Annotated in this window: 51 protein-coding genes; 41 read left to right on the top strand and 10 right to left on the bottom strand. The window is 44.0% G+C overall.

The window, feature by feature from the left end; all coding sequences use genetic code 11:
* Positions 1 to 35: 35 nt before the first annotated feature.
* Positions 36 to 392, top strand: coding sequence for a transposase (locus ACK5MF_RS13315; RefSeq protein ID WP_416922979.1), 357 nt, complete (start codon positions 36 to 38; stop codon positions 390 to 392).
* 134 nt (positions 393 to 526) lie between these two features.
* Here ACK5MF_RS13315 and bcp read toward each other — a convergent pair whose 3' ends face one another.
* Both bcp and ACK5MF_RS13305 read right to left on the bottom strand, forming a co-directional pair.
* Positions 527 to 1,000, bottom strand: coding sequence for a thioredoxin-dependent thiol peroxidase (bcp, locus tag ACK5MF_RS13310; protein WP_416922977.1), 474 nt, complete (start codon positions 998 to 1,000; stop codon positions 527 to 529).
* Positions 1,001 to 1,009: 9 nt separating this feature from the next.
* Positions 1,010 to 1,552 (bottom strand): glycine cleavage system protein R, encoded by a 543-nt coding sequence (locus ACK5MF_RS13305; RefSeq protein WP_416922975.1) that lies wholly within the window; start codon positions 1,550 to 1,552, stop codon positions 1,010 to 1,012.
* 315 nt (positions 1,553 to 1,867) lie between these two features.
* Here ACK5MF_RS13305 and dapA point away from each other — a divergent pair, with 315 nt between their 5' ends.
* Both dapA and bamC read left to right on the top strand, forming a co-directional pair.
* Positions 1,868 to 2,746, top strand: a complete 879-nt coding sequence (gene dapA / locus ACK5MF_RS13300; RefSeq protein WP_416922973.1) for a 4-hydroxy-tetrahydrodipicolinate synthase — start codon at positions 1,868 to 1,870, stop codon at positions 2,744 to 2,746.
* Positions 2,747 to 2,804: 58 nt separating this feature from the next.
* Complete coding sequence (bamC, locus tag ACK5MF_RS13295; protein WP_416922971.1) at positions 2,805 to 3,821, top strand: outer membrane protein assembly factor BamC; 1,017 nt, start codon at positions 2,805 to 2,807, stop codon at positions 3,819 to 3,821.
* A gap of 37 nt (positions 3,822 to 3,858) precedes the next feature.
* On the opposite strand, the gene ACK5MF_RS13290 is transcribed toward bamC, so the two are convergent.
* The 4 genes from ACK5MF_RS13290 to ACK5MF_RS13275 all read right to left on the bottom strand — a co-directional run bounded on the left by ACK5MF_RS13290 (position 3,859) and on the right by ACK5MF_RS13275 (position 6,356).
* Positions 3,859 to 4,044 carry a DUF2897 family protein gene (locus ACK5MF_RS13290; RefSeq protein ID WP_416922969.1) on the bottom strand — a complete coding sequence of 62 codons (186 nt, stop codon included), beginning with the start codon at positions 4,042 to 4,044 and terminating at the stop codon, positions 3,859 to 3,861.
* Positions 4,045 to 4,055: 11 nt separating this feature from the next.
* Positions 4,056 to 4,733, bottom strand: coding sequence for a M15 family metallopeptidase (locus ACK5MF_RS13285; RefSeq protein ID WP_416922989.1), 678 nt, complete (start codon positions 4,731 to 4,733; stop codon positions 4,056 to 4,058).
* 102 nt (positions 4,734 to 4,835) lie between these two features.
* Entirely contained in the window at positions 4,836 to 5,969 is a 1,134-nt protein-coding gene (dapE, locus tag ACK5MF_RS13280; protein WP_416922967.1) for a succinyl-diaminopimelate desuccinylase, read from the bottom strand.
* 36 nt (positions 5,970 to 6,005) lie between these two features.
* Positions 6,006 to 6,356: an ArsC family reductase gene (locus ACK5MF_RS13275; protein ID WP_416922987.1), complete on the bottom strand. Its 351-nt coding sequence runs from the start codon at positions 6,354 to 6,356 to the stop codon at positions 6,006 to 6,008.
* 279 nt (positions 6,357 to 6,635) lie between these two features.
* Here ACK5MF_RS13275 and ACK5MF_RS13270 point away from each other — a divergent pair, with 279 nt between their 5' ends.
* Positions 6,636 to 6,917: a winged helix-turn-helix domain-containing protein gene (locus tag ACK5MF_RS13270; protein WP_416922965.1), complete on the top strand. Its 282-nt coding sequence runs from the start codon at positions 6,636 to 6,638 to the stop codon at positions 6,915 to 6,917.
* A 49-nt stretch (positions 6,918 to 6,966) separates the two neighbouring features.
* Here ACK5MF_RS13270 and ACK5MF_RS13265 read toward each other — a convergent pair whose 3' ends face one another.
* Entirely contained in the window at positions 6,967 to 7,305 is a 339-nt protein-coding gene (locus ACK5MF_RS13265; RefSeq protein WP_416922985.1) for a DUF2956 domain-containing protein, read from the bottom strand.
* A 90-nt stretch (positions 7,306 to 7,395) separates the two neighbouring features.
* Here ACK5MF_RS13265 and ACK5MF_RS13260 point away from each other — a divergent pair, with 90 nt between their 5' ends.
* Positions 7,396 to 7,944: a nitrite reductase gene (locus ACK5MF_RS13260; protein ID WP_416922963.1), complete on the top strand. Its 549-nt coding sequence runs from the start codon at positions 7,396 to 7,398 to the stop codon at positions 7,942 to 7,944.
* A 93-nt stretch (positions 7,945 to 8,037) separates the two neighbouring features.
* Here the strand turns inward: ACK5MF_RS13260 and nrfA are convergent, their stop codons facing one another.
* Positions 8,038 to 9,456, bottom strand: coding sequence for an ammonia-forming nitrite reductase cytochrome c552 subunit (gene nrfA / locus ACK5MF_RS13255; protein ID WP_416922983.1), 1,419 nt, complete (start codon positions 9,454 to 9,456; stop codon positions 8,038 to 8,040).
* A gap of 464 nt (positions 9,457 to 9,920) precedes the next feature.
* On the opposite strand from nrfA, the gene nrfB reads away from it, so the two are divergent.
* The 32 genes from nrfB (at position 9,921) to flhB (ending at position 41,113) form a co-directional block, all read left to right on the top strand.
* A complete protein-coding gene (nrfB, locus tag ACK5MF_RS13250; RefSeq protein ID WP_416922961.1) occupies positions 9,921 to 10,502 on the top strand; it encodes a cytochrome c nitrite reductase pentaheme subunit in 582 nt (193 codons plus the stop codon).
* A 1-nt stretch (position 10,503) separates the two neighbouring features.
* On the top strand, positions 10,504 to 11,190 hold the full coding sequence (gene nrfC / locus ACK5MF_RS13245; protein ID WP_416922959.1) for a cytochrome c nitrite reductase Fe-S protein: 687 nt from the start codon (positions 10,504 to 10,506) through the stop codon (positions 11,188 to 11,190).
* Between the two features lie 2 nt (positions 11,191 to 11,192).
* Positions 11,193 to 12,170, top strand: a complete 978-nt coding sequence (nrfD, locus tag ACK5MF_RS13240; RefSeq protein ID WP_416922957.1) for a cytochrome c nitrite reductase subunit NrfD — start codon at positions 11,193 to 11,195, stop codon at positions 12,168 to 12,170.
* Positions 12,171 to 14,066, top strand: a complete 1,896-nt coding sequence (locus ACK5MF_RS13235; protein WP_416922955.1) for a heme lyase CcmF/NrfE family subunit — start codon at positions 12,171 to 12,173, stop codon at positions 14,064 to 14,066. It abuts the gene before it with no gap.
* Positions 14,059 to 14,613, top strand: coding sequence for a DsbE family thiol:disulfide interchange protein (locus ACK5MF_RS13230; RefSeq protein ID WP_416922953.1), 555 nt, complete (start codon positions 14,059 to 14,061; stop codon positions 14,611 to 14,613). Before ACK5MF_RS13235 ends, ACK5MF_RS13230 begins: the two co-directional genes overlap by 8 nt.
* 1 nt (position 14,614) lies before the next feature.
* Entirely contained in the window at positions 14,615 to 15,073 is a 459-nt protein-coding gene (locus ACK5MF_RS13225) for a cytochrome c-type biogenesis protein (RefSeq protein ID WP_416922951.1), read from the top strand.
* Positions 15,074 to 15,206: 133 nt separating this feature from the next.
* Positions 15,207 to 16,112, top strand: a complete 906-nt coding sequence (locus ACK5MF_RS13220) for a Dyp-type peroxidase (protein WP_416922949.1) — start codon at positions 15,207 to 15,209, stop codon at positions 16,110 to 16,112.
* A gap of 160 nt (positions 16,113 to 16,272) precedes the next feature.
* Positions 16,273 to 17,406 carry a flagellin gene (locus ACK5MF_RS13215; RefSeq protein WP_416922947.1) on the top strand — a complete coding sequence of 378 codons (1,134 nt, stop codon included), beginning with the start codon at positions 16,273 to 16,275 and terminating at the stop codon, positions 17,404 to 17,406.
* 272 nt (positions 17,407 to 17,678) lie between these two features.
* Positions 17,679 to 18,818 (top strand): flagellin, encoded by a 1,140-nt coding sequence (locus tag ACK5MF_RS13210; RefSeq protein WP_416922945.1) that lies wholly within the window; start codon positions 17,679 to 17,681, stop codon positions 18,816 to 18,818.
* Positions 18,819 to 19,042: 224 nt separating this feature from the next.
* Positions 19,043 to 20,173, top strand: coding sequence for a flagellin (locus ACK5MF_RS13205; RefSeq protein ID WP_416922943.1), 1,131 nt, complete (start codon positions 19,043 to 19,045; stop codon positions 20,171 to 20,173).
* A gap of 67 nt (positions 20,174 to 20,240) precedes the next feature.
* Complete coding sequence (gene flaG, locus ACK5MF_RS13200; protein ID WP_416922941.1) at positions 20,241 to 20,702, top strand: flagellar protein FlaG; 462 nt, start codon at positions 20,241 to 20,243, stop codon at positions 20,700 to 20,702.
* Positions 20,703 to 20,723: 21 nt separating this feature from the next.
* The gene (gene fliD / locus ACK5MF_RS13195) at positions 20,724 to 22,712 is read left to right on the top strand and encodes a flagellar filament capping protein FliD (protein ID WP_416922939.1); all 1,989 of its coding nucleotides are present in this window, start codon (positions 20,724 to 20,726) and stop codon (positions 22,710 to 22,712) included.
* Positions 22,713 to 22,716: 4 nt separating this feature from the next.
* Entirely contained in the window at positions 22,717 to 23,022 is a 306-nt protein-coding gene (locus ACK5MF_RS13190) for a flagellar protein FliT (protein WP_416922937.1), read from the top strand.
* Between the two features lie 11 nt (positions 23,023 to 23,033).
* Entirely contained in the window at positions 23,034 to 23,444 is a 411-nt protein-coding gene (gene fliS / locus ACK5MF_RS13185; protein ID WP_416922935.1) for a flagellar export chaperone FliS, read from the top strand.
* A 231-nt stretch (positions 23,445 to 23,675) separates the two neighbouring features.
* Positions 23,676 to 25,139 carry a sigma-54 dependent transcriptional regulator gene (locus ACK5MF_RS13180; RefSeq protein ID WP_416922933.1) on the top strand — a complete coding sequence of 488 codons (1,464 nt, stop codon included), beginning with the start codon at positions 23,676 to 23,678 and terminating at the stop codon, positions 25,137 to 25,139.
* Positions 25,140 to 25,450: 311 nt separating this feature from the next.
* Positions 25,451 to 26,503 carry a sensor histidine kinase gene (locus ACK5MF_RS13175; protein ID WP_416922931.1) on the top strand — a complete coding sequence of 351 codons (1,053 nt, stop codon included), beginning with the start codon at positions 25,451 to 25,453 and terminating at the stop codon, positions 26,501 to 26,503.
* A gap of 2 nt (positions 26,504 to 26,505) precedes the next feature.
* Complete coding sequence (locus ACK5MF_RS13170; protein WP_416922981.1) at positions 26,506 to 27,915, top strand: sigma-54-dependent transcriptional regulator; 1,410 nt, start codon at positions 26,506 to 26,508, stop codon at positions 27,913 to 27,915.
* Between the two features lie 87 nt (positions 27,916 to 28,002).
* Positions 28,003 to 28,314, top strand: a complete 312-nt coding sequence (gene fliE, locus ACK5MF_RS13165; protein WP_165311993.1) for a flagellar hook-basal body complex protein FliE — start codon at positions 28,003 to 28,005, stop codon at positions 28,312 to 28,314.
* 14 nt (positions 28,315 to 28,328) lie between these two features.
* Positions 28,329 to 30,077, top strand: coding sequence for a flagellar basal-body MS-ring/collar protein FliF (gene fliF / locus ACK5MF_RS13160; protein WP_416922929.1), 1,749 nt, complete (start codon positions 28,329 to 28,331; stop codon positions 30,075 to 30,077).
* Positions 30,070 to 31,122, top strand: a complete 1,053-nt coding sequence (fliG, locus tag ACK5MF_RS13155; protein WP_416922927.1) for a flagellar motor switch protein FliG — start codon at positions 30,070 to 30,072, stop codon at positions 31,120 to 31,122. Before fliF ends, fliG begins: the two co-directional genes overlap by 8 nt.
* Before the next feature lie 147 nt (positions 31,123 to 31,269).
* Entirely contained in the window at positions 31,270 to 32,073 is an 804-nt protein-coding gene (gene fliH / locus ACK5MF_RS13150) for a flagellar assembly protein FliH (protein WP_416922925.1), read from the top strand.
* Positions 32,073 to 33,395 (top strand): flagellar protein export ATPase FliI, encoded by a 1,323-nt coding sequence (fliI, locus tag ACK5MF_RS13145; RefSeq protein WP_416922923.1) that lies wholly within the window; start codon positions 32,073 to 32,075, stop codon positions 33,393 to 33,395. The genes fliH and fliI overlap by 1 nt, the downstream gene beginning before the upstream one ends.
* Before the next feature lie 7 nt (positions 33,396 to 33,402).
* A complete protein-coding gene (gene fliJ, locus ACK5MF_RS13140) occupies positions 33,403 to 33,849 on the top strand; it encodes a flagellar export protein FliJ (protein WP_416922921.1) in 447 nt (148 codons plus the stop codon).
* A 192-nt stretch (positions 33,850 to 34,041) separates the two neighbouring features.
* The gene (locus tag ACK5MF_RS13135) at positions 34,042 to 35,580 is read left to right on the top strand and encodes a flagellar hook-length control protein FliK (protein ID WP_416922919.1); all 1,539 of its coding nucleotides are present in this window, start codon (positions 34,042 to 34,044) and stop codon (positions 35,578 to 35,580) included.
* Between the two features lie 43 nt (positions 35,581 to 35,623).
* The gene (gene fliL / locus ACK5MF_RS13130) at positions 35,624 to 36,118 is read left to right on the top strand and encodes a flagellar basal body-associated protein FliL (protein ID WP_416922917.1); all 495 of its coding nucleotides are present in this window, start codon (positions 35,624 to 35,626) and stop codon (positions 36,116 to 36,118) included.
* Between the two features lie 7 nt (positions 36,119 to 36,125).
* Entirely contained in the window at positions 36,126 to 37,187 is a 1,062-nt protein-coding gene (gene fliM, locus ACK5MF_RS13125; protein WP_416922916.1) for a flagellar motor switch protein FliM, read from the top strand.
* A 17-nt stretch (positions 37,188 to 37,204) separates the two neighbouring features.
* Positions 37,205 to 37,615 carry a flagellar motor switch protein FliN gene (gene fliN, locus ACK5MF_RS13120; RefSeq protein WP_416922914.1) on the top strand — a complete coding sequence of 137 codons (411 nt, stop codon included), beginning with the start codon at positions 37,205 to 37,207 and terminating at the stop codon, positions 37,613 to 37,615.
* Between the two features lie 4 nt (positions 37,616 to 37,619).
* On the top strand, positions 37,620 to 38,009 hold the full coding sequence (fliO, locus tag ACK5MF_RS13115; protein WP_416922912.1) for a flagellar biosynthetic protein FliO: 390 nt from the start codon (positions 37,620 to 37,622) through the stop codon (positions 38,007 to 38,009).
* The gene (fliP, locus tag ACK5MF_RS13110; RefSeq protein WP_416922910.1) at positions 37,987 to 38,886 is read left to right on the top strand and encodes a flagellar type III secretion system pore protein FliP; all 900 of its coding nucleotides are present in this window, start codon (positions 37,987 to 37,989) and stop codon (positions 38,884 to 38,886) included. The genes fliO and fliP overlap by 23 nt, the downstream gene beginning before the upstream one ends.
* Positions 38,887 to 38,898: 12 nt before the next feature.
* On the top strand, positions 38,899 to 39,168 hold the full coding sequence (gene fliQ / locus ACK5MF_RS13105) for a flagellar biosynthesis protein FliQ (RefSeq protein WP_416922908.1): 270 nt from the start codon (positions 38,899 to 38,901) through the stop codon (positions 39,166 to 39,168).
* Positions 39,169 to 39,176: 8 nt separating this feature from the next.
* A complete protein-coding gene (gene fliR, locus ACK5MF_RS13100; protein ID WP_416922906.1) occupies positions 39,177 to 39,959 on the top strand; it encodes a flagellar biosynthetic protein FliR in 783 nt (260 codons plus the stop codon).
* 23 nt (positions 39,960 to 39,982) lie between these two features.
* Positions 39,983 to 41,113: a flagellar biosynthesis protein FlhB gene (flhB, locus tag ACK5MF_RS13095; protein WP_416922904.1), complete on the top strand. Its 1,131-nt coding sequence runs from the start codon at positions 39,983 to 39,985 to the stop codon at positions 41,111 to 41,113.
* A 22-nt stretch (positions 41,114 to 41,135) separates the two neighbouring features.
* Here the strand turns inward: flhB and smrB are convergent, their stop codons facing one another.
* A complete protein-coding gene (gene smrB / locus ACK5MF_RS13090; RefSeq protein WP_416922902.1) occupies positions 41,136 to 41,690 on the bottom strand; it encodes an endonuclease SmrB in 555 nt (184 codons plus the stop codon).
* Positions 41,691 to 41,753: 63 nt separating this feature from the next.
* Between smrB and prmB the strand changes: the two genes are divergently transcribed.
* Positions 41,754 to 42,686 carry a 50S ribosomal protein L3 N(5)-glutamine methyltransferase gene (gene prmB, locus ACK5MF_RS13085; RefSeq protein ID WP_416922900.1) on the top strand — a complete coding sequence of 311 codons (933 nt, stop codon included), beginning with the start codon at positions 41,754 to 41,756 and terminating at the stop codon, positions 42,684 to 42,686.
* Between the two features lie 191 nt (positions 42,687 to 42,877).
* Entirely contained in the window at positions 42,878 to 43,963 is a 1,086-nt protein-coding gene (aroC, locus tag ACK5MF_RS13080) for a chorismate synthase (RefSeq protein WP_416922898.1), read from the top strand.
* An 87-nt stretch (positions 43,964 to 44,050) separates the two neighbouring features.
* Here aroC and ACK5MF_RS13075 read toward each other — a convergent pair whose 3' ends face one another.
* Complete coding sequence (locus ACK5MF_RS13075; protein ID WP_416922896.1) at positions 44,051 to 44,674, bottom strand: trimeric intracellular cation channel family protein; 624 nt, start codon at positions 44,672 to 44,674, stop codon at positions 44,051 to 44,053.
* A 282-nt stretch (positions 44,675 to 44,956) separates the two neighbouring features.
* On the opposite strand from ACK5MF_RS13075, the gene ACK5MF_RS13070 reads away from it, so the two are divergent.
* Positions 44,957 to 45,487 (top strand): elongation factor P hydroxylase, encoded by a 531-nt coding sequence (locus tag ACK5MF_RS13070; protein ID WP_416922894.1) that lies wholly within the window; start codon positions 44,957 to 44,959, stop codon positions 45,485 to 45,487.
* A gap of 53 nt (positions 45,488 to 45,540) precedes the next feature.
* Entirely contained in the window at positions 45,541 to 45,804 is a 264-nt protein-coding gene (locus tag ACK5MF_RS13065; RefSeq protein WP_416922892.1) for a YfcL family protein, read from the top strand.
* The last annotated feature ends 439 nt before the right edge of the window (positions 45,805 to 46,243 follow it).

The following is a 46,243-nucleotide window of genomic DNA, read 5'->3' as shown; positions in this document are numbered from 1 at the left end:
TGTCTTACCGAGAAGCGAAGAACATCCGCTAGCCTTTGGTTACAGACAAGCTGAAAGAGGCAATAGACAAGCTTGATAAGGGAACCTCTCATATTGTCCATAGCGACCAGGGTTGGCAATACCAGCACAAGACTTACCAAAAGCTCCTTGTAGATAATGGGCTTCAACAAAGTATGTCGAGAAAAGGAAACTGTTTAGATAATTCAGTGGCTGAAAACTTCTTCGCTTTACTCAAAACAGAGATGTATCACGGTCAAAGCTTCACTGATGCTGATGAACTGATTGCAAATATCGAAGAATATATAGAGTATTACAATACAAAACGGATTAAGGTGAAATTTAAAGGCCTGACTCCGATAGAATATCGAAATCAGGCCTTGCAAGCCGCTTAACAGAAATGTCCAACTTTATGGGGTCACTTCAGACCGTGGGAACGAGAACTCTGTCTTTTTGAGCTTAACTGACAGACATTACAGCATCCGCTGACCCTTTACTTTTAAATTCAATTTGTTTTAAACAGGAGCAATTAAGCTTTGTTTTGTTGCAAATAGTTTAAAACTACTTGGTGATGATCTTTGGTTTTGAATTTATCAAACACGTGTTCAATCATGCCGTTTTCATCAATCAGAAAGCTGATACGGTGCAAGCCGTCATACACTTTCCCCAGAAACTTCTTACTTCCCCACACACCAAATTGCTCTGCTACTTGATGATCTTCGTCTGAAAGCAAAATGAAGTTGAGGTTATCACGAGCGATGAATTTACCGAGGCGAGCAACTGGGTCGATACTAACACCTAGCACGACAACATTCAGTGCGTTAAGTTCGGTTTGAATATCACGCATGCCTTGAGCCTGAACAGTACAACCCGGTGTCATTGCTTTTGGGTAAAAATAAAACAGGATTTTTTTGCCAGCAAAGTCAGACAGGGTAACTTGCTTGCCATCCTGATCTAAAAGTGAAAACGCCGGAGCCGGAGAACCGGCTTTTAAAGTGTTCATTATTCTTCCTTATTGACTGCTTTTTATAAAGTTAAGAGAACCTTGTACATCAAGTGTTGTGCAAAGTGCATCAAACTCTTCTTGAAGCTGCATCAGGTTATATTCCGCATCGACATGTGCGGTAATCGCAATGTGGAATTGATTCTTCTTGCGCTGCAATTTTTCTTTACTGATGGTTTGTGCACTGAGTGATGCTAAGCCAATATTACGCACGGCAAAAAACTGGGTGAATTGTTCGGTTAAGCCAATGCGGTCATCCGATTCCACATAAACTTCTACCACATAGTCATTCGATTGCTGATCTGGCGGCGAGGTTCTTTTCATCATAGTGATCAAATCTTGTTCCTGCCCGAGTAAAGGCAAAATTGTTTCCACTCGGGTAATGCTGTTCGCATTGCCTGATAACAGCATGATCAATGTGAATTCCTTTCCAAATAACGCAATGCGACTGTCTACGATATTACAGCCTGCCTGCGTGACTAGTTTCGCCACTTGGTTACAGATACCAGGGCGGTCAGTTCCTACTGCGGTGATCACAAGATGTTGAGTCATATTGATAATTCGCGTTGTTATTTTTTGGCATGTTAGCACAACTTTTCATTAAGTAACCCTATGTTGTGATGACTGTTTGATAGGTTAGTTGCAGTATAGAGACAATCTCCGCCAATATTGGCTAATTAAATATGACCGACCTCTAACAAGAGGAAGGATTGCTTATATACAATAGTCGATAAGACATAGAGTGGGCGAAAGCTCCAACATGTGATGAATATTCACTGATAAGCGGCATTTAGGCATTGTTAGCCTCTTGTGTTTTTCAACTGCCATGCAGTACCATGCAGGAAGCATTTATTTATGGAGATAGACATGTTTTCAGGAAGTATCGTAGCGTTAATTACACCTTTTACCCAAGATGGCGAAGTCGACTTTGTAAGTCTGAAAAAGCTTGTCGACTACCATGTTGATGCAGGTACCGATGCTATCGTTGCCGTGGGTACGACAGGTGAATCATCCACACTGACTATCGAAGAGCATGTTAAAGTTGTTGAAAAAGTGCTTGAGTACGCAGCGGGACGTATTCCTGTTATTGCTGGCACAGGAGCGAATGCGACTCATGAATCAATTACCTTCAGTCGTTTATTAAATAACACGGGTATTGCTGGCGTATTGAGTGTGACGCCATACTACAATAAGCCGACACAAGAAGGTCTTTACCAACATTACAAAGCGATTTCTGAACAGACGGAAGTTCCTATTATCCTTTACAACGTACCTGGACGTACTGCGGTTGATTTGAAACCTGAGACTGTTGCTCGTCTAGCGAAGTTGGACAACATCGTTGCACTGAAAGATGCGACTGGTGATTTAAGCCGTGTTGCACTTCATCGCGAACTTTGTGGTGATGATTTTGTTCTGCTCAGTGGTGATGATGCGACAGGTTTAGAGTTTATCAAACTTGGTGGTAAGGGGGTTATTTCTGTAACCAATAACGTCGCAGCGGCTGACATGGCCAATATGACTCACCTTGCGTTAGAAGGCAAATTTGACCAAGCAGAGGAAATTAACCAACGTTTGATGCCTTTGCATAAAAATCTGTTTGTCGAATCAAGCCCAATCCCTGTGAAATGGGCTGCTCACAAGTTAGGTTTGATCTCTTTTGGTGATCTACGTCTACCTTTAACACCTCTTTCTGAACAAGCTCGCCCAGTTGTTGCCCAAGCGATGACCGAAGCCTGTATTTTTTAAGGCGCTTTCCATACAATGCCGGGGTGTGTATACACCTCGGTGCATTTTAGGAGTTTCAATGAAGTTTACGCGTCAGCTAGTTATAAGTTCACTAGCTGTTTTGGTTTTAAGTGCATGTTCCAATTCAACTCATCGCCGCCAAGCCAAAGATGATTTTACCTACCTAGAGACGAAAAGCTTCAGTGAGTGGCAGCTAACCGAAGGAGCTGCTCCAGAGTTTTACCCAAATTTTGAAATCCCACAAGGCAACTATCACGGTGGTGTAGGCTCTGCTGTTGATGTTCGCCCGCCGCAACAAGTTTTGGAATTAATTCCTGGTGCACGAGCAGAACGTCAAAAAGGTGAAATTTCACTGTGGATGGTTCGTAAAGAAGAAGCGGATAAAGTTTGGGATACGGTTTTAAAGGTTATTGCTGAACGCAAAATCAAAACGGTTTCTCAAACCTCTGATCGAGTTGAAACTGACTGGGTGTCTTGGGTTACAGAAGATGAAGATGTTGAATTAGGTGCCCGTTACCAAGTAATACGTGTTGAAGCCAATAACCGCTATGGATTTAAGGTCTCACTGATCGATTGGCGTGAAGATGGCAAACAGATGCCAGTTTCAACCACCAATAAAGAGCGTTACAACGCGCTGATGACCAATTTAGTGACAACTCGCTATGATCTTGACGCGCGAGAAGAAGCTGCTCGTAAAGCGCAGGAGTTAGTGAAACAAATCCCTATTTCTATGGGTGCAGACCGTAGTGGTCTACCGGTTATCATTGCTCGTTCACCGTACGATGTGCTTTGGCCTCGTCTACCGAATATCTTGCCTCGTATGGGCTTCACGATCGAAGAACGTAGTCAGTCGCAAGGTACTGTCAAAGCGAAATATGCAGCTCCGGATGATGACTTCTGGCAAGAGATCGGCGTACAACCGATTGAGCTTAAATCAGGCACTTATACTTTCTTATTTGGTGACTTGGGTAACCGTACATCGATTAACGTTACGGACTCGTCAGGTAAACCAGTAGAAGAAGAACTGTTGAAAGATATGGTGCCAGTGCTGGCTGCTGTTATTGATAAAAAATAATATCAATTGGATAAAATAAAGGACGCATGTGCGTCCTTTATTGTTTGTGGTGTTCTTCGTTGTGGTGTTGCTTATCAAGCTCATTCAGTTTATCTAAATCGCTTTTCTTCTTCTCTTGACCGTATTTCATATTTGCCGTGTATTTCAACGCAGCGATATTACCGATCACGACACTGATAATGATTATTGAGATGACCCAAGGGTTAAAAAGAAACTCTATCATGCTGGTTGCCGTTAGCGTGTACTGATATTAATGACGTATTGATTGTAAATCTTAGGCAGCAGTTGCTGCACGCACTCTTTACCCAAAATGGGCGCAGTATCCAGTTGTGCCGCAAGTTGCTCCAAAGTCAGCGCTTGCAGGCAACTTTTAGCGGTACTTTGGTGGCTAATATGCCATGGTTCAAAAGCCACGCCAGAGCCATTTGAAGGGTACGGAAAGAAAAAGCCAAATTCAGCTAAGTGATCTTTTAGCCAAAGATAGAAGTTATGCTGGTGGTCTTGTAAGTATTCCCAAGGTTCAAGTTGCAAGCCGCCTTCTTTGGGCAGCGAGTTTCTATCAAACACATCAAAATCTGTCCCCCAATGATGACGACTCGCACCAGGCAGCGCTGACCAACGCAAAATAGCCAGCACTTTTTGCTCGTCACTTAACGTGTCTGTTGAGATTGGTCGGCTGTTTTGATCAAGAACGGCAGCTTCACCAGACATTTTTCTATTCCAAATATCTAGCTGGCGTCCAAAGGAACGAAAGCCGCTGGCAATATTTAGGTTAAAGCCATCTCTATCTGCTGCCTCTTTGAGTGACAGCAAATCATCCCTAACTCCTGGATGAACGAAAAACATTTTTTGCCCAATCAGAACTTCGGTTAAATGGGATTGGTGTTTGCCTGTTAATTGCTCAGCGGTCATGCTCACGCGAATTGTTTCTCCATCACGCAAAAAGATTCTCCATCACGCAAAAAGATTCTCCATCACGCAAAAAGATTCTCCATCACGCAAAAAGATTCTCCATCACGCTAAAAGATTCTCCAGCGTTTTTTGGTACATGTCGCTCAACAGCTCAAGATCATGGACGCTAACGCATTCGTTCACTTTGTGGATTGTCGCGTTGACGGGGCCAAGCTCTACCACTTGTGCGCCCATTTGAGCAATAAAACGACCATCAGAAGTCCCCCCCGTCGTCAGTAGTTGCGGTTGTTGATGATTCACTTCGTTTACTGCTTTAACTACCGCATCGAGTAGTTCACCGGCATCGGTTAAAAATGGCAGGCCATTCAGTGTCCAGCGTAAATTGTAATCTAAGCCGTGAGCATCAAGCGTTGAGTGAACTCGGCGTTGAATTTCTTCAGCGGTTAATTCTGTACTAAAGCGCAAATTGAATTGGACATTAAACTCACCGGGAATGACATTCGATGCTCCCGTTCCTGCACTCACGTTCGGAATTTGAAAGCTGGTTGGCGGGAAGTAGTCGTTACCGTCATCCCATTTCATCGATGCAAGTTCAGCAAGAGCGGGAAGAGCTTGATGCACTGGGTTATTGGCGAGGTGAGGGTAGGCAACATGGCCTTGAACACCCTTAATCGTGATGTCACCAGTAATGGATCCTCGACGACCATTTTTCACCACATCGCCGACTTTTAATGTGCTTGATGGCTCGCCCACAATACACATATCAATCATTTCATTGCGCTCGACTAAGGTATCGACAACGCGAGTGGTACCATTAATGAACGGCCCTTCTTCATCGGAAGTAATCAAAAAGCCGATTGAACCTTTGTGGTTCGGGTTTTCAGCAAGAAAGCGTTCAACAGCCACAATCATACAAGCCAAAGAACCTTTCATATCGGCTGCTCCGCGACCATGCAGGTGGTCATCGATAACCGTAGGTTCAAAAGGTGGTGTATGCCATTGTTCCATTTTGCCTGCGGGAACGACATCCGTGTGCCCTGCGAAGGTAAACAGTGGTGCTTGCGTACCTTTGCGAGCCCAGAAGTTAGTTGTGTCTTCGAACACCATCGATTCGATTTCAAACCCCAATGCTTTTAAGCGCTGAATCATCAAATCTTGGCAACCTGCATCTAAAGGCGTTACTGATTGGCGGCTGATTAAATCTTTTGCGAGAGCCAAAACAGGGCTATCTGTCATCCTTGAAATCCTTGTTAAAAAAGAAATTGTGTAAAATTATTTGCAGAAAATAGCCGCGTAGTTTGCTGCGCTGAAACCTATTTCTAGTTTGTCGTTATAGCGAATAATAGGACGTTTTATCATCGCAGGTTGTTCTACCAGCAAAGCAATTGCGTTTTGTTGATTCAAACTGTCTTTTTGCTCTTGGCCAAGCTGGCGATAGGTGGTTCCTCGTTTGTTTAATACGTTTTCCCAGCCAAGAAATTGGCAAAACTCTGTGACCAATTCAGCATCAATACCTTGTTTGCGGTAATCATGAAACTGGTATGCGACACCTTCGGCTTCCAGCCATCGCCGAGCTTTCTTAATCGTGTCGCAGTTTGGTATGCCATACATCATTATCATTATTTTTCCCTTACTTTCCCTCTGCCCTGAACCGTCCAGTTTATTGGAGATAGCTTTTTTGCTAACGATAGTTTTTTGCTAATGATAGCTTTTCGCGGTTCGAAAAATGGCTGAATTATTTATTGTTTGCCAAATCCTAACAGGAAGACACTGTCGTGACAAAAGGCTTCGTAAGAATAAAAAGCGGTTTGATTTGGATTGTATTGAAAAGTTATTGATCAAACGCAACACGTTGCGAGGTAAAAAAGAAATAATGAGCCTTGTATTGATGAGGAGGTATCAATGGAATTGAGTCCTGTTTTTGCAAGGCGCTTATATTTAGCTTTGTTAGTGGAAAGCATTGAACGGCCGAATGTGCCGAAACTTATTGAGAAAACGGGCTGGCCTCGTCGCACTATTCAGGATGTGATTAAAGCACTTCCGGGCATAGGTATTGAACTCATGTTTGTTCAAGACGGTAGACGTCACAATGATGGTTACTACCAATTATCCGACTGGGGACCATTCGACAGCCAATGGGTTTTTGACCGCAAAAATGATATTGCGGCAAGTTTAGGATTTTAAAGCCAGCTTTGCTGGCTTTTTCTCTATCTATTCGTTAGTAAATAAGCAGTTAGTAAATAAACCAATAGGCGATGAATCCTATCCAGCTTATTGCTAGTAGTATCCAGGGTAATCGGTTTGAAGTGTTGTCCACTGTTTCAAAATCATTAAACTGTTGTGAGTTTTGCATTTCTGAACCGGATTGCTTAGTTTTCAAAACCTTTTTACGCGCTTTATCTGCTTGACGACTTTTCTCTTTCTGCTGTTTTTTGTATAGCGCAATGCCTTTTTCTATGCCTTGAGCAATGAGTTTTGTTTGTTCTTTGGTTTGTCCTGGTTTCTGTACAGCTTTGGCCATTGCCATCGCTTGTTGTTGTGTTTGTTGTGAAGGAATTATTTTCTGGGTCATAAGCAATAAATCTGTATTGATCAATGTTATTTATAGGGTAACACGATAGACTTTTTATGCATTGTGATAAGCGAAAGGAATGTTAAATCGATGAAATCATTACTTGCTGTTGCACTTATCGTTTCTGTTCCTGTTTATGGTTGGTTGCTAGGTGACAAGCCACAACCAACCGTGGCTGAACATGTCAAACTAAAATCTTCCGCTGACATTATGACAGAGTTGCAACAGCAGTTAAGAGCTGACCCAAATCAAGCTGATTTGTGGTTTCAATTGGGGCAAGGATATCTTTTTGAACAAGATTTTTCTGCCGCAACAACATGCTTTGACTACGCGATTCGATTATCTGAGTCGCCGAGCGCAAATCAGTTGTCGGGTAAAGCCAGCGCTATATATTACCAAAATAAGCAGCGTTTGACACCTGAAATAGAAGCCTTATTGACTCGAGCTTTATCGTTGGACGCAAACAATTTGGCCGCATTAACGCTTTTGGCGAGTGACCATTTTATTAGTTTTCGTTATCAGCAAGCTATCGATCTTTGGGTACAAATACTGGATTCAAATCAACCTGAGGTTGATCGCCGTAAAACCGTTGTTTTATTAAATCAAGCAAAGGCCTTACTTGAAGGTCGTCGCTCTTAAAATATGATTTTTTCTCCTTGATGGGAGTCTTGCTGCAAATAAAAATGCCGACCTGTTGTGGTCGGCATTTGTCATTTTCAGAGGCGTGCAAGCTTAGTACTGCGCTTCACGTTTCTTAGCGGCTTCATCCCATTGTGGAACAAGTGTTTTAAGGAAATGTTCTTTCTCTTGACGCATTTGCTCTGGATCGAGTCCTACCGCTTTTTGCGCTGCTTCTTTGGTTGAGATATCAGGAATCTTCACCGGTTCTGTAATGCCTTTTGTCGCAAGTAGGCGAGCAAGTTTGGTACGAGCATCCGCTGCTCGGTCAATTGCTGTTCCTAGAACTTCAAGAGCGACTTCTGGTGCATGCATGTGTACACCGTGAGAAGCAATGGCATAGTCCCAACGCCATTGTGCGTGACGGATATCTTGCAGGATATCTTTCATTTCAGCTTCTGTCGCACCTGCTTTCCAAGCTGCTCCGGCTTCAAAATGAGCGGCTACAATTTGTTTCTCTGCGGTTAGCTTCATCTTTTGAACTTGTTGTTTACGGCTAGAAACAATATCACGCAGTTGTTGTTTTGTTTGTGTATGACATTGTGCACAGGTGTCTTCAAAACGGTCAAATGGGTTGCCCACTTTATGATCGGTGAATACTGTGCCATCTTCGTTGGTCACTTTCGGCATATGACAGTCTACACAAGTAATGTTGTTTTTACCGTGGATGCCTTCACGCCAAGTTTCATATCCAGGGTGCTGAGCTTTAAGCATTGGTGCTTTAGAGATATTATGTGTCCAATCACTAAAACCGATTGAGTCGTAATATTGCTCCATTTCGTCAACCGTTGTGCCTTCGTCCCAAGGGAACTTCACCGCATTGTTCTTATCTTTAACGAAATAGTATTCAACGTGACATTGACCACAAACAGATGCCTGTTTATCCAGGCGAGACTGATTCTCGAAAGGTTTATCGATAGCATCAAATGCACGTTTAACATGCGGACGAGTTTGAGCCAGAGCCGGTTCGCCGTTTTTGAACTCTTCACTTGCCGTATTATGACAGTCTGAACAACCAATAGGATTGACGATTTCAGCGCCTAGGCGAGCCCATTTACCGGCAAAATAACCATCTTCACCGCGCTCATCAATAACGCGTGCTACGTCAGGACCTTTACAGGTCCAGCAAGCCATTGGCATCGGACCTGAGTTTTCGTCAGTTGGACCACCGGTACGCAGGATGTTACGCACATCTTCCACCGCGTAAAAGTGACCGCGTGCTTTGTTGTATTCTCTTGAAAAACCGTACCCACCCCACAATACAACCATATTTGGGTCTTCAGCTAGTGCATCTGTGTTATCTGTACTTTCAGAAGTTGCTTTCCAAGTTTTGTATTGATCAGGGTTATTCTGCTCAAACACTTGGTTGCGTGGTTCGATTCTCTGTTTTTCAGGTGCAGCTATGCTTGCGGTACTCCAGGTTGAGCCCACAGTTAATAGTAAAGCTGCAGCGGAACCTAATATCCAGTGCATATTTTTCACAATATTATCTCCATAATTCTGTTTTTATAGACAGCGTTGTGAACTGGCTTTTTTAAAAAATAAGAATTAGAGAACTTGATTTATTTTAGATGAGCTTAATCAGTGGTGTAACTCAGGGTTAAATAATTATTGTCTTAGATCAATTTATACTGGTGATCTAGATCTCGCCACATCATTAATACCTCTTTGGTGGTATTTTTGTATTTATTTATAATTGGTAATTATTATCATTAATTATTTTTTTTGTTTTAAATAGAGTGATTTATATCAACTTTTATTTAAAATTAGACTTCCTTAGGACAAATCTGAATATATAATACCCCTTATAGCGTTGTGGCTTTCTAATTAATAAGAATTGAATTCATTGAGTGTTGTTTTTATTAAACAATACAATAAATTTATTTTTAGCCTTTATTTATCTATTTGGTGAATAATGGGTTTAAGGAAAGAATAATATGGGCAATTTCAAATTGGCCATAGTCATAATGCTGAAATCCGTTCTCGCATTTTGTCTCTATGGTTATTCTCTTTATGCTGTTGCTGACGATCCGGTTATTGAAAAGTCAGTTACACGCCATGAAGTGACATTTATCCGTGATAAAGATTACAAATGTACTCAATGTCACAAAGACTCCAAAGAAACCTTATTGGGTTCTCATGGTGAAGACTCGCACCAAACTTTAGGTCGAGATATCAACTGTACTGAATGCCACAATAATATTGGTCCAGATCACCGCGACGGCGCTCCTCTTGTTACTAAATTTTCTAGCGCACAATCTCAACAAGGGACAGAAAAAGTTCAGCTAAGTCCAGAGGCTATATTGCAAGCGAATAGTCAATGTACGGATTGTCATACCCCTGAAGATTTACGCAAAAATAGTTGGACACATGACGTTCACGCGAAGAATTTGACCTGTTCGAATTGTCACAATGTGCATGATGTCAAAGGCAAAGTGTTGGGGCTTGATCATAAGAGTCAAATTCAACTGTGTGTGGACTGCCACTCTGACTTTAACTACTTAAAAGAGGAGAGGTAACATGAGTTGTTCAAGACGCAGTTTTTTAACCAACACGAGTGCACTGATCTTCACTACTGGTGTTGTTGGTAGTGCCACTTTGCATAGTGGGAAAACACTTGCCAAGGTTGAGGATGTAGGCAATAAGCGTTATGGCATGCTACATGATGAGACCGCATGTATTGGTTGTACGGCGTGTACTGAGGCCTGCCGTGAAGTAAACAAAGTGCCCGAGGGTGTTACCCGCTTAGCCATTATACGTAGTGAGCCACAAGGACAATTTCCAGACGTGGATTACCGCTTTACCCGTAAATCTTGTCAACATTGTGATAATGCACCGTGTACTTATGTGTGCCCAACAGGTGCTGCATATAAAGATGAAAAAACGGGTATTGTTGAAGTCAACGGAGACAAATGCGTTGGTTGTGGTTACTGTTTGGCTGCTTGTCCTTACCAAGTTCGCTTCTTTAACCCAGTAACGAAATCCGCCGATAAGTGTAACTTCTGCCGAGACACCAATTTGGCGCAAGGAAAACAGCCTGCGTGTGTTGAATCTTGTCCAACCAAAGCTTTGGTATTTGGCGATCTTAACGATCCGCAAAGTGAAATTAACCAAATGATTAACACGCATACCGTTTATCGCGACAAAGTGCATTTGGGTACTGAACCTAAGTTGTACAAAGTGCCACACCAGAAAGGGGAGATTTAATTATGAGTGGATGGGAAAATGCGTTCCATTTTGACTCGCTGGTCTGGGATTGGATTATTGCTATTTACCTATTTCTGGCGGGTATGTCAGCAGGCGCTGTGATGATTTCACTTTATTTAAAGCGTAAAGTGATTGAAGGCGACCCTGCTAATAACGGCATTTTGAAAGCGACGGCATGGCTAGCACCATTCGGCATTATTGCTGGTTTGACCATCTTGATTTTCCACTTAACCAAGCCTTGGGCATTCTGGAAAATCATGTTGTTCTATAACACCACATCAGTCATGTCTATGGGGGTTATCCTGTTCCAGGTTTACATGGTGGTGCTGTTTATTTGGATTGGTATTTTATTCCGCAATCCGATAATCCATTTTGCCGAAGGAAAACTCAAACTGCCAGGTAAGTTGTTGAATTGGGTTGATGGTTTGCTGCTTAAGTTCGGTAAAGTGAGCAATGGCATAGAATTAGTGCTCGGCATACTGGCTATTATGCTCGCCGCTTATACTGGATTCTTATTGTCGGCGCTGAAAACGTATCCGATGTTGAACAACCCTGTGCTGCCAATTCTGTTTTTATTCTCTAGTTTGTCATCAGGCGCTGCTGCTTGCTTGTTGTTTGGCATATTAGTGTTTAAAGAATCGGCGCATAGCACGAGTGTCAGTTGGATTCACAACTTTGAACGCCCTGTGGTTTTGTTTGAACTTTTTGTATTAGTGACGTTTTTCACCGGTCTTATTTTTGGCGGTGGTCAAGGTCAAGCTGCGGCCTGGAATGCAATCGGAAGTGGTTTCTGGGCTACTTGGTTTTGGTTTGGTGTGATCACTATGGGGATGCTGTTGCCATTGGTGTTAAATGCGTTGGTTCCTAAGAGCTTAAAACATTCTGCTGTGTTCATTTTCGCTGTTACCGCGTTAAGTTTGATTGGTGTGTTGATGTTGCGTACCTTTATCTTATATGCAGGACAAATGACGGTTGTATAAATGAGTTGGATAGGTGAATTGGGGCTAGCTAGCGTTATTTTTGCGGTCGTTTTAGCCTCGTTACAAAGCATCTACTACGTCTACTCTCGCTGGTATCGTCATCTTGGCGATACTAGCATTACTTTATCAACGCGTTTAATTGCCTTTCTCTCACTCATTAGTTTTTCTGCTTTAGCGGTTTGTTTTTTAACCGATCAATTTACTTTTGCCTATGTAGCAGCAAATTCCAACTCTCAGTTGCCAACTCCTTATAAACTGGCAGCAGCTTGGGGCGGGCATCAGGGGTCAATGCTGTTCTGGGTTGTCACTCTGAGTTCGTGGTCTGCAATGATGAGTTTTGCTAAAGGTTGGCGAAAAAGCTACCAGCAAGATGTGTTGTGGATTATGGGGCTGCTGACCATGGCATTTGGTTGGTTTACTCTACTTGGGTCGAATCCATTTGAGTATGCTTCTCTATATGTTGAAGAAGGGCGTGATTTAAATCCTATGCTGCAAGATATAGGGCTTATTGTTCATCCGCCATTACTTTATTTAGGTTATATCGGTTACTCAACCGTGTTAGCTTTTGCTTGTGCAGCGTTATTACAACAAGAGTATTTTGATGATTGGGTTGTACTCGCTAAGCCTTGGGCAATCAGTGCTTGGATATTTTTGAGCTCGGGCATTATTTTAGGTTCTTGGTGGGCATATAAAGAGCTAGGTTGGGGCGGCTGGTGGTTTTGGGATCCAGTAGAAAATGCTTCACTGCTTCCTTGGTTGACTGGAACCGCATTACTTCACTCATTAGTGGCTACTGAGCGTTTTCGTTTGTTTCCTCAATGGTCGATTTCTCTGTCATTTATATCTTTCAGCCTGAGTATTCTTGGTACGTTTATTGTTCGGTCTGGCATTTTAACCTCCGTTCATGCTTTTTCCGTTAGCCCTGGTAAAGGTATTGCTCTGCTAGGCATTTTCTCACTTTTGCTTTTTGGCTGCTTTTTATTGTTGATCTTTCGTGGTGAAAAAATTGAAAAGGCCAATCTTGTTACACCGTTAAGTCGTGGCTATCTGCTATTGGTTGCTCTCGGTGTGTTTACTCTTACGGCTTTTATTGTATTCCTCGGTACTTTTTATCCTATGGTTTATGAGCTGCTGAAATTAGGCAACATTTCAGTCGGCGCTCCTTATTTCAATACATTTATTGCGCCCATTGCCTCTATCAGCTTGTTGTTTATCGGTATGGTTCCGCTACTGAAGTGGCGTAAAGGGGCGCTGGTTAACAGACGCCAAATCGCGATGTTCATTGTGTTATCGGTATTTATCAGTAGCTTGCTGTATCACCTTCAAATTGATGATTTCAATATTTCAATCTGGTTAGTATGGTGTTTGGCGAGCTGGGTTGCTGTTACTCACATTCGGTATGTTTGGCATAAAAAGCAACGCGCCTTATTTATGGCATTGGCGCATATTGGGTTTACTGTTAGTGTCGTTGGTGCAGTGATGAATGCTGAGTACTCCTTTGAGATGAACCGACGTTTAGAGCCGGGAAGTGTTGTACAGTTTTCGGGCTGGAAATTGTCGTACCTGGATACACATTGGTATAACGGTGCAAACTACACCGCTGAACAAGGTGAGATGGAGTTTAGCAATACAAAAGGTCAACGCTTCGTGTTAACACCCGAGCGTAGGCATTACCCAGTTCGCGTTATGAATATGAGTGAACCCGCGATCCAAACCTTCTGGCATGGTGATTATTACGTTACATTAGGTGAAAAAGTTTCTCACACGGCTTATGCGGTGAAAATTCAATATAAGGCTTATATCTGGTGGGTTTGGCTTGGTGTTTTTATTGCAATGACGGGAGGTGCTGTTCAACTTATGTTTTCTATTGGTTCAAAAGTAGCTAACGATGATTAATGAAGTAAAAGCTAATAAAACAAAAATTCGTCGCTTGTGTTTGCTGTTTATCCTCGTGGTGGTTTTTGTCGGCGTACTTATCTCGGGGCTTATAAATCAGAGCGTGCCATCAGAACAAGTGAGTACGGTGCAAGCTTTCCCGACATTTTCTATTCAGAGCTTATTACAGCCAGAGCAAAAGTTGGACTTGTCGGTATTCTCAGCGCCTTACCAACTGGTTAATGTGTGGGCATCATGGTGTGGCATCTGTAAGGGTGAGAATGCGTTTTTACTTTCGTTGCAAAAACAAGGTGTCCCGATTATTGGATTGAATTATCGCGATAGTGTTGGATCTGCAACACAATACCTAGCTCATTTAGGCAACCCATATCAACACGTTATCTATGATGCTAATGGTGCTTTGGCGTTAGATATCGGAGTGATAGGGACCCCGGAAACTTATCTGGTAAACAGCCAGGGAAGCATAATTAAAAAGTTTTCAGGGGAGTTAACCGATTCGGTTTGGCAAGCGTCCTTTTCTGACTACTTTATTCATTCGGAGCAATAACGTGGGATTTCATCATCTGTTAAGTATGGCGGTTTTGGTTCTTGCCGTTCTGTTAACAAACATGACGCCAGCACAAGCAAATGTTCAGAGTGAGTTTATCTCTGCCGATAAACAGCGAGTAGCAGAAGTTGAGTTATTTGAATTCGATGACCCTCTGGTACAAAAAAAAGCGATTTCTTTAGCCAAACAGTTGCGTTGTCCGCAATGCCAAAATCAAAATTTAGTCGAGTCTAACTCACCGATTGCCCAAGATCTGAAGTTAGTGGTATTTAAGATGATGAATGAGGGAAAAAGTGAGCAACAGGTGATTGACTATATGACTGAACGATTTGGTGATTTTGTCCTTTATAAACCCAAATTATCATTGGCAAATGCTCTTCTCTGGGGGCTGCCTTTCCTCTGTGCGGTGATCTTTTTTCTGCTATCATTGCTGCGTATTAGACGTTCAACCGCTAATTAAACTTGCTTTCAAGTGCCTGTTTTGTATCGGTCATAATCGTTATTAACTCATGATCATGGTCAACATGGATAATTTATTTTAAATTACACTAAGCCCATAACCACTGAGCATAAATGAATAGTGAGGACTTTTTATGTCAATGTCACAGACTGCAATTCTGCCGGAAGCAGGTCCATTTGCACTCTATACCCTTTTGAAAATTCACCAGAATCACGCTCGTGTTCTAAAGCAGCTTCAAGCGTTACCCGCAAAAATTGCCGACCTTAACGCGAATCAACCAGGGGCTGCGTTAACTCTCTCTGTGTCTTTTACTAAAGCTTTCTGGCAACAGCTTGATGCATCTATGCCGGAAGAGCTGATCGATTTTCAACCACTGGGTGAAGGCAAAATTGTTGCGCCAAGTACCGATGTCGATGTGCTTATTCATTGTCATTCAACTCGCCACGATCTGCTGTTCTACGTTTTACGCACATTCCTAGCTGAAACGGTTGAAGATGTGACAGTGGTTGATGAGACTTACAGCTTCCGTTATCTGGATGCGCGTGATATGACGGGCTTTATTGATGGAACTGAAAATCCGAAAGATGAAAAACGTCAAGAAGTTGCACTTATCGCTGATGGTGAATTCGCTGGTGGTAGCTATGTGTTGCTACAACGTTTTGTGCATGATCTGCCGGCGTGGAATCGGTTGAATATTTCAGCTCAAGAAAAAGTGATTGGTCGTACCAAACCCGATTCTATTGAATTGGATGATGTGCCCGCCGCTTCTCACGTCGGTCGTGTTGATATCAAAGAACAAGGTAAAGGCTTGAAGATCCTCCGTCACAGTTTACCTTATGGTACGGTGAGTGGTGAACATGGTTTACTCTTTATCTCGTATTGTCATACATTGCATAACATGAAAGTGATGTTAGAAAGCATGTACGGTGTGACCGATGGTAAAACAGATCAACTGCTTCGTTTCACTCATGCCGTGACTGGGGCGTACTTCTTTGCTCCTTCTCAAAAAATGCTGGCGAGCCTGTCACTAAAGGCATAAATCACTAAACAGTATTAAAAGCACTAAATTTCAAAGCCGGACACTATGTCCGGTTTTTGTTATGTCCGGTTTTTGTTTTTAGTCAAACGGTGACTAAAGAAAATCCACACGCCACCGATATAGCTAACAGAATGATTCAGCAATAGGTGATCACGTCTGTATGGCGATAACGGTAAACACAAATGTTTCAGCTTTAGTTGCCCAGAGACATTTGAGCTCAGCAACAGAAATGCTTAGCCAATCTTTAGAGCGTTTGTCTTCGGGTAAGAAGATAAACAGTGCTAAAGATGATGCGGCAGGATTGCAAATATCGAATCGTCTGGAAACTCAGATGCGCGGACTTGATGTCGCTGTGCGCAATGCCAATGATGGTGTTTCCATCATGCAGACCGCGGAAGGTGCAATGCAAGAAAGCACTAACTTACTGCAACGTATGCGTGACTTATCCCTTCAATCGGCCAATGGCTCCAACAGCAAAGCGGAGAGAAGTGCTTTACAAGAAGAAATGGTCGCTTTGAACGATGAATTGAACAGAATTGCTGAAACAACCTCTTTTGGTGGTCGAAAACTACTCAATGGTAGCTTTGGTAAATCTTCTTTTCAGATAGGTGCAAGTTCTGGTGAAGCGGTTCAGTTGTCGCTGAAAAACATGCGTTCTGACAGTGTTGATATGGGTGGCTTTAGCTATGTGGGGCGTCGTGTACTTGATGAACAATGGCAAGTTACGAGCGGCAATAGTCAATTAGTCATTCATTACCTTGATACCAGTGGTCAAGATGCTTCAATCCAAATTCATGCCAAACAGGGTGATGATATCGAAGAGCTGGCAACTTACATCAATGGGCAGACGGATGCAGTATCAGCATCGGTCAATGAAAATGGTCAATTGCAGATCTTTATGGCCGGAAAAGAGACGTCAGGCACTTTATCATTCAGTGGCAATTTAGCCGATGAGCTTCAAATGGATCTCAAAGGCTATGAATCAGTCAATGACTTAGATATTGGTAGTGTCGGTGGTGCTCAACGAGCTGTCTCGGTGTTAGATACTGCATTGCAATATGTTGATAGCCATCGCGCCGAGTTAGGTGCTCTGCAAAATCGTTTTTCACACGCAATCAATAACCTGGATAACGTGCATGAAAATTTGGCTGCTTCTAATAGTCGGATTAAAGATGCCGACTACGCGAAAGAAACAACGCAAATGATTAAGCAGCAGATCCTGCAACAAGTGAGTACATCGATTTTGGCTCAAGCGAAGAAGCAGCCTAATTTGGCTTTATCTTTATTGGGTTAAGCTTGCAATCAAAGCCTAATCAACCTAAGCAAAAAGAAAACTGAGGTTTATCGACGTGGTTGGGTAAATCTTTAATAAGAAAATAACTTAATTTACATTTTTAACGCTTTCGTTACGTTTAAGTCGCCAAACGAAGTTTTTTTAAAAAAATGAAAAAATTTTCTAAAGGTTTTCGAATAAGAGCCGTTATAGAAAGTAACTTTGAGAGAACTACTTGGTTTTCCGAGACGTCGGAAACCTGAATTACCGGAAAATCAATTGGAGAAATAATCATGGCAGTGAATGTAAATACAAACGTATCAGCAATGACAGCTCAACGTTACCTAAACGGTGCAACTAGCGCACAACAAACGTCTATGGAGCGTCTATCGTCTGGTTCAAAAATCAACAGCGCAAAAGATGATGCAGCTGGTCTACAAATCTCTAACCGTTTGAACGTTCAAAGCCGTGGCTTAGACGTAGCAGTACGCAACGCGAATGATGGTATTTCGATTGCTCAAACTGCTGAAGGTGCGATGAATGAAACCACTAACATTCTACAACGTATGCGTGACTTGTCACTACAATCAACTAACGGTTCAAACTCTAAGTCTGAGCGCGTAGCGATTCAAGAAGAAGTATCTGCACTTAACGACGAACTAAACCGTATCGCAGAAACCACTTCTTTCGGTGGTAACAAGCTACTAAACGGCACGTTCGCAACTAAGTCATTCCAAATCGGTGCTGACTCAGGTGAAGCGGTAATGTTGAGCTTAAACAACATGCGTAGCGACAACGCTAAGATGGGTGGTGTTAGCTACCAAGCTACTGAAGGCAAAGATAAGAACTGGGGCGTACAATCAGGTGCAAATGACCTAACTATGTCTTTCACTGATAAAGCTGGTCAAGAGCAAACTATCAGCATCACAGCAAAAACTGGTGATGATATCGAAGAACTTGCAACTTACATCAACGGTCAAACAGACACAGTTAAAGCGTCTGTAAGCGAAGATGGTAAACTACAAGTATTCGCAGGTACTGACAAGTTAGATGGCGAAGTTGCATTTGGTGGCTCTCTTGCTGGTGAATTAGGTTTAGGTTCTGCTGAAGGTAAAGCGGTAACAGTTAATGCTATCGACGTAACATCAGTAGGTGGCGCTCAAGAATCTGTTGCTATCATCGACTCAGCGTTGAAATTTGTAGATAGCCACCGTGCACAACTAGGTGCTTTCCAAAACCGTTTCAACCATGCAATCAGTAACTTAGACAACATTAACGAAAACGTGAATGCTTCTAAGGGTCGTATCAAAGACACTGACTTCGCGAAAGAAACAACGGCACTAACTAAGTCGCAAATTCTTTCTCAAGCATCGAGCACAGTGTTGGCACAAGCTAAACAAGCTCCAAACGCAGCGCTTAGCCTATTAGGTTAATCCGCTTCCAGATGAAAAAATCCAGCTTAGGCTGGATTTTTTTCATTTTAATTTATTGATTTGCTTATTAATTCTTCATTTGTTTAATTGTTTTGCGTAAAAGTTATATTTTTTCTCTAAAGGTTATTAATTCTTCGCCGTTACAGATTACGAGAGAAATGAGGTGTACCGGAGAGAGGTGAGAGACTCGAAGGTATATCAACAATCTGCCTAAGGAGATCAATATGGCAATAAGTGTGAACACGAATGTCGCGGGGATGACTGCGCAGCGATATTTGAACAATGCAGCAGACGGTACGCAAAAATCGATGGAGCGTTTGTCTTCGGGTTACCGAATCAACAGCGCAAAAGATGATGCCGCAGGTCTACAAATTTCAAACCGTTTAACTTCTCAAAGCCGTGGTTTAGACATGGCGGTAAGAAATGCGAACGATGGTATCTCTATTGCACAAACGGCTGAAGGTGCAATGAATGAAACTACCAATATCCTTCAACGTATGCGTGACCTTTCTTTGCAATCTTCTAATGGCTCTAACTCTCGTTCTGAGCGTTTAGCGATTCAAGAAGAAGTGTCTGCACTTAATGACGAATTAAACCGTATTGCTGAAACAACATCATTTGGTGGTAATAAACTACTGAATGGTTCTTTCGGCAGCAAATCTTTCCAAATTGGTGCCGATTCAGGTGAAGCAGTCGCTTTATCTATGAGTAACATGCGTTCAGATACGACCGACATGGGTGGTAAAGCTTACCGTGCTCAAGAAGGTAAAGCGGCAGATTGGAAAGTAGGCGAAGCGAAAGATTTAACGCTAAACTACACCGATAAACAAGGTGATGCTCGTGAGGTGACTATCTCCGCAAGAGCTGGTGATGACCTTGAAGAAGTTGCCACTTACATTAACGGTCAAAATGACGATATCAGAGCATCAGTCGGAGAAGGTGGCAAACTACAACTTTTTGCAGCAACGCAGAAAGTTCAAGGCGACGTGACTATCGGCGGTGATCTTGGTGCTGAGATCGGTTTTGGTGAAGCTCAAGCGATGACCGTAAAAGACATTGATGTATCAACGGTTGGTGGCTCTCAAGAAGCCATTTCTGTTATCGACGGTGCGTTGAAAGCAGTGGATAGCGAGCGTGCTTCACTAGGTGCATTCCAAAACCGTTTTGGTCATGCAATCAGCAACCTAGAGAACATTAACGAAAACGTGAATGCATCACGTAGTCGAATTAAAGATACTGACTACGCGCGCGAAACCACTGCAATGACAAAATCGCAAATTTTACAACAAGCGAGTACGTCGGTATTGGCGCAAGCGAAGCAGTCACCATCTGCGGCTCTTAGCTTATTAGGCTAACCCATTTAGCTATTTGAGCTTTATAGGTAGCATAATTTAGAACCTCTAAGGTGGAAGGGAGATTGTTATGGAAGTACCATTATACACATCGAACGTCCAGCCTTTCGGCTCACAAAGTGGCATCAAATTTGCTTCAAAAAATGAAAGCGTAAGTAACGTTTCTACTTTGAAAAAGGAAGAACGACCAGTCGAAAGCTCAGAGAAAATCAATGAGCGTATTTCGGATCAACTGGAGAAGACCAAGCAACAGTCGGTCGAGGCAGCAATAGAGCGTTCTCGAGAACGTGAAAAGCTGAATGAAGAACGACGAGCTAAAATGGTAGAACAAGTTAGCAATTTCGTTAACTCTATCAATAAAGGGTTATCTTTCAGAGTTGATGAAGAATCGGGTCGGGATGTTGTAACGGTGTATGAAGCCTCAACAGGTGACATTATCCGTCAAATTCCTGAAGAAGAAATGCTTGAAGTATTACGGCGTCTTTCCCGACAGCAGGACCATAAATCGGGCTTATTGTCGGCTAAGGTGTAAATGTATTTTTGAGGTGGTTGAATGAGTTTAGGCCCAATGGGTATGAACACTGGCTTTGATATCAATTCAATGGTCAGCAAAATTGTTAATTCAGAGCGTGTTCCCAAACAGCAACGAATTGACAATGAGCGCGTTGGTATTGATACCAGTATTAGTGCCTATGGTCGACTCAGAGAGTCGTTGGATACGATGAAAAATCTGATGGCGAGTTTTCGTCAGGAGAAAGCATTTGCAGTTCGTTCTGTGGATACTTCTGATGATAAATCTGTTGTCGCGACAGCAACCACTGATGCCATTGCTGGTAAATACTCAGTAGATGTGTTGCAGCTTGCCCAAAGCCATAAAATTGCGTCGAACGTGCTTCCACAAGACGCAAAATTTGGCCCGGGTAAGCTGCAAATTTCTTTGGGTAACAAAAGCTTTAATGTTGAAGTAAAACCCCAGTCCAAACTTATCGATATTGTTCGCGGTATTAACGGTGAAAAAAGTAACCCAGGCGTCCGTGCGTCGGTCATCAACGATGTGGACGGTCCGCGTTTAATCGTTGCATCTAACCTTTCTGGTGAAGAAAACCGAGTCACGATCTCGGCACAAGCTCAGGAGGGAGATGCTCTTAAATCTCTCGAATACAAAACATTAGAAGACCGTGTAAAAGATCTTGAAAAGGCGCGATCTTCAGCACAGCAATTGATTGCCCCTCTCACCCCTGAGCAGCAAAAAGTTGCCGCTAAAGTGGCGGAAAAAATTGGCAATGCGGCGAGAGAAATCGATGAATCCGTTGCCGCTCAAGTTCAGCAAGTGGCGCAAGACAGTAATCAACCTGTTGGCGATAGCAATGAACTGTCCGATTCTGCGGTGAAAGCTGCGGCAAAAGCAGGGGCCGATGCTAACAAATACTTGAAACCAGAAGAGCGTATTCCTGGTTGGACAGAAACGGCATCCGGTACTTTGCTCGATTCTTACTATGAGCCTGAAGCAGAACTTGATGATAAAGCGATAGATAAATCCAAAGACGTTCCGGGTTGGACAAATACCGCGTCAGGGACTCTGGTTGATTCCTATGTGACCCCAAAAGAAGCGCAAGAAGCGCTTGATCGCAAATTGGCGCAAGAGAAAGCAAATATTCGTTCTGCGGTGCAAAATGGCGACATGACACCGGACGAAGCTAAAGCGCTTGAACGTGCCAAGCTGACTGCAGAAGAGCGCGAATTACTCGAGAAAGTTGAATCGGTGAACGACCAACTGAAAGCGGCGCAAGATTCGTTTGATGCCTATACCGGTATGACAGAGGTGCAAGCGGCGCAAGACTCATTGGTTATGCTCGATGGTGTTGCCAAACTATCAAGCAAAAACAATGTGATTGAAAATGCGATTGAAGGTGTCGACTTAACTTTAAAAGGTAAGACTGACCGAAATCAGCAGCCTACTGAAATTGATATCCAATACGACCGAAACAGTGTTCGTCAAGATATTGAGCAATTCGTGAACGCATATAACCAGTTTTATCAGGTCGCCAAAGAACTTTCGGGGGTTGATCCTCGGACGGGGGAGGCTGGTCCTCTGGCTGGAGATAGTGTGGTTCGCAGTGCTGATTCTCGTCTGAAGTCGGTATTTTCTAGCAAAATAGAGCAGGCCCCTGAAACGTTACAAAGCTTGACGGAATTTGGGATTACCACCACACGCCAAGGGACGATGGAAATCAATTATGATATGCTCGATCGTCAATTAAATAACAACTTCACTAAACTGGGCGACTTTTTTGGTGGTAATCAAGGCTTTGCGAAAAAAGTTGAAGATGCTATTCAAGGTATGACGGGTGTTACTGGTGTTATTCGTAACCGTGAGAAGACACTTACAGAGCGAAATTACCGTCTTAATGATGACCAAGAAGCCCTCGATCGCAGAATGGATAGCTTGGAGAAACGTACTTTTGACAAGTTTTCTGCAATGCAAGATGTCACAGGTAAAATGCAGTCTCAGTTAGCTGGGATGATGAATGCTCTAGGCTAATATGATGGAAGAGCAATTGAAAGAACTCAGTGATGTTGATAATCAAATTAAAGATTTATTGGCACCTGACGATATAGATATTGAAGAAGTTATTCAACTTGTCGATATTAGAGAGCGACTGTTGCAGGTGCTATTGACTCAAGTGTCAGAAAATCCAGCATTAGGGCGCACTCAACATTGGCAAGAGGCAATTAAAGATACACAACAACTTGTTGAACTGATGCAGTCAAAAATCCTGCTAATCGGTAAAAATTTACAGAAATTCCGTCACGGTAATAAATCAGTTCAGCAATACAAAAAGTTTTTATAAAGAGGAAGACTATGCGTGGTTCTTTGCAGGCGTACAAAAAAGTATCAGTGGATAGCCAGCTAAGTGCGGCCTCACCGCATAAAATTGTACAGATGTTAATGGCTGGCGCGATTGAACGTTTGATTCAAGGCAAGGCAGCAATGCTACAGGGCAATATCCCTGTTAAAGGCGAGCGCTTCGGCAAAGCTTTGGATATCATTATTAGCTTACGTAGCTGCTTATCAATGGATGACGGTGGCGATATTGCACAGAACCTCGATCAGTTGTATGAATTTATGATCACGCAAATTGCGGCTGCGAACCATCAAAACGATCCACAAATTGTGGATGATGTTATCGATATTATTCGTGAAATTAAATCGGCTTGGGATCAAATTCCTGCGGAATACCATAATCTGACATCAAATGACGTAGGTTTGTAAGTTAACTCTGAAAGTTTTAACAGAGCTCACACCTCCTAATTGCTTGGTTGCCTTATTTTTTTTATCACATAAAATAGAAGCCATTAGATAGCCTAATGGCTTTTTTTGTTGCTGATTTTTACAAATTGACTATCGTATATTTAGCGCTACTTAAAAGACTAATTCAGATGAATAACGATTTTATTGTGTAAAACATCCAACTTTCCAGATTGAAGGCAAATATTCTCACCTATGCAAGGTTTAACAAAATTGCTTGTGATTGAAGACGACCCGTCAGTTCGTCTTAATCTCAGTATCATATTAGAATTTGTAGGAGAGCAGTGTGAGGTAATTGAGTCTTCGCTGGCTGATCAAATTAATTGGTCGGCAACGTGGACAGGATGCATTCTTGGGTCGTTGAAAGATCGCAAGTTATCAGAATCATTATCTGCAGTGCTGGCCAGCGCAAATCACATTCCGCTTTTATTGGCCGATAAACAGCCTTATTCTTTGGAAGAATTTCCTCAGTTTGTGGGTGAGTTGGAGTTCCCGCTCAACTATCAACAATTAAGTGAAGCTCTTCGTCACTGTAAAGCGTTTTTAGGTCGTCAGGGCATTAACGTTGTTGCCTCTGATCGTAAGAATACCTTATTTCGCAGCTTAGTCGGGCAGAGTAACGGTATCCAAGAAGTTCGCCATTTGATTGAACAAGTTTCTGCTACAGAAGCTAACGTATTGATCTTAGGTGAGTCGGGGACCGGTAAAGAAGTTGTCGCAAGAAACATTCATTACCATTCACCGCGTAGAAGTGGGCCATTTGTACCGATTAACTGTGGTGCAATTCCTGCCGATCTATTGGAAAGTGAACTGTTTGGTCACGAAAAGGGTGCATTTACTGGAGCCATCACTGCTCGTAAAGGTCGCTTTGAACTGGCTGAAGGCGGTACATTGTTCCTCGATGAAATCGGTGACATGCCGATGGCGATGCAGGTTAAATTGCTGCGTGTGCTGCAGGAGCGTTGCTTTGAACGTGTTGGCGGCAACAGCACTATTAAAGCGAATGTGCGAATTATTGCTGCGACACATCGTAATTTGGAAAGCATGATTGACGAACAGCGTTTCCGTGAAGACCTGTATTATCGCCTCAATGTTTTTCCAATCGAAATGCCTTCGCTTAAAGAGCGCAAAGAAGACATTCCTCTGTTGCTACGAGAATTAATGACTCGTATGGAAGCGGAAGGGGCTCAGCCTATCTGTTATACACCCAGAGCAATCAACTCCCTGATGGAACATGATTGGCCTGGTAACGTACGTGAACTAGCAAACCTCGTTGAGCGTATGGTTATCCTATACCCAAACAGCCTAGTGGATGTAAACCATCTGCCTACTAAGTATCGTTATAGCGATATTCCTGAGTTTCAACCTGAGCCAAGTCGTTTTAGTTCTGTGGAAGATCAGGAGCGTGATGCTTTGGACAGTATATTCTCCGAAGATTTTTGCATGGAGGATAGAGATAACTTTTCTGATGTGGATGTGCCGCAAGCTTTACCACCAGAAGGGGTTAATCTGAAAGAGCTATTGGCTGACCTGGAAGTAAGTCTGATTAACCAAGCGTTAGAAGCGCAGAGCGGTGTCGTTGCACGCGCCGCAGATATGCTAGGTATGCGCAGAACCACCCTGGTTGAGAAGATGCGTAAATACAATATGCAGCGTTAATCAATGATAAGTTGAGTGATACCATTCAGAAAAACTTTCTGATCAGTGAATGGGTGTCGATAAGCAAACCCTTCGAGCCATGGATGGCTCGACGGAGCCCCATGGAAGGTCGCTCTTATAAAAAATAAGGGCGTGTTTGCGTTCGATAGCCATTTGCTGTTCCACCGATGTTCAATTTGATCATATTTTTATCTAGGATAGTATGAGTCAATTTATTGTCATTGAACTAACTTGTTGAAAAATAAATTAAATAGCCTGGCATGCATTTTGCATGACAGGCTATTGTTGTATTTGACGGCAGATTCTCGACGATGGTAGACCAAGTGCAAGAGCAGCATTCACATTTAGATTCATTAGAAGACCAAGTAGAACGTTATAAACAGGTTCTTGATGTCATGCCGGCAGGTGTGATTTTGCTGGATACCCAAGGCGTTGTACGCGAAGCCAACCCAGAAGCACAGCGAATCTTGGATATTCCGCTATTGGGCGAGCGTTGGTACTCGATCATTCAAATTGCCTTTGCACCGCGTGAAGATGACGGTCATGAAATCTCACTGCGCAATGGTCGCAAGGTTCGTTTGGCCATTTCTGCGTCCAATACAGGCCAATTAATTTTAATTACGGATTTAACCGAAACGCGTTTGTTACAGGCTCGAGTGAGTGATTTGCAACGTTTATCGTCTTTAGGGCGCATGGTGGCTTCACTTGCTCACCAAGTGAGAACCCCGTTATCCAGTGCCATGCTCTATGCTTCTAATCTTGGAGCACCCAATTTACCCACGACAACTCGTGAGCGCTTTCAAAGTAAATTGATGGATCGATTGTATGACTTGGAAAAACAAGTCAATGATATGTTGTTGTTTGCTAAAGGTGGTGACAACAAAGTGGTTAAACCTTTTTCAATTGCTGATCTGGTCGCAGAGTTTTCTCCTATGGTGGAAACTGCATTGAAAAATAACCACATTGATTTTTGTCTCGAAGTGGAAGAGCAAGAGACAATGCTGCTGGGCAATGCAAATGCAATAGCTTCAGCATTAAGTAATTTAGTGATGAATGCGATCCAAATTGCTGGCAAAGAAGCACAAATTGACGTCTTCTTCAGACCTGTAAATGGAGAGCTAAAAATTTCCGTTCAAGACAATGGTCCCGGCGTGCCTTTAGAGTTGCAAAGTAAGATCATGGAACCGTTCTTTACCACTCGTTCTCAGGGGACGGGGTTAGGTCTCGCGGTGGTACAAATGGTTTGCCGAGCACACGACGGACGATTGGAACTGATTTCAGAACAGGGGGATGGGGCGTGTTTTACCGTTTGTATTCCTTTACAAAATCAAACTGACCCCACTCATAGAGAAACTGGAGAATGATGATGGCACAAAGCAAAGTCTTAATCGTTGAAGATGATGAAGGCCTACGTGAAGCCTTAGTGGACACTTTAGCGCTTGCCGGATATGAATGGTTGGAAGCGGATAGTGCTGAAGATGCTTTGGTAAAACTCAAAAACAATTCGGTGGATATTGTGGTTTCGGACGTGCAAATGGGCGGCATGGGTGGCCTTGCTCTACTGCGCAACATTAAACAGCATTGGCCAAATCTGCCTGTGCTGCTAATGACCGCTTATGCCAATATCGAGGATGCCGTTTCTGCGATGAAAGACGGTGCCATTGACTACATGGCTAAGCCATTTGCACCAGAAGTTCTGTTGAATATGGTGAGTCGTTATGCACCGGTAAAGTCAGACGATAATGGTGATGCGGTTGTCGCTGATGAGAAAAGTCTTAAGCTGCTTGCGCTGGCTGATAAAGTAGCGAAAACCGATGCCAACGTGATGATCTTAGGTCCAAGTGGTTCTGGTAAAGAGGTAATGTCTCGCTACATTCATAATGGGTCATTGCGCAAAGATGGTCCTTTTATCGCCATCAACTGTGCAGCTATCCCTGATAATATGCTTGAAGCCACACTTTTTGGTTACGAAAAAGGCGCGTTTACGGGCGCGGTACAAGCGTGCCCGGGGAAGTTTGAACAGGCTCAGGGGGGGACTATCTTGCTAGATGAAATCAGTGAGATGGATTTAAACCTTCAAGCTAAGTTGTTGCGTGTGCTGCAAGAGCGTGAAGTCGAGCGTCTAGGCAGCCGTAAAAGCATTAAACTGGACGTGCGTGTTTTGGCTACCAGTAACCGTGATCTGAAACAATATGTGCAAGAAGGTAACTTCCGTGAAGACTTGTACTACCGTCTGAATGTTTTCCCAATCTCTTGGCCAGCTCTGAAAGACCGTAAAGCGGATATCGAACCGTTGGCTAATCACTTAGTCGAGCGCAACTGCAAAAAGTTGGGGATGCCTGTGCCTAAATTGTCAGCCTCTGCGATAGCTAAGCTGAACGTTTATTCTTGGCCCGGTAACGTGCGTGAGTTGGACAACGTGGTACAACGTGCCCTGATCCTGAGTGAGCATGGCCATATCGATCAAGAGCATATTTTGCTCGAAGGTTTGGATTGGCAAGATGCGTCGAGTTTGCAGGCGTTGGTTGAAGGTGGCGAAATGGTCGTAACACCAGAAATCAAACCCGTTGCTCAGGTGGATGTAGCCAAAATCGCCAATAGCAGTGCTGGTCTGGGGGGAGAGCTACGTGATCAAGAGTTCGCCATCATTATGGAAACGCTAGTCGAGTGTAATGGTCGTCGCAAAGAGATGGCTGAGAAGTTAGGTATTAGCCCACGTACCTTGCGCTATAAGCTAGCAAAAATGCGTGATGCCGGTATGGACATTCCGGGCTAAATCAGCCTTGTTTCAGAGTGGCACACTAATTGCTGCATTACTGAACAGAGATGAAGTTTAGTCAAAGTTCTGGCTTTTGAGGTAGTAATGAATATAAACGGTTTACAAAGCGAAATGCAGGCGATGATGGTAGAAGCTGCCAATTCCCGCCCTGCGCCAACAGGACAAAAAATTGGCGCTGATTTTGGCGATATGCTGTCACAAGCTATCAACAACGTAAATGGTTTACAGAAAACCTCAAGTGACTTGCAAATGCGCTTTGACCGAGGTGATGAAGATGTGTCTCTTTCCGATGTCATGATTGCTCGTAATAAATCGAGTGTGGCATTTGAAGCCACTATTCAGGTACGCAACAAGCTTGTTGATGCGTACAAAGAACTGATGAACATGCCCGTTTAATAAAGGTGTGAATTGTGGCTGATAATAAGCAAACAACCGATCTTACTTTAAGCAATGGCGCGGGTGAACATGCTCTGATGTCGAGATCTGATATCGACATGGACACGCAAAACTTAGACGCTGAAGAAAAAAGCTCGTCAAAAATGGACTTCTCTATGGGGGACTTGGATTTACTACGCCAAGTCGTTCTAGTTCTCTCTATCTCTATCTGTGTCGCTTTGATCGTAATGCTGTTTTTCTGGGTTAAAGAACCAGAAATGCGTCCATTGGGGGCTTACGAAACCCAAGAGCTTATTCCTGTCCTTGATTATCTGGATCAACAAAAGCAAGACTATAAGTTAGATGGAAACACGATTTTGGTGCCGACATCCGACTACAACAGCCTAAAACTGAACATGGTTCGTGCGGGTATGAATCAAGAGCGTCAAGCGGGCGATGATATTTTATTGCAAGATATGGGGTTCGGTGTTTCGCAACGTCTTGAGCAAGAGCGTTTGAAACTCAGCCGGGAGCTCCAGCTTGCAAAAGGCATTGAAGAGATGCGCCAAGTGAACAAAGCACGTGTCCTGCTTGCTCTGCCAAAACAAAGTGTGTTTGTACGCCAGAATCAAGAGGCTTCTGCTTCGGTATTTTTGACGCTGCGTACCGGTACCGATCTAAAACAAGAAGAAGTCGATTCAATCGTCGACATGGTCGCCAGTGCGGTTCCAGGTATGAAACCGACACGTGTAACCGTGACCGACCAACATGGTCGCCTTCTAAGCTCAGGCTCTCAAGATCCAGTGACGGCTGCCCGTCGTAAAGAGCAGGAAGCGGAACGTAAGAACGAACAAAGCTTACGAGAAAAAATTGACTCAGTATTGATTCCAATTTTAGGTTTGGGTAATTACACCGCTCAAGTAGACGTTGAACTTGACTTCAGCGCGATTGAACAAACTCGTAAGCGTTTCGACCCAAATACTCCCTCAACTCGTAGTGAATACACCCTAGAAGATTACAACAACGGTAATGTGGTTGCCGGTGTACCGGGCGCGTTGAGTAATCAACCACCTGCGGATGCGTCAATCCCGCAAGATGTGGCGCAAATGAAAGATGGTTCGCTGATGGGGCAGGGCTCTGTTCACAAAGAAGCAACACGTAATTTTGAGTTGGATACCACGATCAGCCATGAGCGCCGTCAAACTGGTGTCGTTAATCGTCAAACCGTGGCGGTTGCAGTGAAAAACCGTAGCCAAGTCAATCCTGAAACCGGTGAAGTGACATATACGCCTGTCAGTGACAGTGAACTACAAGCGATTCGTCAGGTACTGGTTGGCGCTGTGGGGTATAGCGAAAGCCGTGGTGACTTACTCAATGTATTAAGCATGAATTTTGCTGAACCAGAAGTTGCAACCATTGCTGATGTGCCAATCTGGGAACACCCGAACTTCAATGATTGGATTCGTTGGTTAGCAAGTGCTTTGGTTATCATGGTTATCGTACTGGTTCTTGTTCGTCCGGCAATGAAGAAACTGCTTAACCCAGCCGCAGACGATGATGATCAACTATACGGACCAGATGGTTTACCTATCGGTATTGATGGGGAAACCAGCCTAATTGGTAGTGATATTGACGGTGGTGAATTGTTCGAGTTTGGCTCAGGCATTGACTTACCTAACTTACATAAAGATGAGGATGTACTCAAAGCAGTACGTGCTCTAGTGGCTAACGAGCCAGAGCTAGCAGCTCAGGTAGTGAAGAACTGGGTGACTAACGATGCCTAATGAAATTGCAAAACAAAATAGCCGTGAGCTGACTGAGTTAGAAAAAGAAATTGCAGAAATTCCCGGTGAGGAACGTGCGGCGATTTTGCTGCTGAGTCTTAACGAAGCGGATGCAGCGGCGATTATTCGTCACCTTGAGCCTAAGCAGGTTCAACGTGTAGGTAGTGCCATGGCGCGAGTAAAAGACTTGAGTCATGGCAAAGTAACGGCGGTACACCGTGCGTTTTTGGAAGATATTCAGAAATACACCAATATCGGCATGGGCAGTGAAGACTTCATGCGTAAAGCGCTCGTCACGGCTCTTGGTGAAGATAAGGCCAATAACCTTGTTGATCAGATTTTATTAGGTACCGGCTCGAAAGGTCTCGATTCATTGAAATGGATGGATCCGCGTCAAGTCGCGAGCATTATTGTCAACGAACACCCACAAATTCAAACCATCGTGTTGTCTTACTTAGATCCAGACCAGTCGGCGGAGATTTTAGCCCAGTTTGCAGAACGTGACCGTCTCGATTTAATGATGCGTATTGCTAACCTTGAAGAAGTTCAACCATCGGCACTGGCAGAACTTAACGAAATCATGGAGAAACAGTTCGCAGGTCAAGCGGGTGCTCAAGCGGCGAAAATTGGTGGCTTAAAAGCAGCGGCAAATATTATGAACTACCTCGACAACAACATCGAGGGTGCTCTTATGGATCAGTTACGCGACCAGGACGAAGATTTGGCTACTCAAATTCAAGACCTGATGTTCGTCTTCGAGAATTTGGTGGAAGTGGACGATCAGAGCATTCAGAAATTGCTGCGCGATGTTCCACAAGATGTTCTGCAGAAAGCACTGAAAGGTGCTGACGATATGCTACGTGATAAGATCTTCAAGAACATGTCAAAACGTGCTGCTGAACTGATGAAAGATGACTTGGAGGCAATGCCACCAATTAAAGTTTCTGATGTGGAAACGGCGCAGAAAGAGATCTTGGCTATTGCACGACGTATGGCTGATAACGGCGAGCTAGTTCTAGGTGGTGGCGCAGACGAGTTCTTATAAACCTAATGGTTGTTGAAATACCATTAATTAAAATATCGGTTTTGTAAAAACAGGTCTTTTCAATTTAGGACTGTTGTTCAGACAAGATAACAGCCCATAAGGCCAGCTTAATCAGCCGGCCTTTTTTATCTTTAGATAGGAAATATGATGTCAGGTGAAAGAAAGCGCGGTTTTATCCGCCTCGATTCTGATGAAACGGTTGAACAGGCGAAAAAGTGGGGTCTGCCGGACTACACGTCTGAATCTCATAAAGGTGCTAAGCAGACAGCGCTCAACTATGATCCGAGCTGGATGCCAAATTTCGATGAGCCTGAAGCAGAAGAACCGGTTGCCCTTACTGAAGAAGAAATTGAATTAATCAAACAGACGGCTTATCACGAAGGTCTTGAACAAGGTAAAGCGGAAGGTTATCAAGAAGGCTTTCAGCTAGGTCAGGAAGCGGGTCATAAAGTCGGTCAGGAAGAAGGCTTTCAATCCGGTAACGAAGAGGGTTTACAAGCTGGGCAGCAAATTATTCAAGAGCATGTGCAAGTCTTCATGAGTTTGGCGAACCAGTTCGCACAACCGCTTGAATTGATGAATGCTCAAGTTGAAAAGCAACTGGTGGATATGGTGCTTTCACTGGTCAAAGAGGTGGTGCATGTCGAGGTTAATACCAATCCACAAATCATTCTTGATACAGTGAAGACTTCTGTGGAAGCACTGCCTATAGCGGGTCATGCCATTACTCTAAAATTGCACCCAGCAGACTGCGACATTATCAAGCAAGCCTATGGTGAAAAGGAACTGGATACGCGCAATTGGACATTAGTCAGTGAACCGGCGTTAAGTCGGGGCGATGTGCAAATTGAAGCGGGTGAATCGAGTGTCAATTACCGTATGGAAGAACGGGTGCGTAATGTGTTGCAAAGCTTTTGTGGTACCAACCGTCATCAACAGGGTCATGAATAATGCTTCAACTGGCTGACAGACTATCACAATATAAGGTTCACGGACTTACAAGCCGGCCGATTGCGTCAGGCAAATTGGTACGTGTGGTTGGACTTACGCTGGAAGCCACAGGGTGCCGTGCACCTATAGGTAGTTTGTGTAATGTTGAGACCATGTCAGGTTCAATGGAGGCTGAAGTGGTTGGTTTCTCTGGTGATCGCCTGTTTTTAATGCCGAGTGAGCAAATCACTGGTGTGCTCCCGGGAGCAAAAGTGACCCCGTTGACAGAAGAAACCGGTTTACCTGTTGGTATGGAACTGCTTGGTCGCGTTATTGACGGTGTGGGAACGCCTCTCGATGGGTTAGGGCCGATTTATACCGACCAAAAAGCCTCATTTAGCGCAGAGCCTATAAATCCGTTGGCACGTAAGCCGATCAGTGAGCCACTGGATGTTGGCATCAAAGCCATTAACGGTCTTTTGACGGTGGGTAAAGGTCAGCGTATTGGTTTGTTTGCCGGTTCTGGTGTCGGTAAATCGGTGACCTTGGGCATGATGACCCGAGGTACCACGGCTCAGGTCGTGGTGGTGGGACTTATCGGTGAACGTGGTCGCGAAGTAAAAGAATTTATTGAAGAAATTTTAGGGGTTGATGGCAGACAACGTTCTGTGGTTGTTGCAGCGCCTGCGGACTCATCACCACTAATGCGTTTAAAAGGGTGTCAAACTGCGCTGACGATTGCGGAATACTTCCGTGACCAAGGTTTGGATGTATTACTATTGATGGACTCATTAACTCGTTTTGCGCAAGCTCAACGTGAAATAGCCTTGTCAGTGGGTGAACCACCGGCAACCAAAGGCTATCCACCGTCGGTGTTTGCTAAGCTACCTGCGCTGGTTGAACGGGCGGGTAACGGTGGTCCTCATCAGGGATCGATCACCGCATTCTTTACCGTTTTAACCGAAGGCGATGATTTACAAGATCCTATTGCCGATGCTTCACGAGCAATTCTCGATGGTCACATTGTGTTGTCTCGTGAAATGGCAGATGCTGGTCATTATCCAGCGATTGATGTTGAGAAATCCGTCAGTCGTGTCATGCCACAAATTACCACTGACGAGCATATTTTGATGTCAAAGGCAGTGCGTCAGATACTATCGACTTGTCGTAAAAACCAAGATTTGGTTTCTATTGGTGCTTATAAGCCGGGAACTGATCCCGCGATTGATAGTGCCTTTACGTTGAAACCCAAACTCGATGTTTTTTTACAGCAAACCATGAAAGAGTCAGTGCCTTATGACATGTGTGTCAGTATGTTAAAAAATGTGCTCAATGTGGGGTAGTGACTAAATGGATAACGCTCTTGAATTCCTGCTTGAACAGGCAAAAAGCAAAGAAGATAAAGCCGTGATAGCGCTAGGGAAAGCACGTAGCGAACTTGAAGGTTACTATCAACAGCTTAAGCAGATTGAGCAGTATCGTTTGGATTATTGTCAGCAATTGGTTACACGGGGTCAAGCAGGGTTAACGGCCAGTCAGTACGGACACTTGAATCGTTTCTTAACTCAGCTTGATGAAACCTTATCTAAGCAGCGCCAGGCTGAGCAACACTTTAAATCTCAGGTCGAGAGTTGCGAAGCTTACTGGCTAGACGTTCGTAAGCAACGTCGATCTTATGAATGGTTGATTGAAAAAAAACAGACTGAGCGTCTACGTTTACAGGAAAAACGTGAACAGAAAATGATGGATGAGTTTTCAACGCTCAGTTTTAATCGTCGCCGGACTAACTCGCTTTAGTCCGATGTTAGCCGTTTTAGTTTAATATTGACGATTTAGTTTAATATTGACTGATAGCTAAATAACCGGTTGGCTCGCTTTTTGCAGTTATCTATATAATTTTAATGCGAATAGATTCGCAACCCTTTGTTAATGGACGCTTCAAGTTCTAAGCGGCAAAGGTTTGCAGTGATTAAAGCGAGTGAGCTGTTTATGAATGTCAATTTAACTTCGGCAGTAGAGTCTCCTAAAGTCACCAACGTAACTAAGTCTTCGTTATCGCAAGATTTGGTGAGTGGTGAAAGTGGCGAGTCCAAAGGCTTTTTAGACAAACTGGTTTCGTTACTGTTGGGTAAAAGTGAACCTTCGGCTAGTGATAGTGCGACCGTAGCAACAGACACTAAATCAATGGTTAGCGCAGACGTCGAAGCCACTAGTGTTGACGAGTTGTTAGTTAAAGATGATGAAGCAACAGCTAAAGCGGACGTTGTGTCGGACGATGAGATTGCTGAAATCCCGGAAAACCTAAAACAATTTGTTCAATCTGAGCAAGATGAAGATGCGGATTTGCAAGCCAAAGCAGTAAAAGCGATGGACGATGGCGACAAGCTGTTAGGTCGTTTGCAAGAGGCAAACCAAACGCTGAACGGTAATGGCAAAGCTTTGCCTCTTGATAAAGGTGAAGAGCTTCAGTCAGAGCAGGCGGATGCAATACTCCCTTATGTGCAACAACAAGTCGTGACACAGCAGACGGCTCAACCGAATAAGTTAGATGACGCAAATGGTGAAAACCAAGAGTTAAACCAACAAGCATCAATGACAACAGCACCCGCCGCGATTGCGTGGGGAGTAAAGAGCGACAAAGCGCAAGTAGCAGAAGAGGCAGCTTATATCGCTAATGAACAAGATGGCAAAATAGTCGCCAAAAATGCAGCGCACGCAACGCAAACGCCTCAGACTGTGTTGAGTCAAGCTGATAAAGCGATGTTGGTACAATCTCTACAAGCTTCGCAATCTCAACAGCCTCAACATTTAGAAGCACAAGTGCCGTTACAGCAAGCTGCTAGTGCTCAAGCTAATCCTCTGTTAACCAGCACTATGGCAAACCAGATTGAACCGACAGGCAATCAGGCGGCACTCCAAGCTGGGCTTGGGGCAAAAGCATTAAGCTCTCTGATGGGAGGCAATAAACGAGCGGAAGGTTCGGCAGATTCGCCTCTTGCGCAACAGCTTTCCGCCGCGATGGGTCAGCAGGGATTAAACAGCCCTCAAGCTTTACGCAGTGAGCCGCTGCAAGTGGCTCAACAGAATATGCCTTTGCAGTTATCTCGCGGTGATATGGCTGCGGAGCAGATGGCCGAACGTGTGCAAGTTATGCTGTCTAAAAATTTGAAAAACATTGATATTCGATTGGATCCACCTGAGCTGGGACGTATGCATATTCGTATGAACATGAATGGGGATGGTGCGACAGTACACTTTACGGTGGCAAACCAACAGGCTCGTGATGCGTTAGAACAATCAATGCCGCGACTGCGCGAAATGTTGAATAACCAAGGTGTCCAATTGGGTGATACCTCAGTTCAGCAACAAAGTTCTGGCCAGCAACAGCGTTATGCGGCAAGTGGGGATGGTTCTGGTGCTCAATCAGTGAGCGGTGACCATCTACAAAGTGAAGAAAATCTTGATACAAACGTCAAACTTGATTTGAATGTGGCAGCAAAGCGTGATGGAATCAGTTATTACGCTTAAACTATATAAATCTTAATTAAAAAATAACAACATAGAGAACGTTATGGCTGTTGAAGAACTCCCCTCAGAACAATCAAAAGGAAAGAAGAAGTTACTGATCATCATTATTGCTGTGGTTGTGTTGTTACTAGGTGGTGGTGCAGCCTTCTTTTTTATGGGGTCAGGTGAGTCAGCTCAAAAGAGCGACGTGAGTGTTAACCAGACTGAAAATCAGGTCGATCCTGTTTCTTATGTAGACATCGCTCAGCCATTCGTATTTAACGTGACCGGTGATAGCCGTAACCGCGTTGTGCAAATTAAAGTGCAGCTTATGGTTAGAGGCAGTGATAACGATAACTTAGCTCGTTATCACTCTCCTTTGATTGAAAGCACATTGCTGGCAACCTTTGCTTCGGCAACGGTTGAGCAATTACGAGAAGCAACAGGGCGTACTGAATTACGTGATAAAGCGACCGACGACATAAAAGCAGTGATGACGAAAGTGGTCGGTAAGCCTGTCATTGAACGTGTGTTGTTTACTGATTTTGTAATGCAGTAGGTGAAGAGTGACCGATCTATTAAGCCAAGACGAAATTGATGCGCTACTCCACGGGGTTGATAGCGTTGACGAAGTAGAAGAAAATCTCGACGCTGCGGATGAGAGTGCTATCTCGTTCGATTTCTCGTCACAAGATCGTATTGTTCGTGGTCGAATGCCGACTCTTGAGTTGATCAACGAGCGTTTTGCCCGTCATATGCGTATCAGCTTATTCAACATGTTGCGAAAAACCGCTGAAGTGTCGATCAACGGCGTGCAAATGATGAAGTTCGGTGAATATCAAAACACCCTTTATGTTCCTACTAGTTTGAACATGGTTCGTTTCCGTCCACTTAAAGGTACGGCTCTTGTCACCATGGAAGCGCGTCTGGTTTTTATCTTGGTAGAAAACTTCTTTGGCGGTGATGGACGCTATCATGCTCGTATCGAAGGGCGTGAATTTACACCTACTGAGCGTCGTGTTACTCAGTTACTGCTTAAAATCGTCTTTGGTGATTACAAAGAAGCATGGTCTCCGGTGATGGGGGTAGAATTTGAGTACCTGGATTCAGAAGTGAACCCAAGTATGGCGAACATTGTCAGCCCGACAGAAGTGATTGTCGTCAGTTCATTCCATATTGAAGTTGATGGTGGCGGCGGTGATTTTCACGTGGTGATGCCTTACTCTATGGTAGAACCTATTCGCGAACTTCTTGATGCGGGTGTTCAGTCGGACAAAATGGAAACCGACGTTCGTTGGAGTTCGGCATTGCGCGAAGAGATCATGGATGTGCCAGTTAACTTCCGCGTTAACTTATTAGAGCAAGATATCGCGTTACGCGATCTTATGGAACTTCAGGCCGGAGATATTATCCCAATTAAAATGCCTGAACACGCCGTTATGTTTGTTGAAGAATTGCCAACCTATCGCGTCAAAATGGGACGTTCTGGTGAAAAATTGGCAGTTCAGATTTCAGAAAAAATTAGACGTCCTGATGTGGTCAAAACTGACCTCGCATTTCTTGGCAAAGACATTATTGCTGAGTTAGATGACGAGGAAGATGAAGACGACGAAGAGTTGATTGATTAATAAAATAGGTAGCCTAGATGTCAAAGTCAGATGATCAAAAGCTTGCAGATGAGTGGGCAGCAGCCCTTGGCGAAGATCCGAGCGCGCCGGATATAGATGTTGATGAAATTTTAGCGGCACCTTTGGAAGAGTTAAAAGACACCAATTCACCCATCACGGATGATGAACGTCGTAAGCTTGATACCATCATGGATATTCCCGTGACTATTTCAATGGAAGTCGGGCGTTCTAAAATCAGTATCCGTAACTTACTGCAACTTAACCAGGGTTCTGTTGTGGAGCTTGACCGTATTGCTGGTGAGTCATTAGATGTCATGGTTAATGGCACTTTGATTGCGCATGGTGAAGTGGTGGTGGTCAACGACAAATTCGGTATTCGTTTAACCGACGTCATCAGTCAAACAGAACGTATTAAGAAATTGAGATAACATTATGCGTTATTTCATAATGTTATTTTTGGTTACCAGCCCTGCGTTTGCAGCGCAAAGCGATCAGTTCGATATAGCGACTACATTAGGGTCGCTATTGTTCGTTATAGCCATCATCATTGGTATGGCCTGGTTACTTAAACGGATGCGAGTTCCTGCATTTGGTCAGCAAAAAGGTTTGAGCATTGTGCGCCAACTCCCGCTAGGCACCAAAGAGCGTTTGATGATAGTGCAAGCAGGAGAGGAACAATTTCTGATTGGCGTTACATCTCAGTCAGTGAATTTGATCTCCAAATTGGAAACTCCATTGACTCAGGAGGAGCGAGAGTCGGTACCTTTTTCTAACACTTTGACTCAGCTACTAAAAAAGAATGATAAAAACACACCTGTTTGATGTGTTGCGCAATGTTTGGACTCACCTAACGTTGGTTTTTTGGGTGAGTGCTTTAGTTTTTACTCCGTTAGCTTACGCGCAACAAGAGCTGGAAACCCCTGTATCTTCTAATGCCGCCGGTGCACAAAATGTCACGGTAACCTCAATGCAACAAGAACAGGGTGCTTCGCGTACTGTTGCGATGGGTAGCAGCACTGGTGGTGCTGGAATTCCGGCTTTTACCATGACCACCAATCCTGATGGTAGCGAAGATTATTCGGTCAACTTACAAATATTAGCTTTAATGACCATGTTGGGCTTTTTGCCTGCCATGGTTATTTTGATGACTTCATTTACCCGAATCGTAGTGGTGATGTCGATACTTCGACAGGCAATGGGTTTGCAACAAACGCCATCTAACCAAGTCATCATTGGTATCGCGATATTTTTGACCTTCTTTATTATGTCTCCGGTGATTAATAAGATTAATGAAGAAGCGGTACAACCTTATCTTAATGAACAAATGACCGCGAGAGAGGCGTTTGATACGGCGCAAATTCCGATGAAAGACTTTATGCTCAAGCAGACTCGTGTCAAAGATTTGGAAACCTTTGTTAACATCTCAGGTTCAGATGCACAGAACCCAGAAGATGTTTCCATGGCAGTGTTGATTCCGGCATTCATTACTTCTGAGTTAAAGACGGCATTCCAGAGTGGTTTTATGCTGTTTTTGCCATTTTTGATTATCGACCTTGTGGTGGCTTCGGTGTTAATGGCGATGGGTATGATGATGTTGTCGCCGATGATCGTATCGCTGCCATTTAAATTGATGTTGTTCGTGTTGGTTGATGGATGGAACTTGATTCTGTCCACGCTCGCCGGCAGCTTTGCATTGTAGCGAGGGGGAATCATGACTCCAGAGGTATTTGTCGAACTCTTCCGTGATGCATTATGGATGGTACTCATCATGGTGTGTGCCATCATTATCCCTAGTTTGCTGGTGGGTTTGATCGTTGCAATCTTCCAGGCTGCGACATCCATCAACGAACAGACGTTGAGCTTTTTACCGCGTCTTATCGTCACACTGCTGGCTCTGATGGCATTTGCCCACTGGATGGTGCAAATGCAGATGGACTTCTTTTATTCCATGATTGAACGCCTGCCTCAGGTTCTGTATTAGGAGCCAGTATGGAGTACCCAGCCACCGTCGTCCTTGATTTTATCGCCAACTATTTTTGGCCATATGTTCGCATTTCAGCCATGTTGATGGTGATGACGGTAACGGGCGCTCGATTCGTTTCTGCGCGTATCCGGCTCTATTTTGGTTTAGCCTTAACCTTTGCGCTTATGCCTGCTATTCCCGCCGTACCCGATGATATCCCACTACTGTCACTTCAGGGTTTTATGATCACACTGGAACAGTTGCTGATAGGAGTATCTATGGGAATGGTGACACAGTTTATTATCCAGACCTTTGTTATGCTCGGTCAAATACTGGGTATGCAGTCGAGTCTAGGTTTTGCCTCTATGGTAGACCCTGCCAATGGTCAGAACACGCCGTTGCTTGGTCAGCTATTTATGTTTTTAGCCACTATGTTTTTTCTTGCCAGTGATGGTCATTTAAAGATGATTCAGTTACTGGCGTTCAGCTTTAAAAGCCTGCCAATTGGTGGGCAAGGCTTAACTAGCGTTGATTTTCAACAATTGGCGCTATGGTTCAGTACTATATTTAAAGTGGCGCTGAGTATGTCCCTGTCGGGTATCATTGCCTTGCTGACGGTGAACTTATCGTTTGGTGTGATGACCCGTGCTGCACCTCAATTAAATATTTTCTCATTGGGTTTTGCATTTGCGTTGATGGTCGGCTTGCTACTTTGTTGGTTTATCATCAGCGGACTGTACACTCACTATGAACTTTATTGGTTACAAGGCGAGCAACAGGTTTGCAGCCTTATCCGATTAGATTGTTAGCTTTATCGCTGTAGGAGACTGAGTTGGCAGAATCAGACGGTCAAGAAAGGACCGAAGAAGCCACGCCCCGAAGGCTGCAACAGGCAAGAGAAAAAGGTCAGGTTGCGCGTTCGAAGGAGCTGGCTTCTGTATCAGTATTAGTGGTGGGTGCTGTATCTCTGATGTGGTTCGGAGAGGCGTTAGCAAGCGGGCTTTTTGCCTCAATGCGGCGTCTGTTCAGTTTGAGTCGGGAGGAAATTTTTGATCTCGAAAAACTGTTCGATATTGCTTCATCTGCTTTAGTTAATCTGATTCTTCCTCTTTTGCTGGTGCTGATTACGCTGTTCATTGCTGCTTTTATCGGTGCGGCAGGTATCGGTGGTCTGAACTTCTCGATGGAAGCGGCAATGCCAAAATTTTCGAAATTGAATCCGCTTAGTGGTTTCAAGCGAATGTTTGGTTTGCAAAGCTGGGTTGAGCTTGTTAAGTCCATAATGAAAGTATCTCTCGTTGCTGGTGTCGCCTTTGCTTTGATCAATAAATCAAAGCACGATTTATTTCAGCTCAGTTTAGATGTATTCCCGCAGAATATTTTCCATGCACTGGATATATTGCTTAACTTCGTGCTGCTGATTAGCTGCTCATTGCTGGTGGTTGTGGCGATTGATATTCCTTTCCAGATTTGGCAACACGCCAATCAACTGAAAATGACCAAACAAGAAGTGAAAGATGAATACAAAGATACGGAAGGTAAACCTGAAGTTAAAGGTCGTATCCGAATGCTGCAACGTGAGGCTGCTCAGCGCCGTATGATGGCAGAAGTACCTCAGGCTGACGTTATCATCACCAACCCGGATCACTTCTCTGTAGCATTGCGATATAAGCAAAACACCGATAGAGCTCCCGTTGTGGTCGCCAAAGGTGTTGACCATATCGCTCTGAAAATTCGTGAAGTGGCACGAGAGCACAACATCATGATTGTTCCGGCTCCGCCTTTAGCGCGTGCGCTTTACCACACTACGGAGTTAGAGCAGGAAATTCCAGACGGTTTGTTCGTTGCTGTGGCACAGGTTCTGGCGTACATCTTCCAGCTTAAACAATATCGTCGTAAAGGTGGTCAGCGTCCGATACTGCAAGAAGAGAAGATACCAATTCCACCGGATATGCGTTATTAGCGGGATGGAAACCTCAATGTGATTACTTTTCAGGGATAGAAATCAAAACCAGCAGCGCGCCATCACCGCCAAACTCTAACGGTGCCTGATGGAAGGCCATTACGTCAGGGTGCTGAGCGAGCCATAGCGGCACTTTCTGCTTCAGAATATGTTTGCCGATGCCGTGCTGTACACAAGCCGTGTGAACATTTTCTTTTACGCAGTATGCGATCATCGCTCCCAGCTCACGCTTAGCTTCTTGTTGAGTCATCCCATGCATATCTAAGAACACATCCGGTATATAGATACCCCGGCGCAGTTTCTTTACTTCATATTTAGAAACATCGTCACGAGCGTAGCGCGTTGGGCCTTCTTCGCTGAGTCGTGGCACGAACTCGTCAGAGAAATAAAAATGACTGTCGCTTGCTTCACGTGAACCTTTGATGATTTCTTTTTGTTTAGCATTTCTGTTTGGCTGCTGGACTATGGTATCCTGCGTTAACTTTTTTACGCCCTTTACTGCATCGCGAAACATTGCAAAATCGTCGTCAGCGTCTAAATAATCATGGTCGTTGAAATCGGTGTCTTTTTTGCTCATTAGGATTGGATAATTTATAACTAATCAATTTTCGCAGTATTGTAGCGCTTTTTGGAGGCAATTTTGGATAAGATTTTTGTAGAAGAAGCCGTTTCGGAACTTCACACCCTTCAGGACATGATTCGTTGGACGGTTAGCCGTTTTAATGCAGCCAATTTATTTTATGGTCATGGAACGGATAATGCGTGGGACGAAGCGGTGCAACTTGTACTGCCAACCCTATATCTACCCATTGATGTGCCTCCTCATGCTTTGAACTCTCGTTTGACGTCTAGTGAGCGTTTACGTGTTGTTGAGCGTGTTATTGCACGTATTAAAGAGCGTACTCCGACCGCTTATTTAACCAATAAAGCCTGGTTTTGTGGTTTAGAGTTTTTTGTTGATGAGCGTGTACTTGTTCCGCGCTCGCCAATCGGTGAACTGATTCAAGCGCAATTTTCGCCCTGGCTAGTTGAAGAACCTACTCGCATTATGGATCTCTGCACTGGTAGCGGTTGTATTGCGGTTGCTTGTGCGTACGCATTCCCTGAAGCGGAAGTGGACGCGATTGATATTTCAACCGACGCCTTAGCGGTAGCAGAACAAAATATTCAGGATCATGGTCTTGAGCAGCAAGTGTTCCCAATTCGTTCTGATCTGTTCCGTGATTTACCAGAGTCACAATACGACATTATTGTCACTAACCCACCGTATGTGGATCAGGAAGATATGGACAGCTTGCCTGAAGAGTTCAAGCATGAACCTGCTTTGGGTCTTGCTGCCGGCACCGATGGCTTGAAACTGGCGCGCCGTATTCTTGCCAACGCGCCCCGTTACTTGTCAGAAAACGGTATCCTGATTTGTGAAGTGGGTAACTCCATGATTCATATGATGGAGCAGTATCCACATATTCCGTTTACCTGGTTAGAGTTTGAAAACGGCGGTCATGGCGTATTCATGTTAACACGCCAACAATTGTTGGACTGCGCGCAAGACTTTACGCTTTACGTCGATTAGTTTCGAACACTCGCCAAGCGCCGACCTTAGTGTCGGCGTTTTCGTTTTCGGCTGATTATTTTTGTCTAAATTGATGCGGTTAAGGGCTTTACATCAAAACGTAATAAAGCCACTATGAATTCACGAAGAATAGCTATCAGTACGTTGGAAGTGGTTCGTTACGACTTTCAGCGCACTATTTTGAGGAAGTAATGGCAGGAAACAGTATCGGACAACATTTCCGAGTAACCACATTCGGAGAAAGTCACGGTATCGCACTAGGATGTATCGTAGACGGATGTCCTCCGGGACTAGAAATTAGTGAGGCGGATTTACAATTCGATCTCGATCGCCGTCGTCCGGGCACATCGCGTTATACCACTGCGCGTCGTGAACCAGATGAAGTGAAAATTCTTTCCGGGGTTTTTGAAGGCAAAACCACAGGCACGTCTATCGGATTACTGATTGAAAACACCGATCAGCGTTCAAAAGACTATTCCGAGATCAAAGATAAATTTCGTCCTGGGCATGCCGATTATACCTACCATCAGAAATATGGTATCCGCGATTATCGTGGCGGTGGTCGTTCATCGGCTCGTGAAACGGCAATGCGTGTGGCTGCTGGTGGTATTGCGAAGAAATACCTTAAGCAAGAGTTTGGGGTTGATATTCGTGCTTATTTATCACAAATGGGTGACATCTCGATTGATAAAGTCGATTGGAATGAAATCGAAAACAACGCTTTCTTCTGTCCAGATGTCGATAAAGTCGATGCGTTTGACCAGCTTATCCGTGACCTGAAAAAAGAAGGCGACTCTATCGGTGCCAAAATTCAGGTGGTCGCCACCAACCTTCCTGTTGGATTAGGCGAGCCGGTATTTGACCGTTTAGATGCGGACATTGCGCATGCATTGATGAGCATTAACGCGGTGAAAGGTGTTGAAATCGGTGATGGCTTTGATGTAGTGAATCAACGGGGTAGTGAGCACCGCGATCCACTGACTCCTGAAGGTTTCAGAAGTAATCATGCTGGTGGTATCTTGGGTGGCATTTCAACTGGTCAAGATATTGTGGCAAATATTGCCCTTAAACCAACATCGAGCATTACGGTATCGGGAGATACCATTACCCGTACTGGTGAGGCTACTCAGCTGATTACCAAAGGTCGTCATGATCCATGCGTTGGTATTCGCGCAGTGCCAATTGCTGAAGCTATGCTAGCCATTGTGTTGATGGATCATCTGTTACGTCATCGCGGTCAAAACCACGGAGTGACCACAGAGACGCCACACATCTAGTTTCAGATGTATCAGTGACAAACGCCCTCATGTGAGGGCGTTATCTTTGGTCTCGAATATAGAACTAATGAATAGTGCTAACTGGCATCAGTGAATAGTGCTTTCACTTTCAAGGTGAAATGAAGGCAGACGCCATTTGAACCTTACTGCCGCCATACGCATTAGGTAGCCAACGATCAAAGTGATGATAGTACTGCTCACGTCATTCACGCCAAATTTTAATAGTGTTAAATAGAGTACCGAAGCGATAAGTGCGACAGAGGCATACAGTTCATCATGCAGAACTAGCGGTTGCTGACGACAGATAAGATCGCGCAATAAGCCGCCGAATACCCCTGTAACTAACGCCGCGACGACACAAATAACTTCGTGCAGTCCCATGCTCATTGCTACTTTGGTGCCGATAATACTGAACACAATTAGCCCCAGAGCGTCCAAGCGGATGAAAAGCCCTTTAAGTTTGATTACCCACGGGTAAATACCGGTTGTCACTACACCAGCAACGCAGGTTATGACTAAATATTCAGGATTTTTAACCCAGCCTAGCGGGTAGTGCCCTAAAAGAATATCACGTACTGTACCGCCACCTATGGCAGTTGCACTCGATACTAACATAACGCCAAACCAATCCATTTTTTTGCGTCCAGCACTCAGGGCTCCTGTCATGGCCTCTGCGGTAATTCCGATAATATACAAAATGCTAAGCAGCATAGTCTTAGACCTATCAATGATTGTTGGATGATGAGCATGGGAGCGAAGAAAGGTGCGCAGTGTAGTCTCAGATTTATCAGAGTACGACCACTTTTTGATATTTTGACAGCAGTTTGACAGATAAATACAACAACTTGACAGATAAATAAAGTTAATAGGTCATTTCCTACACTTTACCTCAGGGCAAAAAGCCGCGAAAATGCAGCTGCTGTCCATTTATTAAATATTGGCCATTTATTAAACATTGCCCATTAAAACATTGCCCATTAAGACAAAGTTGTTATGTCTCACCAATACACTGATTTGATCGACATCTTTAACCAGACTTTTTTTCAGTCGTTTAACACCAAGCTAGAATTAGGCGGGGATGAGCCTATCTACCTACCCGCAGATGAAACGGTGGCTCACCATAGAATTATCTTCGCTCGAGGCTTCTATGCTTCTGCTTTGCATGAGATTGCGCACTGGTGTGTTGCGGGGCCTGAGCGGCGTTTACTCGAGGATTTTGGTTACTGGTATCATCCCGATGGTCGTTCAGAGCAAGTTCAGGCGGAGTTTGAGAAAGTCGAGATTCGTCCTCAAGCTTACGAGTGGATATTGTCGCGCAGTGCAGGGTTTCCTTTTACGGTGAGTTGTGACAACCTTAGCGGCGATTTTGAACCAGATCGTCTGGCATTCATGGCAAAAGTTCATCAAGAAGTATTGAGTATTTTGCGACATGGGCTACCTGAACGAGTGAAGATGCTTTCACAGGCGTTACAGTTGTTTTATCAGACAGCAGAATTAACTGCCGAACAGTTTGAGATTAAATAGATTCTCGTAATTAAACGGCAGCGAGAAAACCAGATAACTAGGCATTGATAGACATGATTATTGAATTTGAAGAAAAACTTTTACAACTGATTGATGCACGTATTGCGACAGCGTCTGATGATGAACTGTTTGCTGGTGGCTATCTACGCGGCCATATCTCTCTGTCTGCGGCGGCGTGTGAAGAAGACGGTATTGAAGATATCTCGGAACTAAAAGCTCGCATTGAAAAAAGCTTGGAAGAGGCTCGCACTGAGTTGTCTCCGGCAGACCGCATGATTGTTGCTGATTTATGGAACGAGTTAGCAAACCAAGCGTAAAGCATAAATATACTCTTCCTACTTGAAATTGCAGCGCTTTATGTTTTGGTATGGGGGCCGCGCTCGCTCACCCCAATCACGCATGGTAATCTGTGGTCATGGGGATTCACTCACTTACCGCCTATCTGCAACTTCAAGTAGTTTGAGTATAGAAAGCAACAAAGCAAAGATGGCAGCGATAACGCTGCTATTTTGTTTGCCCAGCAAAGCTGGCAAACCCGTCCACTTGAAAGAAAGTGGAGTCACCCTGACTAAGGGGAAGACAATCCGAATGGCAAGGGCGTCACGGGCTAACGGTGGGGTCTGAAGGAAGCCATAGGAAGTTAGATGTACACAACTAACCGTAATCTGTTTCGGCGGTACTGGTGGGTAAGCGTCCAAAATAGCGCAAAGCCCAATACTTAGTCAGACCAATACTGTGATTGAGGGTGGGATATCT

The sequence above is a fragment of the Vibrio sp. genome (assembly GCF_047973365.1).
In the GTDB taxonomy this organism is placed as follows: Bacteria; Pseudomonadota; Gammaproteobacteria; order Enterobacterales; family Vibrionaceae; genus Vibrio.
This window is presented reverse-complemented; position numbering and strand designations above follow the sequence as displayed.

Coding starts and splice junctions, on each gene's coding strand:
- fliS (WP_416922935.1), top strand. CDS start 23,034: ATGCGTGGTTCTTTGCAGGCGTACAAAAAAGTATCAGTGGATAGCCAG.
- nrfD (WP_416922957.1), top strand. CDS start 11,193: ATGAGTGGATGGGAAAATGCGTTCCATTTTGACTCGCTGGTCTGGGAT.
- ACK5MF_RS13170 (WP_416922981.1), top strand. CDS start 26,506: ATGGCACAAAGCAAAGTCTTAATCGTTGAAGATGATGAAGGCCTACGT.
- ACK5MF_RS13065 (WP_416922892.1), top strand. CDS start 45,541: ATGATTATTGAATTTGAAGAAAAACTTTTACAACTGATTGATGCACGT.
- ACK5MF_RS13215 (WP_416922947.1), top strand. CDS start 16,273: ATGGCGATAACGGTAAACACAAATGTTTCAGCTTTAGTTGCCCAGAGA.
- fliG (WP_416922927.1), top strand. CDS start 30,070: ATGCCTAATGAAATTGCAAAACAAAATAGCCGTGAGCTGACTGAGTTA.
- fliP (WP_416922910.1), top strand. CDS start 37,987: ATGATAAAAACACACCTGTTTGATGTGTTGCGCAATGTTTGGACTCAC.
- ACK5MF_RS13205 (WP_416922943.1), top strand. CDS start 19,043: ATGGCAATAAGTGTGAACACGAATGTCGCGGGGATGACTGCGCAGCGA.
- bcp (WP_416922977.1), bottom strand. CDS start 1,000: ATGAACACTTTAAAAGCCGGTTCTCCGGCTCCGGCGTTTTCACTTTTA.
- ACK5MF_RS13260 (WP_416922963.1), top strand. CDS start 7,396: ATGAAATCATTACTTGCTGTTGCACTTATCGTTTCTGTTCCTGTTTAT.
- ACK5MF_RS13270 (WP_416922965.1), top strand. CDS start 6,636: ATGGAATTGAGTCCTGTTTTTGCAAGGCGCTTATATTTAGCTTTGTTA.
- fliE (WP_165311993.1), top strand. CDS start 28,003: ATGAATATAAACGGTTTACAAAGCGAAATGCAGGCGATGATGGTAGAA.
- fliD (WP_416922939.1), top strand. CDS start 20,724: ATGAGTTTAGGCCCAATGGGTATGAACACTGGCTTTGATATCAATTCA.
- ACK5MF_RS13180 (WP_416922933.1), top strand. CDS start 23,676: ATGCAAGGTTTAACAAAATTGCTTGTGATTGAAGACGACCCGTCAGTT.
- ACK5MF_RS13230 (WP_416922953.1), top strand. CDS start 14,059: ATGATTAATGAAGTAAAAGCTAATAAAACAAAAATTCGTCGCTTGTGT.
- dapA (WP_416922973.1), top strand. CDS start 1,868: ATGTTTTCAGGAAGTATCGTAGCGTTAATTACACCTTTTACCCAAGAT.
- fliL (WP_416922917.1), top strand. CDS start 35,624: ATGGCTGTTGAAGAACTCCCCTCAGAACAATCAAAAGGAAAGAAGAAG.
- nrfB (WP_416922961.1), top strand. CDS start 9,921: ATGGGCAATTTCAAATTGGCCATAGTCATAATGCTGAAATCCGTTCTC.
- fliJ (WP_416922921.1), top strand. CDS start 33,403: ATGGATAACGCTCTTGAATTCCTGCTTGAACAGGCAAAAAGCAAAGAA.
- ACK5MF_RS13290 (WP_416922969.1), bottom strand. CDS start 4,044: ATGATAGAGTTTCTTTTTAACCCTTGGGTCATCTCAATAATCATTATC.
- fliQ (WP_416922908.1), top strand. CDS start 38,899: ATGACTCCAGAGGTATTTGTCGAACTCTTCCGTGATGCATTATGGATG.
- ACK5MF_RS13220 (WP_416922949.1), top strand. CDS start 15,207: ATGTCAATGTCACAGACTGCAATTCTGCCGGAAGCAGGTCCATTTGCA.
- ACK5MF_RS13305 (WP_416922975.1), bottom strand. CDS start 1,552: ATGACTCAACATCTTGTGATCACCGCAGTAGGAACTGACCGCCCTGGT.
- fliN (WP_416922914.1), top strand. CDS start 37,205: ATGTCAAAGTCAGATGATCAAAAGCTTGCAGATGAGTGGGCAGCAGCC.
- fliO (WP_416922912.1), top strand. CDS start 37,620: ATGCGTTATTTCATAATGTTATTTTTGGTTACCAGCCCTGCGTTTGCA.
- smrB (WP_416922902.1), bottom strand. CDS start 41,690: ATGAGCAAAAAAGACACCGATTTCAACGACCATGATTATTTAGACGCT.
- nrfA (WP_416922983.1), bottom strand. CDS start 9,456: ATGCACTGGATATTAGGTTCCGCTGCAGCTTTACTATTAACTGTGGGC.
- ACK5MF_RS13265 (WP_416922985.1), bottom strand. CDS start 7,305: ATGACCCAGAAAATAATTCCTTCACAACAAACACAACAACAAGCGATG.
- bamC (WP_416922971.1), top strand. CDS start 2,805: ATGAAGTTTACGCGTCAGCTAGTTATAAGTTCACTAGCTGTTTTGGTT.
- fliH (WP_416922925.1), top strand. CDS start 31,270: ATGTCAGGTGAAAGAAAGCGCGGTTTTATCCGCCTCGATTCTGATGAA.
- fliI (WP_416922923.1), top strand. CDS start 32,073: ATGCTTCAACTGGCTGACAGACTATCACAATATAAGGTTCACGGACTT.
- ACK5MF_RS13210 (WP_416922945.1), top strand. CDS start 17,679: ATGGCAGTGAATGTAAATACAAACGTATCAGCAATGACAGCTCAACGT.
- ACK5MF_RS13135 (WP_416922919.1), top strand. CDS start 34,042: ATGAATGTCAATTTAACTTCGGCAGTAGAGTCTCCTAAAGTCACCAAC.
- ACK5MF_RS13175 (WP_416922931.1), top strand. CDS start 25,451: ATGGTAGACCAAGTGCAAGAGCAGCATTCACATTTAGATTCATTAGAA.
- flaG (WP_416922941.1), top strand. CDS start 20,241: ATGGAAGTACCATTATACACATCGAACGTCCAGCCTTTCGGCTCACAA.
- aroC (WP_416922898.1), top strand. CDS start 42,878: ATGGCAGGAAACAGTATCGGACAACATTTCCGAGTAACCACATTCGGA.
- nrfC (WP_416922959.1), top strand. CDS start 10,504: ATGAGTTGTTCAAGACGCAGTTTTTTAACCAACACGAGTGCACTGATC.
- ACK5MF_RS13190 (WP_416922937.1), top strand. CDS start 22,717: ATGGAAGAGCAATTGAAAGAACTCAGTGATGTTGATAATCAAATTAAA.
- ACK5MF_RS13285 (WP_416922989.1), bottom strand. CDS start 4,733: ATGACCGCTGAGCAATTAACAGGCAAACACCAATCCCATTTAACCGAA.
- ACK5MF_RS13070 (WP_416922894.1), top strand. CDS start 44,957: ATGTCTCACCAATACACTGATTTGATCGACATCTTTAACCAGACTTTT.
- fliR (WP_416922906.1), top strand. CDS start 39,177: ATGGAGTACCCAGCCACCGTCGTCCTTGATTTTATCGCCAACTATTTT.
- dapE (WP_416922967.1), bottom strand. CDS start 5,969: ATGACAGATAGCCCTGTTTTGGCTCTCGCAAAAGATTTAATCAGCCGC.
- ACK5MF_RS13075 (WP_416922896.1), bottom strand. CDS start 44,674: ATGCTGCTTAGCATTTTGTATATTATCGGAATTACCGCAGAGGCCATG.
- ACK5MF_RS13235 (WP_416922955.1), top strand. CDS start 12,171: ATGAGTTGGATAGGTGAATTGGGGCTAGCTAGCGTTATTTTTGCGGTC.